Genomic DNA, 57,671 nt, shown 5'->3' with positions numbered 1-57,671 from the left:
TACCGATGCAACATTCGAGAACAACGATGCAGGAAACAACGGTGGGGCTGTCAACTGGGCTGCATCCAACGGACACATATTGAACTCCAAGTTCGACTACAACGATGCTGTAAACAACGGTGGTGCAGTATTCATTGGTGGTTCTTCAGGAAACGGTACAATCATCAACTCCACATTCAACTACAACACTGCTGGTGAAAACGGTGGAGCTATCGACTGGAACTCAACAATCGGCAAATTAATCGGTTCAAACTTCACATTCAACTCCGCAAAATACGGTGGAGCTACATTCAGAGGTGCTAACGCAACCGGTGGTTACGGATACAATAACATCTACATTTCAAACCATGCTGAAATCAACGGTGGTGCTATTGACTGGAATGCAACAGGTGGAAACATCACACATTCCCAATTCTACAACAACACTGCTGGTGAAAACGGTGGAGCATTGTTCGTAGGAGCTCACGGAGCTACCGCTTACATTACTGATGCAATATTTGAAAACAACAAGGCAGGAAACCGTGGTGGAGCTATTGATATCTATGCATCAAACACACACATAATCAATTCAAACTTCACAACCAACAAAGCAGACTATGGTGGTGCAGTATTTGCAGGTCACAACGCTGAAGTGAGTGAAATAACCAATTCAACATTCACAAGCAACTCTGCTACATATAACGGTGGTGCTATTGACTGGAACGCTTCATCTGGAAGAATTACAGACTCCAGTTTCGATCAAAACACTGCTGAGTTTGGTGGTGCGGTATTTGTAGGTGCAAGTACCAACGACGGATACGTGGTTGGATCCAACTTCACAAACAACGTTGCAAAATCCAGAGGTGGAGCTATCGACTGGAACGCTTCAAACGGACATGTGAACGATTCAATATTTGTAGGAAACCAAGCTGTTGACGGTGGTGCAATCTATGTAGGTTCAGGTGCTTCAAACGGACACGTATACAACTCAACATTCATCTCAAACAGAGCTGATGATAAGAAAGGTAAAGGTGGAGCAATATTATTCCACACAGTGGACCAAGTCTATGTTGGCCTGTCCAACTTCACAGATAACACAGCTGACCATGCAGGAGCAATCTACATTGATGAATGTAACAGTGCAGTGATAGAGGCTTCGGACTTCACGGCCAACTCCGCTAACAATGATGGTGCAATCCACTGGGAAGGACATGATGGAACATTAAGAGACTCAACATTCACAGCCAACTCCGCTACCCAGGATGCGGGTGCAATCGGATGGAAAGGTGTTGAAAGTGACATCTACAATGTGACATTCTCCAAAAACACTGCTGGCGGAAAAGCAGGCGCAATCTACTGGGTAAACGTGACTGATGATGAAATCCACAATGTGACATTCACCGAAAACCAGGCATTCAAAGGTGGTGCAATCTACTGGGATTCCGGAAACGGTACAATATACGATGCAACATTCAAATCCAACGTAGCATTCGAGGAAGGTGGAGCAGTCTACATCAATGGACTTTCAGGAAACGCATTGACAAATGCAACATTCACCTCAAACAGAGCTACCGGATACTTCAACCCAGAAGGAATTGAATACGGTGACGGTGGTGCAGTATACATTACCACTTCCGACAACATGGAATTGAACGACTTGAAATTCGACAATAACGCTGCTGCATTGAGCGGTGGTGCAATCTATGTTAACAACACTGACGATTCAGAGTTATACGGATTGACATTCAACGACAACCGTGCAAACAAGGTTGGAGGAACAATCTACTGGACTTCATCAAGCAATGATACAATCCATGACATATCCATCAATAAGAGTACAGCTCACGACGAAGGAGGAGCAATCTACCTTACTGATATGGAAGCTACCTTGGAAGACATTAAAATTGATCAAGCCACTGCAAGCTATGCTTCAGCAGGAGCGATTTATGCAAACGGTAACATTACAATAAACAATGCTACATTGACCAACTTCAAGTCCTTGAATGATGTCGCATCAGCAATACTCTTTGATGGAGGAAACTCAACTATTGCAAACTCCACATTGACAGGAAACAATGCAATTGTTATCAATGAGGACACTACAGTTCATGTGATTAAAAACACAATCAACGACAACCCGGCTGATGGATACGCAGTCTTGAACGGAGGTACATTATACCTTGAGAAAAACGATTTCGATGATGTAATCATCAATGCAGGCGTAATCAAGACCCAAACCTACACTGTCGTTTTAGGAAACAAAACTGTAAATGCGACTAAAGGAGATGTTGTAACCTTGAATGCAACAATCGTGGATGACACTAAGAACAACAACATCGTTGTAGTCGAGTCATTCCGCTTCCATGACCTCACAAAAGGTGCAACTATACCTTCAACATACAGTGGTAGGGCAAACTACGGAACATATGTTGCTGAAGAACAAGGAAAATACATTATTTCCGCAGATGATGTTGGATTGACAAACAACACAATCCTCACTGGTACATTAGTCGTTAAGGCATCTAACAATATTGAGTTCAACATTACTAAAATCAATGAAGGGGAAAACGTAACAATCAAGGTAGAATTATTACCACCTGACAACAACTTCCCATACCAAGGAAACATCTCATTGACTGTTGACGGCAAACCGTACAATGTTGAAATCATAAACGGAACAGGTACATTAACATTGACCAACCTCTCCGCAGGAACCTACAAGGTAACTGCAACATATGGAGGTGACGAGTTCCACAACAATGCAACCAATGAAACTTACTTCGTTGTCAACTTGCGTGAAACCCTGATTAACATTACAGTTAATAATATATTATATGGTCAAAACGCAACTGCAGTTGTGACCACAAACGCAAACGGAACCGTAAGAATATTAATCAACGGTAACAGAGTAGTTGAAATAGTGAACGGTACAGCTACATTGAATATAACTGACCTCGCTCCTGGTAAATATTCAGCTACTGTAATCTACCCAGGAAACGACTACTTTAAAATGAACTATAATGAAACAAGCTTTGAAGTGTACAAGAACAATGCTGTAATCGATTCAATCGAATTTGCAAGAGTGGTTCCTGTAGGTACTGAAAACACAATCACTGTGACTATGGGCAATGTAACAAGCGGAACCATTACAATTGAAGTGAACGGTGTAAACTACACTGCTCCAATCGTAAATAAAGTCGCTAAATTGAACGTAACCTTGCCTGTGGGCAAAGATTATGCAGTAAACGCATACTTCCTAGGTGACAATTACTTCAACGCAACCAACAAGACCGGTGGAACATTCGAAGTGACTGACAAAAACGTTACTGTAATCAACATCAGTTCAATCAATGTGATTGAAGTCGACGGCAGATTGGTAATCAACTTCACAACCAATACAACTGCCCCATTGAATGTGACAATCAATGGAAAACCAGTGACTGTCGTTAACAATTCAGTTGTTGCAGACACAAGTGCTGTTGGAACTTACATGCTTGTTGTAACCTCTCCTGAAAATGCAAATTACTCTTCAGGTTACAATTCCACAATGTACACAGTAATCAAGCACAACTCAACTGTAAACATAACTGTTGATCCAGTGCACTATGTTGGAGATGCATTCACAATAATCATTGGCAACAACACCAATGTCACCGTAACAATCAACGGTAGACCTTATGCTGTTGGTGCTGACGGTAAAGTGGTCATCGACACTACTCAATTGCCTGCTGGAGACTACATTGTAAGTGCAGTAATAGCTGAAAACGACAAGTACTATGGAAACAGAACAGAAGCCACATTCGACATTGTCAAATACAATGCAACAATCGACTCTGTTGTTGTAACTCCTACTGTTGAAGTTGGTCAAAACCTCACAGTAACTGTAACAATGGGCAATGTGACTTCCGGAAACGTGTTAATTGAAGTGTATGGTCACAACTACACAGTACCGATTGTAAACGGTGTTGCTAAGACTAATATTACAGCCACCAAACTCGGTAACAACTTCGGTGTGACTGCTTACTTCCTTGGAGACAACACTCACAATGCAACCAGCAAGGCTGGAAACACATTCAACGTAACCGGTAAATACCCAACTGTAATAATAATCAACGTGACAAGTGTAGTTGAAGTTGATGACTTGTTAATAGTCAACATCACAACAAACACTACTGCTCCATTGATTGTTGAAGTGAACGGAAACCCGGTAACAGTGAACAGCACAGGACAATTCATTGCAGACACAAGCGTTGCAGGAACATACACTATAACAGCAAGAACCGATGAAGGTGAATTCTACTACAGTGGATTCAACTCCACAACATTCAACGTGATCAAGCACAACTCAACTGTCAATGTAACTGTTGGCCCAATACACTTTGTTGAAGACGTATTCACAATCAACGTAACCAACAACACTGCTGTTGTGGTAACAATCAACGGTAATACATATGATGTCAACGCAGACGGAACAGTTAACATAGATACTGCAGCATTAAGTGCAGGAGAATACATCGTAACAGCAACAATCGCTGAAAACGATAAGTATTACGGTAACAGTTCAACCGCAAAATTCAATATTGTGAAATACAATGCTGAAATCATCTCAGTCGTTGCAAGTCCAACAATTGCTCCTTACGGTCAAAACACTACTGTAACAGTAACTATGGGCAATGTGACTAGCGGATTAATCACTATTGAAGTGAACGGTAAGAATTACACTGCTCCAATAGTCTCAGGTGTAGCTACCTTGGACATCGGATTGCCAATCGGCAAATACGCTAACGTAACCGCATACTTCTTAGGTGACTACAAGTACAATGCAACCAACAAGACTGGAAACGAGTTTGAAGTTACTGATAAAAACATTACTGTGATTACAATTGATGTTGAAAGCGTTGTAGTGGTTGACAGTGAAGTGATTGTAACATTAAATACAAACACTACTGCTCCATTGAACGTGACTGTAAACGGTAAACCTGTAACTGTCGTGGGCAACAAGTTCACAGCAGACACTTCCGCTGCAGGAACTTACACTATTGTGGCTACTGCTGAAGAAAATGAGTTCTACTCAAGAGGATACAACTCAACAGTATATAATGTAATCAAGCACAACTCTACTGTTGACATTGCTGTTGACGCGGTACACTTTGTAAATGACACATTCACAATCACTGTAACCAGCAATACAACTGTTAATGTAACCATTAATGGTAAAGTCTACACTGTTGGTGCTGATGGTCAAGTTGCAATCGACACCGCTACTTTGCCTGCTGGCGAGTACATTGTAAACGCTGTTGTAACTGAAAGTGCTAAATACTATGGAAACTCTTCAAATGCAACATTCAAGATTGTTAAATACAATGCTGAAATCACATCTGTTGTAGCAACTCCTATTGTTGCAAACGGTCAAAACACAACAATTACTGTGACTATGGCTAATGTGACCGAGGGTATAATTACAATTGAAGTAAACGGTGTAAACTACACTGTACCAATCGCAAACAGCATTGCTACATTGAATGTAAGTCTTCCTGTCGGTAAAGACTATCCTGTAACAGCTTACTTCCTAGGTGACTACAAGTACAATGCAACCAGCAAAGCTGGTAACCCATTCGAAGTCACTGACAAGAACGTAACTGTTATTAACATTGAATCAATCAGTGTTGTTGAAATAGATTCCAGATTACTCATCAATGTAACTGCCAACACTACTGCTCCATTGACAGTAACTGTTAACGGTAAACCTGTAACTCTTACTAACGGTCAATTCGTTGCAGACACCAGTGTTGCTGGAACATACACAATTGTTGCAACCGCAGCTGAAAATGAGTTCTATTCAAGCGGATACAATTCCACAACATACAAAGTAATCAAACACAACTCTACTGTTAACATTACAGTTGATCCAGTGCACTTTGTTGGAGACAACTTCACAATCACTGTGACAAGCAACACAACCGTAAGCGTAACAATCAACGGTAAATCATACACTGTTGGTGCTGACGGTAAAGTTAACATTGACACAACCGCTTTACCAGCCGGTGAATACATTGTAAATGCTGTTGTGACTGAAAGCGACAAGTATTATGGTAACTCCACAACCGCAACATTCGACATTGTTAAATACAATGCTGAAATCATCTCAGTTGTTGCAGAACCTCTTGTTGTTCCTGTTGGTCAAAACACAACAATTACTGTGACTATGGCTAATGTGACAAGCGGATCCATCGTGATAGAAGTAAATGGTGTAAACTACACTGTACCAATCGTGAATAAAGTTGCTAAATTGAACGTAAGCTTACCTGTAGGTAACGATTACCCTGTAAAAGCATACTTCTTAGGTGACAGCACTCACAATGCAACTAGCAAAGTTGGAAACACTTTCGATGTGACTGATAAAAACATTACTGTGATTACAATTGGCGTTGAAAGCATCGTTGTGGTAGACAGTGAAGTGATTGTAACATTAACTACAAACACTACTGCTCCATTGAACGTGACTGTAAACGGTAAACCTGTAACTGTCGTGGGCAACAAGTTCACAGCAGACACTTCTGCTGCAGGAACTTACACTATTGTAGCTACTGCTGAAGAAAATGAGTTCTACTCATCAGGATTCAACTCCACAACATTCACTGTAATCAAGCACAACTCTACTGTTGACATTGCTGTTGACCCAGTTCATTTCGTGAACGACACATTCATAATCACTGTGACCAGCAATACCACTGTTAATGTAACCATTAACGGTAAAGTCTACACTGTTGGTGCTGACGGTAAAGTTGCAATCGACACAGCTGTTTTACCAGCTGGCGAGTACATAATCAATGCTGTTGTAATTGAAAATGCTAAATACTATGGAAACTCTTCAAATGCAACATTCAAGATTGTTAAATACAATGCTGAAATCACATCAGTGGTTGCAACTCCTGTTGTTGCTGAAGGTCAAAACACAACAATTGCTGTGACTATGGCTAATGTGACAAGCGGAACAATCACAATTGAAGTAAACGGTGTAAACTACACAGCAACAATCAACAACAACATTGCTGTGTTAAATGTATCATTGCCTGTGGGCAAAGACTATCCTGTAACCGCATACTTCCTAGGTGATTACAAGTACAATGCAACCAGCAAAGCTGGTAACCCATTCGAAGTAACCGACAAGAACGTTACAATAATTACTATTGACGTTGAAAGCGTTGTTGTGGTTGACGATAAAGTGATCGTAACAGTAACCACCAACACTACTGCTCCATTGAACGTGACTGTAAACGGTAAACAAGTAACCTTAAACAGTACCGGACAATTTGTAGCTGACACCAGTGTTGCTGGAACATACAACATTGTTGCAAGAGCTGTTGAAAACGAGTTCTACTCAAATGGATTCAATTCAACAACATTCACTGTAATCAAACACAACTCAACTGTTGACATTGCTGTTGATCCAATCCACTTTGTTGGAGACGATTTCGCAATCATTGTGACAAGCAACACTACTGTTAATGTTACTATCAACGGTAAAACTTACGCTGTTGGTGATAACGGTAAAGTGAGCATTGATACAACTGCTTTAGAAGCTGGCGAATACACAGTAACCGCTACTGTATATGAAAATGATAAATACTATGGAAACGCTACAACTGCAACATTCAACATTGTAAAATACAATGCTACAATTGATTCAGTTGTTGTAACTCCTACAACTGAAATCGGTCAAAACATTACTATTACCGTAACAATGGGTAATGTGACTGACGGAACAGTATTAATTGAAGTATACGGAAACAACTACACTGTACCAATCGTTAACAGTGTTGCTACATTGAACGTTACCGCAACAAAAATCGGAAACGACTTCCCTGTAACTGCATACTTCCTAGGAGACAACAAACACAATGCAACAAGCAAAGCTGGAAACACATTCAATGTAACCGGTAAATACACTACCGTAATCAACATTGATGTTGAAAGCGTTGTTGTGGTTGACGATAAAGTGATTGTAACTGTAACTACAAATACTACAGCTCCATTAATCGTAAAAGTAAACGGAGAAAATGTAACCTTAAACAGCACAGGTCAATTTGTTGCAAACACCAGTGCTGCAGGAAAATACACAATCACTGCACAAACAGAAGAAAATGCGTTCTACTCAGGTGCATTCAACTCAACAACATACACTGTAATCAAGCACAACTCTACTGTTGACATCGCTGTTGGCCCAGTGCATTTCGTGAACGACACATTCACAATCAATGTAACCAGCAATGCCACTGTTAATGTAACCATTAACGGTAAAGTCTACACTGTTGGTGCTGACGGTAAAGTTAACATCGATACAGCTGTTTTACCAGCTGGCGAGTACATTGTAAATGCTGTTGTGACTGAAAGCGACAAGTATTATGGTAACTCCTCAACTGCAACATTCAACATTGTAAAATACAATGCTGAAATCATCTCAGTTGTTGCAGCTCCTGCAATCGGTCCTGTCGGTCAAAACACAACTCTTACAGTGACAATGGGTAACGTAACTACTGGAACCGTTAAAATCGAAGTAAACGGAGTTAACTACACTGTACCAATCATTGACGGTGTGGCTACCTTGAATGTGACCCTGCCTGTCGGCAAGTACACTAACGTATCCGCTTACTTCCTAGGTGATTACAAGTACAATGCAACCAACAAGACTGGAAACGCATTTGAAGTGACTGACAAGAACATTACAGTTATCACAATTGATGTTGAAAGCGTTGTTGTGGTTGAGGATGTAGTGATTGTAACAGTTAACACTAACACTACAGCTCCATTGAACGTGACTGTGAACGGTAAACCTGTAACTGTCGTGGGCAACAAGTTCACAGCAGACACTTCCGTAGCTGGAACATACACTATTGTTGCAAAAGCTGATGAAAGTGAATTCTACTCTTCAGGATTCAATTCAACAACATTCACTGTAATCAAACACAATTCAACTGTTGACATCAGTGTTGATCCTGTGCACTTTGTTGAAGACACATTCACAATCATAGTCTCAAGCAACACTACTGTAAACGTGACAATCAACGGTAAAACTTACGCTGTAGGTGCTGACGGTAAAGTTGACATTGACACAACCGCTTTACCAGCTGGCGAGTACATTGTAAATGCAGTTGTCTATGAAAATGCTAAATACTATGGAAACAGTACAAACGCAACATTCACTATTGTAAAACACAATGCTGAAATCATTTCAGTTGTTGCAAAACCTACAATTGCTGTGGACGGTCAAAACACAACAATTGCTGTGACTATGGGCAATGTGACAAGCGGAACAATCACAATTGAAGTAAACGGAGTTAACTACACTGCTCCAATCGTTGACAGCGTAGCTACCTTGAATGTAACCTTGCCTGTCGGCAATGACTACACTGCAACCGCTTACTTCCTAGGTGATGACAAACACAATGCTACAAGCAAAACCAGTGAACCGTTCTTCGTAACCGATAAGAACGTGACTGTAATTGAAATAGAATCAATCAGCGTGGTTGAGGTAGATGACACTTTAATCATTAACTTCACAACCAATACTGATGCAGAGTTAGAAGTAACTGTAAACGGTGAACCTGTAACATTAACCAACGGTCAGTTCACAGCAGACACAAGTGTTGCTGGAACATACACTGTTGTTGTAAGATCCAATGAAACAGCTAACTATTCAATCGGATACAATTCAACAGTATTCAAAGTAATCAAACACAACTCAACTGTTGACATTGCTGTTGACCCAACACACTATGTTGGAGATGACTTCACAATCATTGTGACAAACAACACTACAGTTAATGTGACAATCAACGGTAAATCATACACTGTTGGTGCTGACGGTAAAGTGAGCATTGACACTACTGCTCTTCCAGCAGGAGAATACATCGTGACCGCAACAGTAACTGAAAGCGACAAGTACTATGGAAACACTACAACAAAAGTATTCAACATTGTTAAAGTGGCATCCAAAGTCAACGTGACTGCTGAAAACATTGTATACGGTAACGAATCAGAGATTACAGTTAAAGTTCCAGTCCAACAAACCGGATACGTGACAATCACTGTCAACAACAAGAATTACACTGAAGTGATTACTAACGGCGAAGCTAAATTCACAATTCCAAACCTTAACGTTGGAACATACACTGTGGATGTAACATACTTAGGAGACAACACATACAACTCCTCAACAAATACTACAAGCTTCGATGTGACAAAAGCTGAATTGACTGCAACCGTTGAAGGTAAAAACATTACAGTAGATGAAAACTCAACATTCATCGTAAATGTTGATCCAAACTTCAAAGGAAACGTTTCAATCACTGTCGATGGCGTAACTTATGACGGACCAGTAAAATCCTTAATTGAAATGGACAAACTCACTGCTGGTGATAAGACCGCTACCGTAAGATTCTACGGTGACGACAACTTCAATGAAACAACCATGGACGTCAACTTCAAAGTATCCAAACTCGATACAAACATGAGGGTAATTGACAACGGTAACGGAACCGTAATGGTTATTGTTCCTGACAATGCAACAGGTAATGTGACAGTCAAACTCGGCGACAAGACATACAACGCAACTATTGTGAACGGAACCGCTATTGTGAACATGGATGATGTTCCATCCGGCAAATACAATGTGACCGTAAGCTACCCTGGAGATGACAGGTACAACAATGCTACAGTTAACGCAAGCATTGAAATCAAACCTAAAGAAACTCCAATAAGCGTCAACGTAACCAACATCAAGGTTGGAGATGTTGAAAAAATCATTGTAAGCGTGCCAAGTGATGCAACAGGAAACATTACAATTTCAATTGATGGAAAACCATACATACAACCTATTGTAAACGGTAATGCAACATTCACTATTTCCGACTTGACTGCTGGAAACAAGACAGTTGCAGTTAACTACCTTGGAGACACCAAGTACGGTGCTAACTTCACTTCCGCACAATTCACAGTATCCAAACGTGAATCATACGTGAACGTGGATGTTGAAGCAACCAATGTGGGAAGCCCAGTAACAATCAGTGTGGAAATCCCTGAAAACGCAACAGGAATTGTCATTGTAAATGTTGACGGAACAAACTATACCGTGCAAACAATCAACGGTAAAGGCTCAATTGCAATCAATGGTGTCGGAAACACAACTCACACAGTTAAAGTGACCTACCTTGGCGATGACCAATACTTAAACAGCACAAACAGCACAACATACGGCCTTAAAAAGCTCGCTTCTGAAGTGACCGTTAAAGTTGAAAATATCTATGCTGGCGAAACTGCTGTATTGGAAATTACAGTAACAGATGGTGCAACAGGAAACGTAACCATTAAGATTGGTGACGAGTATCAAGGTACAGTTGGTGTAACAAGTGGAAAAATCACTGTAAACGTTCCAGGATTACAAGCTGGAGACAAGACAGTTGAAGTTACCTACAACGGTGATGACAAGTACTTGCCAAGTGAAAACTCCACTACATTTGAAGTGGGAATCAAGGATGCGGTAATACTCACTAACGACGTTGTCGCATACTATAATGAAACCACATTCACAGCAAGATTAGCTGACACTGACAACAACCCAATTGCAGGCCAAGAAATTGTATTTAAAGTCAATGGCCAAACCTACACTGCAGTAACTGACGAATACGGTAACGCTAATGTGACATTCGAATTGCCGTTAGGAAAACACACAATCGAAACAAGTTACACAGATCCAAAAGGCAAGGTCATTAACGCAACTAATACAATCACAATGTCCACTTCTATCAGGGCTTCTGACATGACCAGAGGTTGGAACAGTCCATACGACTACTATGCAGTATTCCTTGACGGAGACGGACACGTGCTTGTCAATAAGGAAGTTTCATTCGTCATAAACGGTAAAACATATGACGTGGTAACTGATGCAAAAGGTATTGCATATTTAAACACTAAACTTGATGTTGGAAAATATGGAGTAACCTTAATCAACAAGGTGACTGGTGAAGTTACAAAAAGAAATGCAACCATTGTAAAACGTCTGATTGAAAACAAGGACATTGTAATGGACTTCCGTGACGGAACATGGTATACTGTAAAAGTTATTGGTGACGACGGTAAACCTGTAGGTGAAGGCGAGATCATTGATATCTACGTAAACACTATCCACTATGTATGTAAGACCGACAAGGATGGTTACGCAAGACTCTTGATCAACTTGAACCCTAACACTTACACAGTTTCACCTGAATATAAGACCTACAAAGTTTCCAATAAACTTGTGGTTAAACAAACTCTTAAATTAGTCAAAAAGACTGTTAAAGTCAAAAAAGGCAAAAAACTTGTGCTTAAAGCTACACTCAAATGGTCCAACGGAAAAGCTATCAAAGGCAAAAAGATTGTCTTCAAGTTCAAAGGTAAAAAATACTCCGCTAAGACCAATTCCAAAGGTGTCGCTAAAGTGACTATCAAGAAGAGCGTTACCAAGAAACTTAAGAAGGGCAAGAAGTACAAATACTCTGCTAAGTACTACACAAACTATGTGAAAGGAAAAGTGAAAGTTAAATAGGGAAATCAAATTTTCCCTAAATTTTTATTTTTTTATTGATTCATCTATATGTCCTAGATGAAAGTTCTTTTTTTCTACAATTATATATAATATAATTAAAAATACAACTCATTATTTTACATAATTAATTGATAACTATCAATTTAATCAAGGCATTTTTCAAGTAAATGCAATCAAAATTTTATCCTATTTTTTGATATTGTCCGATCACCAATTTGAAATGCATTTTTAAATAAATTATTTTAACTATTAAAAATAAAAATTATAATAGTATAATTTATTAAAGGTGATATTTTATGAAAGGTCTTATTTTAATCATGGATGGTATGGGCGACCGTCCGATTAAGGAACTGGGAAACAAAACTCCCCTGGAAGCTGCCCACACTCCTAATATGGACAAGATGGCTGAAGAAGGAATAACTGGAATAATGGATTCAATCGCACCGGGAATAATTCCTGGAAGTGACACCGCACACTTGTCAATTTTAGGATACGACCCATATGTGGTATACACAGGAAGAGGGCCGTTTGAGGCAAACGGTGTGGGAGTTGAAGTCCTTCCGGGAGACATCGCATTCAGGTGCAACTTCTCAACAGCTGACGAAAACCTCATCGTCACAGACAGGCGTGCAGGAAGAATCAAGGAAGGAACCAATGAAATTGTTGCGGAATTAAATAAAATGGTTCTTGAAGACTATCCGGACATCAAGATTATATTCAAGGAATCAACCGGACACAGGGCAGTTCTGGTGCTTAGAGGTGAAGGACTGTCTGATAAGGTAAGCGATGCAGACCCTAAAGTTGAAGGAAACAAACCTAAAGAAGTAAAAGCATTGGATGACACTCCTGAAGCTGCAAAAACCGCTGACATCCTAAACAAGCTTGTAGTAAAAACATATGAAATGGTCAAAGACCATCCTGTAAACCTCAAAAGAATTGAGGAAGGTGAACCTCCAGCAAACATCGTGATTCCACGTGGAGCAGGAGAAGTGCCTGTTGTAGAATCATTGAATGAAAAGTATGAAGTCAACTCAGCATGCATTGCCGAAACCGGTTTAATCATGGGTATCGGAAGATTTGCAGGAATGGACATCATTGAAATGGAGGACGTTACCGGTGGTATCGACACCAACCTCGACAACATCCGTGACACAATCATTGACCAAGTCAAAAATTCAGACCATGACTTCTTCCTAGTAAACATTGACGGGGCTGACGAGGCAGGACACGACGGCCAGACAATGGAGAAAAAGGAATTCATCGAAAAGGTCGACAGAGTAGTAATGAGCGAACTCATCAAACTCGAGGACGTCTACATTTACCTGACCGCTGATCATTCCACACCAATCTCTGTAATGAACCACTCCGGAGATCCAGTCCCTGTTCTTATCAGAGGCCCTGAAGTGAGGGTTGATGACGTATGCGAATTCTCAGAAAGAGCATGCGCAAAAGGAGGACTCAACAGAATCAGAGGATCAGATGTAATGAACATCATGATGGACCTAATGAATTATGCTCACAAGTTCGGGGCATAAGGTGATTCTATGGCTGCAAAAAAGCTTTTCGGAACCTCAGGAATCAGGGGAAAGATAGGTTCCGAAGTGACATGTGAATTGGCATTGAATGTGGGAAAATCCCTGGCACATTACCTTGGAAATGAGGGAAGCGTAGTTCTTGGATATGACACAAGAACCACAAACAAGATGCTTGACCAGGCAATTGCCGCAGGACTTCTTGAAAGCGGAGTAGATGTCATTAAGATAGGCATGGTTCCAACACCATTGGTCGGTTACGCAACCGAAAAACTCGATGCCGATGCGGGAATAATGTTGACCGCATCACACAATCCGTCCCAATACAATGGGATAAAGCTATGGAACAAGAACGGTATGGCATACACCTCCAATCAGGAAAAGGAGATTGAAGAGATATATGCAAATAAGGCTTACACATCCGTGACATGGGATAAAGTGGGTAAGTTAAGTGTTAATGAGGAAATCAAAGGCAAATATGTCGACGACCTGGTTGATATGGTTGACATCAAGGAAGGCTTGAAAGTTGTCATTGACTGTGCATCCGGTGCGGGAAGCGAAATATCACCTTTAGTATTTAGAAAAGCGGGATGCGAAGTGACAACCCTGAACTCCCAGCCTGACGGATTTTTCCCAGGACGTAACCCTGAGCCAAATGCTGAAAACCTTCAGACCCTTATGAAAACAGTGGTTGCTGTAGGTGCAGACCTTGGTATTGCCCATGACGGGGACGCAGACAGGATGATTACTGTGGATGAGAAAGGAAACATTTCACCATTCGATTCACTGCTTGCCTTAATATCCAAGGAATTCGATGGAGACATTGTAACAACAGTCGACGCCGGACTGTGCATGGACGAATCCGTAAGTGGAAAAGTGTACAGGACTCCTGTAGGTGACGTCAATGTTGCAGAGGTAATCATCGAGAAGGATGCAAGCTTCGGAGGAGAGCCTTCAGGAACATGGCTACACCCTGACTTCTGCATGTGCCCTGACGGAATACTTTCAGGATTGAGGATGGCAGAACTTGTTTCAAACAAGGGAAAACTGTCAGATCTTCTTGACGAGATACCATCATATCCTAACATACGTGAAAAGATTACATGCTCAAAAGAGGCTAAAATCAAAGTGATGGAAAACATGGAAGACCTCTTGAAAGGTGCCTTTGATGATATCGTTGAGGTAAATTCAGTTGATGGCGTAAGGTTGACATTTGCTGATGACAGTTGGGTGCTTGTAAGGCCATCCGGAACAGAGGATTATGTCAGAATAACCCTTGAATCTCGTGATGAAGCAAGAGCTGAAGAGATTAAGGAAACCTGTGTAAAAATAATAAATGAAAACTTATAGAGGATATTCTAATATCTTCTAAAATCTATTTTTTTTTAAAATAAAAAAAGTTCTTTAAAGAACCGAAATTCTTTAAAGATTGTTTAAATTAACCTAGCGATTCAATTCCCTTTGTAGCCAATAGCTTAGTGAAGGAACCTTCTGGTTGCATTACGATATTTCCTTTAGAGTATTCTTGCAATGCGGCTTGAACCATTGTGGCTTTCTTGTCAGGATCTGCAGCGGCCTGAGCTAATGCTTTAACCAATACCATTACTGCATCTGACCTGGACATTGTTCCAGTAACTGCATCGTTACCGGCATAACCGTTATATGCGTCGTTTTCACGGATAATGTCTGTCGCACTAAGATTTGTTTCAACACCGTCTACTTTTAATGGGCGTATTGAATCAATAATGTTGTCTACTCCTTCGTCATAAACAAGAACTACTGCATCAGGAGTCATATTTGTGTTATACTCTACAATCTCCTTAGCGTATTGCATACCGTCTTCAATTCCATCGTACAGTGAATCGTGAAGGAACATCTTTCCACCTCCAATTGCGCTGGACGCAGGTTGTGTTGGATGTGTCATTCCTCCAGGGTAAATTGGAGTATAATTGGAGAAGCTTCCATTTTCTAAGTGGATCATGAAAGCCATGTCGACTCCACCGTTGGACTGTTCGTATTTATCCGCAGTTAATAATAATATGTCCTTATCTTCCTGTGAAAGGTCAGGACCTGTATTTAATGCGCCATAAATTGAAGCCAATAGTCCCACAAGGATAACTAAAAGAATAGCTATGATTAGTTTTTTTCTTCTGTTCATTTTATTTTCCCACGCTTATTTTTAAAAGTATGTTCATAAATAAAATTACAATATTAGTTTTTTAAATTAAATTATATAAATATTTTTAAGAATTATAAAATTTAATGGAAAAAAAGTAGTGATTAAAAATAAAAAAATTGAAGAAGATTTTCTATTCTTCTTCAGCGATGAATGCATCAATACCTAAAGCAGCGCATTCTGGGCAAACCCAATCTTCTGGCATGTCTGCAGGAGTTGCACCAGCAGGAATGTTGTAAGCAGGGTCACCTTTTTCTGTGTCAAATCTGTATTCGCAGTGTAAACAAACATATATAGTCATTTCATTATCTCCTTAAAATTTTTGCCATTAGCATAGCTAATATAATTTGAGTTTATTCAAACTATTATTTAAAAGTAGTTATTTGATTAGTTAAGTTAATTAATAAGTAAGGAGTTAAACATATAATATTATTAGATATTTATAGGGGATAATAAAAGTGAAAGCGATTATTTTAAGTGCCGGTGAAGGTTCAAGAATGAGGCCGTTAACACTGACAAAGCCTAAAACCATGTTGCCGGTTGCTGGAAAGCCAATCATTCAATATAATATAGAATCATTAAGAGACAATGGCATTAAGGATATATTGCTCATTGTCAGGTATAAAGAGGAAATGGTTCGTGATTACTTTGGAGATGGCCATGATTTTGGTGTTAACATTACCTATAAAACACAAAAGGACTTTTTAGGTACAGCTAATGCCATAAGCTATGGAAAAGACTTTATTAAAGACAGTTTAATCGTCTTGAACGGAGACATCATTCTGGATAATGAAATCATCAATGAAATCATCAAGAAATACAATTACATGAAGCCTGACACATTAATGCTCTTGACAGAAGTGGAAGATCCGTCCGCATTTGGTGTAGTTGAAATAGATGATGGAAACATCAAAAGCATTGTTGAAAAGCCTAAAAAGGAAGAGGCTCCAAGTAATCTTGTCAATGCCGGAATATATGTGTTCAACAAGGACATTTTCGACAAGATTGAAAAGACTGAGATTTCAGAACGTGGAGAATATGAAATCACAGACTCAGTGTCCTTGCAGATAGCAGACGGCAAAAAGGTCATAGGACACAAGACAAACAAGGATTGGATTGATGTTGGTAGGCCTTGGGAGCTTATTGAAGTCAATGAGGAATTAATCGGTCAGCTTAAAACTGATATCAAGGGTCATGTTGAGGATGGAGCCCACATTCACGGTGAAGTCTTCCTCGATGAGGGAAGCATCATCCGTGCAGGGGTCTACATTGAAGGAAACGTGTACATAGGAAAGAACTGTGACATAGGCCCTAACTCATACATTCGTGGCAATTCCTACTTCGGTGACAATGTCCATGTTGGAAATGCCGTTGAAATCAAAAACTCAATCATCATGGAAAACACTAACGTCAGCCACTTGAGTTACGTGGGGGATTCAGTAATAGGGTCCAACTGTAATATTGCAGCAGGAACAAACATTGCAAACCTTCGTTTCGACAACAGGTCAGTCAAGACCAAAATCAAGAATCAGATGATTGACAGCGGAAGGCGTAAGTTCGGTTCCATTATTGGGGATTCCGTAAAGACAGGAATCAATTCAAGCTTTTCACCGGGCGTTAAGGTGGGACACAATTCCACCATCGGTTCAGGGGTTTTGTTGTATGATGATGTACCCTCCGATACTCGCGTATTGGTAAAACAAAATCATATCATTCAAGACAAGAACAAGAAGAAATAGGCGATATTATGGAAAATAAAAAAGACTCTATTGTAATATGCCCAGGCGCACAAGTAATTGGAGATGTTGAATTAGGTGAAAACGTATCAATCTGGCACGGAGCCGTTTTAAGAGGAGATACCGATTCAATAACCATAGGAAACAATTCAAACGTCCAAGACAATTGTGTAGTCCACTGCACTAAAGGTTTTCCCGTTGAAATAGGGGATAACGTGTCTGTCGGACATGGTGCAGTCGTTCACGGATGCAAACTTGACGACAATGTTTTGATAGGAATGAACGCAACAGTCCTAAACGGAGCACACATAGGCAAAAATTCAATTGTGGGTGCCGGTGCTGTTGTAAGCGAGGGAAAGGAATTTCCCGAAAACAGTCTGATTTTAGGAGTTCCTGCAAAACTTATCAAGGAGCTTTCACCCGAACAAGTCGAGATGATTCAGAATAACGCTGATAATTACGTTAAACTTTCCAAACAATACAAGGAAGATTAAATCATGAAAGCAAGACAAATCGTAGAAGAAATGGATTCTTATGTTCCTGGAAAATCTCAGGATGAGATTGCAAGCGACTTCAACCTGAAAAAGGAGGACATCATCAAATTGGGTTCAAACGAAAACCCATGGGGGCCTTCACCAAAGGCAATGAAAGCCATTGAAAATGAGATAAAATCAATAAACAGGTACCCTGAATCACAACTCCATGAACTGGTTGACGAGATGGCAAAATATTCCGGAGTAAAATCCTCCCAGGTGATTATTGGAGGGGACGGTGCCGATGAGGTCATAGATGTGCTTGCAAAGACATTCATTGATGTTGGAGACGAGTTCATCGTGCCATTGCCTTCATACATGTACTATGAATACCTGTTAAAGCAATACGGCGCAAAGCCTGTTTATGCAAGATGGGACCTGGAGGCAAATGAACTGGACGTGCAATCAATATTCGATGCTATAACTCCAAAAACAAAGATGATTTTCCTGTGCAGTCCGAACAACCCAACAGGAACACTGATTGACAAGGATGTTCTCAGAGACATTGCAGGCAAAAACCCAGATGTGCTGGTTGTCATTGACGAGGCTTACTTCGAATACTCAGAAGTCACAAACAAGGACCTTATTGATGAATTTGACAACATATTCATCATCCGTACAATGTCAAAGGTATTGGGACTTGCAGGTATGAGAATTGGTTACGGCCTTGCATGTGATGAGATAATTGAATACATGCACAGAATCAAGCCGGTATTTTCACTTACAAGATTGTCATTTGTGGCTGCATTGAATACGTTCAGGGACACTGAATATATTGAGGAGTCAATCAGAAAGGGAATAGAGTCAAGAGAGTACCTGTATGAGGAAGTCTCAAAAATAGATGGACTGTATGTTTTCCCATCAAAATCAAATTTCATGCTAATCAGAGTTAAGGACACTGGATTTACAGCATCAGAACTTGCATTGGAACTGATGAAGAAAGGAATCATTGTCCGTGACTGCACTTCATTCAAGGGGCTTGATGAGTATTGGATAAGAATAAGCATCTGTACCCTGGAGGAAGATGAAAAATTCATTGAAATATTAAAAGAGGTTTTAAACTAATGTACGTTGGAGGAACAGTAATATCTTCCGTTGAATTTCATGGAAACATGTCATTAGTTATTTTCATGTCCAAATGTCCATTGGCATGCAGGTATTGTCACAATGCGGAATTGCTTGAGGACAATACTGAAAAATCCTTTGAAGAGGTAAAAGAGGAAATAGACTCTTCAGCAGATTTCCTTGATGCCATTGTGGTGTCCGGAGGCGAACCGCTGGTGCAGACCGATGCGGTAATTGAAATATTCAAATATGTTCGTGAAATAGGTCTCAAGACCAAATTGGATACAAGCGGAATCTATCCTGAAAACCTCAAAAGGATACTGGACTTGGGCCTGGTTGACTATGTTTCACTGGATGTGAAAACCACATTCTCAAAGTACAGAAAGATCACCGGTGCTAATGTGGGTTTCCAGGTTAAAAAGTCAATGGATTATATAAATGACGCTGGAGTTCATTTAGAAATAAGAACCACTTACGTTCCAACATTACATACAAAAAAAGACATTATCAACTTAGTCGATGAGATTAAGGCAGAAGTATACACCATTCAACAATTCAGAAACAAAAATGTTCTAGATCCAGCTTTAGAAAAAGTTGAAGTACCAAATCCTCATGATTTGGCAAAACTGGCTAAGGAAATCAAGCCTTACTTTGACGGTGTCGTCAAGGTCAAGTCAGGAGAGTTTGGAGAGCAGATAATTTAAGGAGAGTGTTTGCAATACCAATTTTATCATTTTCAAGTAATGATATTGACGTTATCACTGGTAAGAAGACCAGAACCATACGTAAGGCATGGAAAACTCCACTTAAGGTTGGTGACAGGTTATATTGCTACTGGAATCTTGTTTCCAAGGAGAAAATGAAGATTTTTGAAGCGTTTGTAACTGATGTTGAAACCATTTCATTTTCACAAATCAAGGACAATGATGAATTGGCCCGTCAAGAAGGATTTAAAGACTCCAAGGATATGCTTAGAGAATTTAAGAAAATGTACGGCGGTAGAATTGACCCTGATGAAGAGTTTCATATAATCTATTTTGAAAAGATTGACATTGACGATTGGAAAGGCGACAAGATAGATGAGAAGGCCATGATTACCAAAAGGGCGGACATTCTCTTTGACAGCGGTAAGTTCGACAAGTCAACAATGTGCTATGATGCGGCGCTAAGGCTTGACCCTCATGACGTTTACCTTTTAAACAAGCAGGGAGACAACCTTTCAAGATTGGGCAAGTTCATTGAGGCAATAGATTGTTACGACAAGGCATTGGAGATAGAGCCGGCCAACATTTACATCTTGAACAACAAGGCAATCGCCCTTTTGAATTCAGGAAATATCAATGAGGCATTGAAGGTGAGCAATATCGCTTATAACTATCGTCCAAGCAGTCCGATAGTATTGTATTGGAGAGGATTCATTCTTGAGATGCTTGGAAGGTACGATGATGCACTTAAGGTATATGATAAGCTCATAGTCATTGACGGTGACAATCCTGAAGTGTGGAACTCCAGGGGAAACCTATTGACTGACATGGGCATGCTTGAGGAAGCTATCGAATCATTCGACAAGGCCGTGGAGGTCTGTCTTGACGATTCTGAAATGGATGCAGCGGCAATCAACCGTATGGGCAATGCATATATTGATTTGGGAAAGCTTGATGACGCTTTGGAATGTTTCAACAAGGCCATTTCACTTGAAAAGAATAATATTGACTTTTTATTGAATAAGGGTGTTGTGCTGATGGAATTGGGCAAGTTTGAAGAGGCTGTTGACAGTTTCAACAAGGTGCTTTTGAGAAACCCTGACAATGAGGATGCATTCTTCCTAAAAGAGGAATGTCTAGAATATTTCTAAACTCATGTAGATTGTCATATTCAATTTTATCTATTTTTAATATTGCTTTGATAATTATAAAAAAAGTAGTTGTTAAAGTAATGGTTTGGTTGAAAAATAGCTATTTGGTTGAAGCTATTTTTCATTAAATTCATGTAATTATTTTTTGTATTTTTCGATTAAGCCGATTCCCCAGTCAGTCATCTCATCAGCCTTTTCCTGTGAGTCTGACTCTGCGAAGCATCTGAAAATAGGTTCGGTACCTGAAGGTCTGATGATTACCCAACCGTCCTCTTTCAGGATTTTAACACCATCTGTCAAGTCCAATTCGAAATCGGTTGTGGTTTTAATCTCCTCAGCAATGCTTGACATGACAAATTCCTTCTCATCATCAGGACATTCGATTTTCATCTTGCTTGCGTAATAGACTGGAAGTTCAGCCACAAGTTCGGATAAAGGTTTGGCTTCCTTGGCGACAATCTCGAGGATTTTTGCAACGGTCATCACTGCATCCCTTCCGTAGACGAAATCAGGGAAAATCAATCCTCCGTTTTCCTCTCCACCGAAAAGACCATTTTCATCCTTGAGCTTACGTGCAACAAGAAGGTCTCCAACAGCAGTGGCTATGACTTTACCGTTGTATTCATCTGCCACATCATAAATTGCCTGTGAAGTTGCAACGGTAGTAACGATGGTTCCACCATTATTTTCCTTAAGCATTTGCTTTTCGACAAGTGTGAATGTCTTGTCACCTAAAACAAAGTTTCCATTCTCGTCAATGCAGATTGTTCTGTCGGCGTCACCGTCATGGGCAAGGCCGATATCGGCATTGAGCTCTTTTACCACGCTGATTAGTTCCTGAAGGTTTTCCTCAATAGGTTCTGGATCACGTCCAGGGAAGAATCCGTCAGCCTGTGCGTTTAATGTGGTGACATCACAGCCGAGCTTTTGAATGAGATATGGGGCAGTGTAGCATCCCGCACCTGATCCGCAATCAACAACAACCTTTAAATTGGCGTTCCTGATTGCCTCTGCATCAACCTTGGAGATTGCCTCATCAACGTACTCGTCAATGATCTTGTCGTTAGTATAAACTTGGCCTATTTCGGAGAAATCCGCTCTTTTAGGCTCATCATCAAAGTATAATCTTTCAATTTCAAGTTCCATGTCGTCAGGTATTCCAATACCGTCAGCGTCCAGGAACTTGATACCGTTATATTTTGGAGGATTGTGTGAAGCTGTAATCATGACTCCTCCATCATAATATTTGCGAACTGCATACTGGACACCTGGAGTCGGCAATATTCCTAAATCCACCACGTCACATCCTGAGGACAAGAGTCCTGCCTTGACGGCTTCCATAAGCATTGGAGTGGATGTACGTGTGTCTCCACCAACAGCCACTTTTCCCTGAACCACGCTTCCGTAACATGCTGCAAGTCTTGTTGCAAATTCAGGTGTCAAAACGTCATTGGCTGTTCTTCTAACTCCGAATGTTCCAAATAATCTTTTTTTATTTGACATATTTAAAATTCCTTTAAATTTTATTATAATTAAAATTTGGACTTCAAACAATAAATATATATTGTTATTTAATAATTCTTAAACTGTCTCCATTCGATAGGATAAGCTCCAAATCAGAATTATACTCTGTAATAGTTCCCACAACCTGAACCTTCCGGTTTTTAAAGTCATCAATGTCCATGTTTCGACTTTGGATTTCAGCGACCTGGTTTTCAAAAATAATCAGTGAAATCTGCGCCTCACCGTCATTGACAGTCAGGAAATAACTTGTCTTGGAACTTGACTGTGCCACATCAGTGATTACACCAGTCACCTTGACCTCTTCGTCAATCATTCCACGGTTTATGTCCTTGATAGACACTTCCTTGACCTCTATCGTTGGAGTGAATATTATCAGTCCGATTATTCCGATTAGTGCGGTTACCAATGCGATTCTCAATAGTTTATCATCTGTAATTTCCATGGGTTATAATCGATTTTCATGATTTAAATACTTGTGACAGCTTCATTGCAAAGTTTATTTGAGGTGAAAAACAATATATAATCATGTTTGAAAATTCCACCAAAACAAGTTTGTATGCAACCCTTACAGGCGTTTTCACAGCATGCCTAATAATATCAAATATCATTGCAGGAAAGACTTTTGACTTTTTCTCACTGACACTGCCGTGTGGTGTCATGATATTTCCAGTGATTTATATTGTAAATGATGTTCTTGCTGAATGCTACGGTTATGAAAAGGCCAGAAAAGTAATACTGCTTGGTTTTTTCATGAACCTGATTGCGGTGATATGCTATAATGTGACAATACTTCTTCCAGCACCGGTTTTCTTTGAAAATTCCGAGGCGTTCAGTGTCGTTTTAGGCTCAACCTTAAGGCTTTTGGTTGCAAGCTTCATCGCATACCTTGCGGGATCACTTGTTAATGCTAAGCTGATGGTTTATCTTAAAAAATGGAGAGATGACAAGCTATTTTTCAGGTGTATACTCTCAACACTCTTCGGTGAAGGTTTGGATGCGTTAATATTCATTTTAATTGGGTTTATGGGAACAATGCCTATTGAAGCGCTCTTGGTAATGATTGTGGCTCAGGCACTGTTCAAGACAATATATGAGATAATCGTGTATCCATTGACAAGACTTGTAATAGGTAAAGTCAAGGCTTTACCTAACTAGTTTCCTGTGCGATACATTGAAAGCAGCCTTTCAACGGTATCGGCATCCATTGGACTCTTGTCCTTTCTTATGTTTTTAACGACCGGGAACCTTAGTGAGTATCCGGTTTCATACTCAGGTGATTCGACAATTTCTGAAAATGCAATTTCCAAGACGATTTTCGGTTCAACCTTGATTTCACGTCCTTTTGTTGAAATCTCAAGCTCCTTCATCCTGCCTGTGAGGTATTCAAGTGTTGCATCATCAAGACCGGTTCCAACCAGTGCCACACTCTTGAAATCATCATTTTCATCCCTAAGTGCAAGAAGGTAGGATCCGACAAAGTCTCCTCTTTTTCCGATTCCGTATATTCCTCCAATCACAACCATGTCCAGTGTTTCAGGCTCTGCCTTATACTTAAGCATCTTCTTGCCTCTAAGGCCAGGAATGTATGCTGATGTAGCATCCTTGATCATGATTCCCTCATGACCCTCATTGATGGACCATTCAAAGAGGTCCTGAATCTCATCGACGTTGTCAGCGGTACCGATTTTCAATGTGCTCAGGTTCATCTCATCAACGGAAGTGTCCACAATGCTTTCAAGTGTTTGCCTTCTGGCCTTGAGCGGTTCGTCAATCATAGGAACCTTATAGTACATCACATCAAAAAGATAAACCTTTAATGGAACGTTTTCCATTGCTTCCTCAACGTTATGCTTTCTTCTCACTCTGTGAAGGACATTCTGGAAAGGTAAAGGCTTGCCGTCACGTGTGGCTATGACCTCGCCCTCAACGATGTAGTCCTCATGAGGCAGGTGCTCATTGAAGAGTTCCACTATTTCCGGAAGTGCATGAGTGATGTTCTCGAGCCTGCGTGTGAATATCTTGATTTCATCACCGTTGCGGTGAACCTGCAGTCTGATACCGTCATATTTTGTATCGCATAATGCCTCGCCCATTTCAGGCAAAATCTCATCCAATGGTGGTGCCAGCTGTGCAAGCATAGGCTTTACCGGTGTTCCTGGTGTTAGGTTAAGCTCCGCCAATCCGGCTTCGCCCTGTTCCTTGGCGGTTCTTGCAACCACTGAAAAGTCATTGGTAAGCATCTGTGCCCTTTCGACAACTGCCTTATCGATATTGAATGCCTGCGCTATTGCATCACGCACAACACCGTCACCAACACCAATCCTCAGCTCCTCGGTAATTGTACGGGTCAGGTATTTGGCCTCGGTTGCGCTTGCCTGTGAAAGCAACTCGAGAATCACGGCAATCTTACGGTTTGTGGATCTTGAACCGCTTATCTGTGACAGTTTCCTTAGGCTGTTGAAGACAAAATCGATTGTCAACGGCTGTGAGAAGAAGGTCATCTGGGATTTCTTGGCATATAATTTGATGCATGCAAGTCCAATGTCTCCCTCGTCACGAACGGCATCCTCAACGGCAGCCTGTGTTGTACCGACGGCTTCTGCAACTGCTCTTTCAACCAGTTTTCCGCCAATTCCTATTTCCTCTGAACTCCAAGCGGGAAAAACAACTCCCAAAATCAGAAGTCCCACCTTTTCGATTGTGTCAGAGTCCAAGGTCTTTAGGTAATTCGCAATGATTTCTGTCTTTTCAAGTCTTTTTGTAGTTGCCTCAAGCGCTGAGTAGACATCTACCAATTCCTGATACTTCATTAGAAATCGCCCTTAGCTATTTTAACGGCGCAATACTCTCCGCACATTGCGCACATTTCATCATCGTCAAGTTCACATTTGTCACGGTATTTCCTTGGCTTTGACTTGTCAAGTGCAAGGTCGAACTGTGCTTCCCAATTGAATTCCTTACGGGCACGGGCCATTGCACGTTCACGTTCCCATGCTTGTGGAAGTCCTTTTGCAACGTCTGCAGCTTCTGCAGCAATCTTTGATGCGACAACTCCTTCCTTCACATCCTCTAAGCTAGGAAGTGACAGGTGCTCTGCAGGTGTGACATAACATAGGAAGCTTGCCCCTGCTGTAGCGGCTATTGCTCCTCCGATTGCTCCGGTAATGTGGTCATATCCCGGTGCAAGGTCAGTGACCAACGGTCCGAGAACATAGAATGGTGCTCCGTGACATATTGTCTTTTGAATTTCCATATTTGCCTTGATCTGGTTCAGCGGCATGTGCCCTGGGCCTTCCACCATCACCTGGACATTGGCGTCCTGAGCCCTTTTGACAAGACCGCCCAGATTTACAAGTTCTTGAATTTGAGGGATATCGCTTGCATCCGCCAGACAGCCAGGCCTTAGCCCGTCTCCTAGTGATAGTGTAATGTCGTATTCATATGATAACTCTAAAAGATAATCGTAATTTTCATATAATGGGTTTTCCATTCCGTTATGGTTAATCCATGATGCCATGAATGTTCCTCCACGGCTTACAATTCCCATCATCCTGTTTGCAGCTTTCAGTTTTTCAACAAGGTCCTTTGTGATTCCGCAGTGAAGTGTCATGAAGTCCACACCTTCCTTTGCCTGGTTTTCAATGGCCTTGAGGATGTCGTCAGGGTCCATGTCAATGATTTCATGGTTCTTGTTTAATGTGACGACTCCTGCCTCATAAATTGGCACTGTTCCAATGCACAGGTCGACTGCATCCATGATCTTTTTCCTGAACAGTTTCAAGTCTGAACCTGTTGATAGGTCCATCAGTGCATCAGCACCGTATTCCTGGGCCAGCTTTGCCTTGTTGATTTCCAAATCCAAATCATCAATCTTTGATGATGATCCGATATTCGCATTGACCTTTGTGGTTAATCCTTCGCCTATTCCGCATGGCTTGGAATGGCCGTTAATGTTTTTTGGAATTACAACTTTTCCACTGTCAATCAGTTTAACTAATTTGTTAACGTCTATGTTTTCTTCTTTTGCAACAAACTCCATTTCAGGAGTGATATTGCCTTTTTGAGCTTCGCTTTTTTGAGTCAAATTTATCCCTCACTTGTTGACTAATCAGTTATAATATTAGTTCCTCTTAATATATAGAATTAATTTTTTATATTTTTAATTTAATACTAATAATCGCAGGTGGTTATATGGTAGAAGATAAACATGTCATTGAAACATTGGGTAAAGTTCGTGTAGTGATTGAAAACGGTGAAATCACAGAAGTGGGCTCATCAGAGATGAAATACTGCCCTATGTTTCATGCAATGCATGGAGTTGAAGAATTAAACGAGGAATTCATACGCAAAAACATCAACTTCAGAATCAAGGACTTCGGAATGTGCACCCCGGAAAGGGTCATTGAAATGGATGACCTTGTGACTGTGGGAATATCAGAAATTCTCAAGACCAATATGGAAATGGGAAACATTGACTGTGTTGTAGGGGCATGTGACGGGGCCGGAACAGTAATAATGACTAATCCCCGTGTAGTGCAGGGAGTTGGTGGAAGAGTTTCCGGTCTTGTGAGCACAACACCAATACCTGAAGTAATCGAGGGCCTTGAGGAAAGGGACAGCATAGTTCTAAACCCTGAAACCGCTGAGCTGAACCAGTTGGAAGGTCTTAAAATCGCATTGGACAAGGGATATAAAAATATTGCAATAACAATACTTCCTTCACCTATGGTTAAGGAAATAAGGGAATATCCTGTTGACGATGACGTTAATGTCTATATCATGGTGGCACACACTACAGGAGCCACACCTGAAGAGGTTAAAATGCTATTCGACAATGCTGATATCGTCACAGCCTGTGCATCAAAGGCCATTTCAGAATATGCAGACAAATACGAACCATACTATTATGGATTGAAGGTTCCTATATTCTGCGCCAGTGAGGACGGTCGTGAATTGCTCGACAACAGGCTTGAAAAAATCGGAAAGCCATTGACTACAAATGAATATCCAAGAAACAAGGATGATGCTCCACATAAACTGATTTAAAAGTGTAAATATGAAAGTAATATATTTTGATACCGAGACAACAGGGTTGGATTGTCAAAGTTGCAAGATTATAGAATTGGCAATGATTACAGTCATTGATGATGAAATCGTAGATAGGTATGATGAATTCATAGATATTGGGGAACCATTGCCTTTAAAAATCACACAAATTACTGGAATCACTGACAAGATGCTTAAAGGCAGAAAGACGGAAAGTGAAGTTGCCAATGATTTGAAGGATATGCTGACTCCAGGTACTTTAATGATTGCCCATAATGCACAGTTTGACCTGTCATTTATCTATAATTTACTTAAAAGGCATTATCAGGATGATGCTGACAGTATTGTTGGGAATTTGGACTGGATTGATACATTAACCGTATTTAAGGACAGGGCAAAGTATCCTCATAAGCTATGTGATGCGGTTGAACATTATGGTATTCCTGAAGTCAATTTTCACAGGGCAATTGATGATACAATAGCTTTGCATGAGGTTACCAAGGCAATGATTCAAGAACGTGACGATCTTAAAGAGTATAAAAATGTCTTCGGTTACAATCCAAAATATGGTGTTAGTGGTGAGGAATTTTCATTCATTAAATATAAAAAACAGTTTTATAATAATTTTATGGTTCCTTCAAGCAGGATTTTGCCTAACAGATAAACATAAATCCTTATTGCATTTAGTTATCAAAATGGAGGTTGGGGAGGATTCCATATCCTCCCAAAAGATATAGTAGAGAATTCGGTAAATATGATTTTGGAGGTTGGGGAAAGATTTTGAATCTTTCCCTAGGTTAAATATGGTTAGATAATTTTTAAAGATAGGGTGTAGGGAGTGTTGTCCCTACATGTATTGAACTAATTGTTCATCTGGGATTTGAGTGTTCCCTGGCTTCACTTTTTCTATTGCTTCTTTGAAGTATTTGTATGGGATTTCACTGGCTTCAAGGTCATTTCTTAAGGCTAACATTGCAGCTTCTCTGCAAACAGCTTCAATGTCTGCTCCGACATAACCTTCAGTGTTTTTGGCTAATTTTTTAAGATCAACGTCACTTGCCAATGGCATTCCTTTGGTGTGCACTTCAAAGATTGATTTTCTTGCTTCTTCATCTGGTTGTCCGACTTCAATGTGTCTGTCGAATCTTCCAGGTCTCATGAGTCCGGCATCTAAAATGTCAGGTCTGTTGGTTGCTGCGATGATTGCAACATCTTCAAGCTCTTCTAAACCATCCATTTCAGTCAGTAATTGGTTTACAACTCTTTTTGTAACTCCACTGTCAGTGTCGTTTCCGCTACGGGCACTGGCTATTGCATCTATCTCATCGAAAAAGATCACTGTTGGAGCTGCTTGTTTTGCTTTTCTGAACACTTCTCTGACACCTTTTTCGGATTCACCAACCCATTTGGATAAAAGTTCCGGTCCTTTGACTGAGATGAAGTTTGCTTCACTTTCACTGGCAACAGCTTTTGCAAGCAAGGTTTTACCTGTTCCAGGAATTCCGTAAAGAAGGGTTCCTTTTGGAGGTCTTATTCCTAAGCGTTGGAAGGTTTCAGGATGTTTTAAAGGCCATTCAACAGCTTCTTTAAGCTCCTGTTTGACATCTTCAAGACCACCCACATCATCCCATTTGATGTCTGGGATTTGCACAAGAACTTCCCTTAATGCGGAAGGTTGAATTTCTTTTTGGGCGTTTTTGAAGTCTTCTCCTGTTACCACGATTTTTTCCATAACCTCTTTTGGAATTTCCTCATCGTTTTGGATTTCAGGCAGGATTCTTCTAACTACTCTCATTGCCGCTTCCTTACATAATGACTCAAGATCTGCTCCTACAAAACCGTGGGTTGTATTTGCAATCTTTTCAAGGTCCACGTCATCTGCAAGTGGCATGTTCCTTGTGTGAATTTCAAGCACTTCTTTTCTTTCTTCTGAGTCAGGAACTCCGATTTCGATTTCCCTGTCGAATCTTCCAGGTCTTCTGAGCGCTGGGTCGAGGGAATCAGGACGGTTGGTTGCACCGATTACTACTACTTGGCCACGGGATTTAAGACCATCCATCAATGTAAGAAGTTGTGCAACGGTTCTTCTTTCAACTTCTCCATTGGTTTCTTCTCTTTTTGGTGCAATCGCATCGAGTTCATCTATAAATATGATTGAAGGAGAGTTTTCTTCTGCCTCTTCGAAGTATTCCCTAAGGTTCTCTTCGGATCCGCCAACATATTTACTCATGATTTCAGGCCCGTTTATTGCAATGAAGTGGGCGTCACTTTCACTTGCAACAGCTTTGGCCAGTAATGTTTTACCAGTTCCTGGTGGACCATGCATGAGTACTCCTTTTGGTGGTGCGATTCCGAGTTTTTCAAAGAGTTCAGGTCTTTTGAGTGGGATTTCAATCATTTCCCTTACTTTTTTAACTTCCTCTTTTAAACCTCCGATGTCTTCGTAGCTTACGTCAACGAGGTTTCCAACTCCTTCTATTTTTGAAACGTCCACTGGGGATTCATGTAATTGTACTTCGGTATTAGGTCCGACAATGACGATGTCTTTAGGATTTGTTGAAACTACTGCGAATTTGATTTCGCGCATTGCAGGGGTGAAGTCCATAAGCTCATCGAAAAGGCTTCCGAATCCCATGTTCATACCTGGTCTTGGGGCGCGGATTTGTGATCCGATGATGTCTCCTTGTACCATGACTTTTCCTGCGAACAATCCTCTAACGTCTCCTTGTACGCGAATGTTATCTTCAGTTGGTGCAAGAACAACTTTTTTAGCTTCAGTTGCTTTTGCTTTTTTAATGGTGACTTCTCCACCGATGGTTGCTCCGGAGTTTTTACGGACAAGTCCGTCAATTCTTATCACTCCAAGGCCAATGTCGGTTTGTGAAGGAAGAGCGATAGCAGCAGTTCTTCTTTCGCCAACAATTTCAATCAATTCTCTTTCATGGATTCCTAAATCATCCATGACGTTTGGATCAAGTCTTGCCAAGCCTTGGCCCACGTCTTTTTGTGAAATTGCCTCTGCAACTTTTAATGTGATTTCATTTTCTGCCATATTATCATCTCCTTTTCTGGCTGTGATGTAATGTAAATGTAATTGTCAAAATCTTTTTGTTACTTTTTGTAACTTTATTGACAAACTAAATTGTGTATGTCTTACTATATAAAGGTTTCGATTTTGACATTTTTCAAAAACAATCTGAAAATAAGTGGTTTATCTAAAATCAATCAGATAATTAACTTGGCACTATAAAAATGATTTAAAATAAAAATAAATGAAAAATAGAAAAAATCCAAAAGTTATATTAAATTCTAAAATTTAATTACTTTTAGACACTTTAATTTTTGTTCGTATCAACTAAAACATTTTACCTTATGGTTCCGCCGAAACCGGTGAAGAGTTTTTTCACATTCTCTATGTCGCTTTTGCCCAAGGCTGTAACTGAAAATGTCAAACTGATTTTGTCATCATCAATTTGAGGTCCTGCATATGCGTCTGTCAATTTGACATCGATGATGTTGTCAATGTTCATCACGGTGTCCTCAATGGTTTCCGCATTGACGTTTTTGGGAAACGCACAACTGATGAATTCGGTTTTTGTGTTCAGGTTTTCAATCTTCCACTGATACAGTTCACTAGGAAGCAAAATCCTGATGTTGGCTATTCTAAGCTTCTTGACCTTATTTCCGTTTCTCAAGACTGCTGTCTTGTTGTCAATGCTTTCAAGAATTCCAACATGGATCTTTCCGGAATATATGTGCTTTAAGCCCACTTCCTGACCAATGGATTGGGTCAGATAGGTGTACTCATAACTCAATGCGCTGATTGCCTTGTCACTTCTACCCAATGCGTTTGTGATGTCTCCCATATGCTTTGTTGCCTTGATGGCTATTTCAACGAACTTGTCCTCATCCTTATTGTTGATGACGTCCCTCAGTTCAACAACTGCGTCTGCAAAGGTGTTCCTGATTTTAGGTCCGTTATTGTTCATGGATTGGATGTTATATGTTAAATATGGGTTTTGGGCAACGATACGGGCAATCATATCAATCATCAGATTGTAGATTGGACTTTCATAATCCTCGCTTTCGGTCAAGTCAACCTTAAGCTTCTCGATTGCTGAAGCAGTTGATATGAATGAGAAATGAGTCAATACCTGCACGATACTCATCATGAAGTCATGCTTTTCGGCGGTGGTTTCGATAATTCTCATGTTCTTGCCTGCAAGGTAATTATATACTTTAGGGTACCATTTGCCTTTCTTGTCGGCGGTTAGGACAATCACCTGATTGTCAAGGCGGGTGGTGCGGGGACCGAATACCGGGTGTGTTGGAATGTATTCAACGTTATCTGGAAGCGCTTCAGCCATTGTCTTGGATGGCTCCTCCTTGACTGAAGTCACGTCAACCATCAATGTTCCACTTTTCATGAAAGGCGCAACCTCGCGAATCACATCGGATGTGAACTGTATAGGCACGGCTATTACCAGGATGTCGCTTATGTTTGCAAGACCTGCATTGGATTCAATATACTGGACATTTAATTCCTTTGCAATCTTCCTGCCCTTCTTATGGTCAGTTCCAGTAATATATACTTCGAATTCGTCCCTAAAATAATAAATTAAAGTTTTTCCTAATCCGTCTGTTCCGCCTATAATTCCAACATTCATTTTAATCATTTACTATTTAGTGTTAATAACTATATAAATTATTAACTAGAAAAATTATTGTGAATTATGAAAATCGTAAAAGAAAATGCAAAGGAAGGATTTGTGGAAGTTATTCCAGAGACATTGGACGACTTATGGCACTTGTCACATATCATAGAGGTCGGTGACAATGCATTCTCACTAACCACCAGACGTATACAGGACAATACTGGAGATAAGCTTCGAAGCGACAGGGGTGTTAAGAAAACATTCCATTTGGGATTGGACATTGAAGGCATTTCATTTCATCTCTTCACCGGAAAATTAAGATTGAATGGAGTCATCACAAGTGGTCCTGATGATTTGATTCCTCTCGGATCACACCATACTCTGGAGGTCAAGCTGAACACTCCACTCACAATAACAAAATCAAGATGGCCTAACTGGGCAATCAAAAGGGTGAACCAGGCCATTGAAGCATCCAAAAAATTGTCTGCAATAATAGTTGTCCTTGAGGACGACACAGCGCAATTGGGATTGATGAGACAGTTCGGAATAGAATATTACGGACCTATCAAAGGACATGTTTCCGGAAAAAGGATAATCGACAAGAACAGGCAGAAAAACATCGTCCAGTTCTATGAGAAGGTAATAGAATCAATCACAAAATTCGATTCAATCCAAAACATTGTCATTGCAGGTCCGGGCTTTGTCAAGAATGACTTTTACGATTACCTGAAGGACAAGCATTCCGACTTGGCAAAAATCTCCATCCTTGAGGCAACAGGTTCCGGAGGAAGAAACGGAATTACTGAGGTTTTAAAGAAGGGCACAGTTGAAAAGCTCACCTCTGAAAATAGGGTTGCCCTGGAAATGGGAGCAATTGATAATCTCTTGACCCAAATAGCTAAAAACTCCTCAAAAGTGGCTTATGGAGTTAGAGAAACCCAAAATGCAATCAATCTTGGAGCAGTGGAACAGCTATTGATTCTTGACTCAAAGGTTGCAGGTGAAAACATGGGGGACTCCATGGACATGGTTGAGAACATGAAAGGCGAGGTCATGGTCATCAGCAGTGAACATGAGGGCGGAAAACAGCTGGAGAGCCTCGGAGGCATGGCTGCAATCCTAAGGTACGAACTCGCTTAAATGTTTATATATTAAGAAAAATTAAAATGTATATATAACTTTTTATAACTGTGATTTATATGATGTATTCATCGATAATATTTGCATTAATATATGTTTTTGTCATATCCGCAATAGGTACGGCAGTAATAGATATCATATTCAGATTTTTGGGAAAAAGGGGATATATGGGAAACCTGTTCCCTAATGTCCGTGGAGGAATCCCTCGTGCGGTCGGAATAATTCCTTTCATAATACTGTCATTCTACATGTTGCCGGGATTCAACAATCTCATTTTAATAATTGGTATTTTTGCGCTTATCGATGACATTCTTGGAAGAAAGAAATCTCCATTTGGAATTGAATGGGGTCAGCTTTCAAGAGGAATAGGCATATTTTTAGTCATTATTGTTGGAATATTTGAAGGTCTGGGCGTGTCAGCCATCTTTATCGCACTGATGGTTCAGCCACTGAACATTTCAGACATGCAGCCTGGATCCTGCTGTATTGTAACAATCATAATGTCCGTTCTGACTATACTTGCAATGCTTATTTTTGGCTCACAGCCATACGCGGAACTGCCTGCAGTATACACTCCATTACTGCTTCTGGTAGTGTGTCTGGCTTACTCCCCACTTGACTTTTCAGGTAAAATCATGCTTGGAGAGGTTGGAAACCACACTTTCGGAGTCGCTCTTGGACTTGCATTTTATGTCCTTGGAGGAATCGTGGGAGTTATCGTGTTTGGAATTCTAACAACAGCATTGATAGCATTCGTCAGAAGAAACAATCTCAGGGTATTTTTCAGACAGCAATTAAGAATACTTAACCCTACATTCGGAGATTATTTCATGGACGTTTTGACTGGAGGAGGATTAGGGGACTTGCTTCGCAAATGGTTCCTTAACGATAAGCAATATGATGTGAAACATCCGTTATTGATTTCACTTGGATTCAGAAGATTATTGTACAATCCTCATGCATCACATCCTAAAAAATATGTTCCTAGCAACTATATTCCAAGATTAGGTAAAGGAGAGTGATTTTATTAAGGCATTATTCATAGTCACCGGTAGAGGATTAGGCGGTGATGCCATGGTTGCTTTAAACACCATGAATGCATTGGAGAAAAGAGGAGTCACCTGTGAAGTAGCCCTTGACGAATCCGCCCCAGGTGTGTTATTTGAAAAATATGGATATTCCTGGTATAAGATATCCATTCCGCAAGCCGGAGGACATTCAGCCACTAAATTATCCGCTCTTAAGGGAGCTTTAAAACTCATTACTGCCACTTTCAAGGCAAGAAGTGCAATCAAAAAATCCAAGGCAGACTTTGTCGTTGGAGTCTTGGGAGGCGGAGCTATTGTAGCATCATTAGGTGCTAAATTTGCAAGAAAAACCTGTTTTTCATTGATTTCAACACCGCTTGACTCTACAGTATGCCCTAAATTCAACCAGTGTTACATACTGCCGGAACTTGATAAGTTCAGATGGGACAAGCTTCCAAAAAACATGGACAAGTCATTTTATCCATTGGCTGACAATTTAGGTGACGGTAATGAAGAGATTGCCCTTCAGAAATTAAGGGAGTTTCCAAACTTCGATGAAAACAAAAAGACAATAGTGTTCTCATCAGGGTCATCCATCTTTAAGGGAACCCTTGACGCAATCAATCTTGTAGCAAATGAAACAGACAAGTACAATCTTGTTCTTGTGGGTTTGCCTCTGCATGAAGAGTATTCTGAACTGATTGATGAGAATAAGATAATCTATGCGGGATACATCGATTGGATCAATCACCTGTTCAAGTTTTCAGACCTTACAGTCCTTACAGACGATGGTGTTTCACTTGAGGAGGCATTCACCTGCGGAAAACCTATTGTTGCATTGACCCGTGTGAAATGGGGAAGATACCAGAACATGGCTGGAGTGTTCAAGGGTGCAATGATAGAATCAAAAGTAGAGGATGTCTGCAAAAGCATTGATGAGGCTTTTGAAAACTATGATTCACTACAAGAAAACGCTTTAATCTATGGTAAGCAATGTATGGAAGCCGGTGATTATCTGGCTGAAAGGATGTTAAAAAAAGTTGAATAGTGGTTATTACAACCACAAATTCTTTATTATTTTATAGTTTGTATCGGTTGACGGATGCACTTCTAGGAAGTCACCGTAATCGTCTAAATCATAATCCATTCTCATCAGATATGATAGATAAGCTACGTCGCTTGTTGATGATGGGGAGATATGATTGATTTTATTTACCTTGTTTTTGTTTTTGTCAAACTCCACTTCAGTATATCCGGTGTTTCCTTCAAGTATTTTCCAGAAGGCTCCAGGTCCTGCAATTCCCGGAAGTGCAATTGTTGCCTTTTCATCATCGCTGAGCTCGCTTTTTTCGTTTTTCACAAAACTCACTTCAGTGTTCAAGCTCAAGGTTTGAGGAATGCAATGGTAGCTTACTTTATTTGGATAGTTTGCCATATTCCTTGCAGCTGTGATGCCCTCCATCCTTGCTACTGGAGTCAACTGATATCCTCCGGTAACGTCACCTGCAGCATATACATTATCAACACTTGTTTGCATCATTTCATTGACCTTGATGGTATTGTCAGGATTCAATTCCACAAAACCCCTTGCGATTTCACTGTTAGGGGTTCTTCCGGTAGCGAAAAACGGTGTTCCCTCAAGCTCCTCGCCGTCACCTGTCAAGACCTTGTTCTCGAATGCCTCAACAACATCAGTGTTCTCCATCACATTGACATCAGGAATGATCTTTTCAAGGACATACTTCTTGGTGTTCGGGTTGAGTTCCTTTAGGAATTCGCTTCTTGCAAGGACATTCACCTCACTTCCAAGTGTGGCATAGATGTTAGCTATCTCACAGGCTATTATTCCTCCGCCGATTATGTTCAGTTTCTCAGGAACCTCGTCAAGCTTTAGGATGTCCTTGTTTGTAAGTCCGTATTCGGCTCCCTTGATGTCTGGGATGAAAGGCCTTGCGCCTGTTGCAATCATCAGGTTATCCCATTCGAAGCTTTCATTGTTGACAACCACGCTGTCGCCTTCAATTTTTGCTTCACCATATATTACGTTGTTTCCAACGCTTTCATTTTCCATTTGATTCAATTTTCTAAGCATCACCTGTGTTTCTGTAATCTTTTCGACTATTTTGGAGTATGAAATGTCAAGTTGGCTTTTTATAAACCCGTAATTGTTGAATCTGTTGTTCTCGTCAATGAATTTTGTAATGTCGGTTAATGCGCAGACAACCATGCATCCTTCATTCAGGCAGGTTCCTGCAATATGGTTTTTTTCAATCAAAGTAACGTCTTGGCCTAGTTTTCCAAGTTCAAGTGAGCCTAATCTTCCTGCAGGCCCTGATCCGATAACAATATTTTTCATCATAACACCTATTTAGATAGTTTTATATAATACTAACATTTAATATTATTAATATATAAATTTTGGAGATGAAATATTATGTGTATTGCGGCACCCGCTCATGTAGTTGAAATCAATAGAGAAGATAATTGGTTAGTTGCTGACTTTGGTGGAGCAAGACAACAAGCAAAAATTGACCTTTTGCCTGAAGTGGAAATTGGTGATTATGTTTTAATCCATGCAGGTTATGCAATTGAAAAATTAAGTGAAGAAGCTGCTAAAGAATCTTTAGAAGCTTGGGAAGAACTTTTAGACATGCTTGAAGAAGAAGATATGGAAATGGAAAAAGCAAGAAGGGAACATTTTAATCAATAAATGGACACTCTTGTTACTCCTTTTATTTTTAAAAACTCATTTATCAGGTCGCCTTTAACGGGCTCATTAGTAATTATTGTTAATATTGGACTTTGTTGAAGTTCAGTGTCCTCGGCATAAGCTTGTCTTATTCCGATTCCTTTTTTTGATATTAGATTTGTGGTTTTTGCAAGGATTCCTTCGCTTTCGGATCCGACCTCTATCTCGATAACTCCAAGGCTGATGTTTTTAGCGATGTTTTTCAGCAGTGTTCCTGCAGGTGTGATGTTGCTGAACAGGTTGTACAATTCCTCATCCTCACAGATAACTTCAATTGTGGATTTTATTGCACGCCTGTCTACGTCTGCTGCTGTTGCAAGTGCCTTGTCGCTGATTTTCAGATTTCCGCAGTAGATTTTGCCGTCATCGTTAAGTGACAGTCCAAGTTCGATCATCTTTTCCGCAACCCTTATCCTTGCAGGGTATTTCTTGAATTTTTCATTGATTTTTTCCCACATTTATATCATCATTCCAACTTTTTGTACATTCAAGTAACTATTTGTAGAATGTAATATATATTTATTGTGAAAAATTTTAGAAAAAGTTGTCATGTAAATTGAAAAATATCATAAAAATAGTTAGAAGTAGGCTAGATGGGATTCGAACCCATGACCTCCCGGTTATCAGCCGAGCGCGCTAACCAAGCTGTGCCACTAGCCTATATAATATGTGTGACAGTTAACTGTCAACACTAATACATATATTAATTAACATATATAACTGTTTCGGTTATACGGTTAAAATTAATAAAAAATTAAAAATTTATCTGTTAATCATTTCGTTAATGGAGTCAGCCATAGCATGTCCTTCAACGATGATTTTTGCTTTGTCGATACCTTCAACGCTTTCAGCTCTGATTTTAGCATCAGCAGCAATACGGGTGATACTCATACAACCTGGGTTGGTTGGTTTGAGAGTAACTTCAGCTTGATCGCCGTCAACGGTAATGTTTTGTACAATGCCCATTTCCACAATGCTTATTCCCATGTGTGGGTCGTTGATTGGAGTAAGTGCATCTTTGATATTATTTACTAATTCTTCTGACATTTCATTTCTCCTAATAATTTATGTAGTTATTAATATTGACAATGGTATTTATATATGTTGTTATTTTTTCAAACGATGTTTAAGCTTAACAGCAATACCATTATCGCATTCTTCCATCTCACGACCGGTCATGACCGCTTTTCCGACACCGACAACGGTATCGTCACGAACAATCACCACTTCGTCGTTTGGAATGATATTAAGGTCGGCCTTTTCGATTCCAGGTGCAAAGACCGTATTGGTCTGAAGGTCGAAATCTATGTTGACAACATGGATTCCCAAATCCTTCAATATCTCTCCACCTGGTAAATTAAGTCTGAATAAACCATAATCCTTATTCAACAATGCCAATTGGGTTCCATTTGACAATACTCTTTTATGGTACATGCCCTTGGTCTTGACATTATCCGGAATGAAATCCTCTCCCCCTTCACCGAATTGGTATCTTGCAATTGACTTGAGCTCGTGCAGGGTCTTGTCATGCCTGTTTACTCTTTGGTGGTTTTTCAATTCCATCCTTAAGTTATAAAGTGAATCTGGGGCTGTTGGACGCTCGTCAACACAGACATTGACGAAATCATCAAGGTATGCCTCGCAGGATTCCAGATATCCTCCCGCAAGGTTTGCGACAACATTTTTTCCTTCACAGTATTTAGCTATCAGCCTGCCGCTTTCCTCGACCTCGTCGCTGGACCAGGAGCCTGTGGTGCTCACGTCATATGACTGTATTGGGAATGTATTTTCAAGTTCCCTTGGACAGATTCCAAAAGGGGAGGTCACAATAAGTTCCTGAAATGATCTTGTTAACTTTCTAAACTTCTGATGGGATTTGGAATTGGAATAAGGTTTTTTCATACTGCATGGCAATAGAACGACTGTATCGCCAAGAGGCTTCATCAGTTCCATTCTCTGTCTCCACCTAACCGCTTCAGGACGGTATAGGGATTCTTCACTTGAACATATTACTTTCATTATTTTCCCTCAAAAGCTTTAATTAATTCATTATCAAGTTTGATTAGTCTTTCAATGTTATCGTCACTGTCTTCAATGGTTCTTTTCCATTTCTCTATCACAAAATCAATGTCAACTTCTCTGCTGCCGCTTACAAGATTATCTGCATGGGCAACGATTTTCTCCTCTAAAGTCTGTGGAACATATGATTTTTTCGGAAGCCCAAGCTTTTCGGCTTCCTCTTCTGTAATTCCTGCGCCGATGTGCCTTTCAATAATGTTAAGCACATCCTTGTCATAACCGTATTTTTCGGCGATTTTGACTCCTTCAATCGCATGGGTTATTCCATGGGTCTTTGATCTTCCAATGTCATGCAATAGGGCGCCTTTTCTTATGAGGTCTTCATCGACATTATCAAAATTAGCAGCTATCTTCATAGCCTTTTCATACACTGCCTTGCAGTGGTCTATAACGTTTTCAGGGGTGTGCTCCCTTTCAAGCAATTCAATTTCCATTATATCTATTCAATGCTTTTGTTAAATGAGTCCAAATCATTTTCAATCAGTTTTATGTTTTCCTTGAGCTGATTGATTATGTCTGCATTGTCTTGGAATTGCAATTCCTCACCGCAAACGCATAGGAACTCCTCATCGGAAGCTTCATCGAAATTGTATCTTACGTGGCCTTCAGGACAGACGAAGAACATGTTGTTTTCCTCGTTTTCCAATTGTCCTTTGAAGGTGTCCAGTTCATCCTGGCATTCCTTGTTTATTTGGTTGATTAACTCTGCCTTGTCGAATTTCCAGGAATATGTGAACCATTGGGTTTCAGGGTCTTTGCTTCTTTTGTAATTTGCAATTTTTAAATCATAAAGTTTATATAATATTTTTCTGACAATATTGAGCTTTATTCCAGTTTTGTTTGCTATTTCCTCATCGGTTTCAATTCCTTCATCCAATGCATTGATTATTGGGACGATTGTTTCTTCAACTGTCTTTTTAATGTCTTCAGCAATCAGTTGAACGTCTTCTGGGGGTAGTTCCAAAGCTCTTATAAGATTGTCAATTCCTTCGGGGGTTTCTCCACCGTAATATTCTTTATATCTTTTTTTAAGGTTTTCTTCATGTTCTTTTTCAACAATTTGTGATAATGATTTTTTGACCAATGGATTATTTAACATTCGATTTCCCCTAACTTATATTATATAAAAATAAATAATATTATTATTAGTTCTTTATTTGATATTATAAATAACTAACTATTTTTAAGTGTTCAAATAGGCCTAAAACTATGAATGATGCCAATTATAGACGGTAGTAAAAAAATCATAAAAAATAGAAAATTCTAGTTGAAATTAAAAATTCCAACTAAATGATAGAGTTAATATTCTTTTAAGATTTCCAATAGGTTCTTGATTATATAATCCACTTCCTCATCGGTCAGTGTGGAATATATAGGCAGACTTATCTCATTTTCGAATAGGTGGTATGCGTTAGGATAATCTGCAATGTCAAATCCTAAATTCTTATAAGCGGTCAGTAAAGGCAATGGCTTGTAATGGACATTTGTACTGATTCCAGCCTCTTCCATCTTAATGATGACTTCATTTCTATCCTCCAGACTGAGACCATCTAGTCTTGCCAGGTACAGGTGTCCTGATGAGGCGGAGTCTTCAGTGAAATGAACAGGTGTGATGACCTTGCTGTCCTTAAACCCTTCATCATATCTTCTGATAATCTCATGTCTTCTTGCAAGCATTGAGTCATATCTTGACAATTGTCCAAGGCCGATTCCCGCCTGGATATCTGTCATGTTGCACTTGTATGCAGGAATCAATATGTCATACTCCCATGATCCCTTTTGGGTCTTTTCAAGTGCGTCCTTGGTCTGTCCGTGAAGGGAGTAGATTTGATACTTCTTGTAGAGCTTTTCGCTGTCAACGTTTTCATGGCCTTTCCATGTAACCGCTCCACCTTCCGCTGTGGTAAGGTTTTTCACAGCATGGAATGAGAAACAACTGAAATCAGCAAGGCTTCCTGACTTTTGACCATTTTTCACGGCTCCAAAACCGTGAGCGGAATCAGCTACAATGATTATTCTGCCGAATGCTTCCTGCAACTCATTGCTTGGTTTGAACAGGTCCTTTTTGGACTCGATTATTTTATAAATCTTATCGTAATCACATAATATTCCTGCAATGTCCACTGGAATTATTGCTTTTGTCTTATCAGTGATTGCATCGCTTAATTTTGAATAGTCCATTTCCTGCCTGTCGGTTTGGCTGTCAACCATTACGGGTGTTGCTCCAACATGGCAAATCACGCTGCATGATGCTGTGTATGTATATGCAGGCACAATTACCTCGTCACCTTCACCGATGCCCAACACTCGCAATGTCATTTCCAAAGCGCTTGTGGCTGAACTTAAACAAACAGTCCTGTCACTGCCACAGTATTCAGTGATTTTGCTTTCGAATTCCTTTGTTTTGGGGCCGGTTGTAATCCAACCTGATTTTAAAGCTGCTACTACTTCTTCGATTTCTTGTTCGCTTATGTCTGGTGGTGAAAATGGAATATTCATAATATTATTCTCCGTTAACTTCTTCAGGTTCCTTATAGGTTGGAACACATTTTTTCATGGTGTCCTTAATCTGGTCCCTGGTGACATGCTCGTCTTTCAGGATTTCTCTAAACATGTCTAACTTGTTTTCAATCATATCCATTGTAAAGTTCATGGATTCTGTAATAAATATTTTATCGTGACTGGTTTCTTGGAGATTTTCCTCATTCATCAATAACTCTTCATATAATTTCTCACCAGGTCTCATTCCGGTAATCTCAATGTCCATATCCTCTCCAAGTGTGTATCCGGATAGTTCGATGAGGCTTTTTGCCAAATCATAGATCTTAACAGGTTCGCCCATATCCAATACGAAAATCTCTCCACCTTCAGCATAGGTGATTGCCTGAAGCACGAGTGCGACAGCTTCCGGTATTGTCATGAAGAATCTTGTGATTTCCTTATGGGTTACTGTTACAGGTCCTCCGTGTGCAATCTGCCTTTTGAACAATGGCACAACGGAACCGTTACTTCCAAGCACATTTCCGAAACGCACTGCAACGTACTCGGTTTCACTTTCCTTATCCTTTGCCTGGATAACCATTTCACACAATCTTTTACTTGCGCCCATGATATTGGTTGGGTTCACAGCCTTGTCTGTTGAAATCAGTATGAACCTTTTGACTTTATACTTGTCTGCGCAGTTGACCAGATTGTATGTTCCGAACACATTGTTCTTAATTGCTTCTGTTGGATTGTTCTCCATCAATGGAACATGCTTGTGAGCCGCTGCATGGAAAACTATCTCTGGTGAGTACTTATCGAATATTGCATCCAGCCTTTCGCTTTCCCTGATGTTTGCAACAACCGCACGGATATCATTGTTGGGATGGGTTGTCTTCAGTTCAAGCTCAATGTCATACAGGCTGTTTTCGTAATTGTCCAAAATGACAATCTGCTTTGGATTGTGAAGCATGATTTGCCTGCACAGTTCAGAACCGATTGATCCTCCGGCTCCTGTAACCAAAACGACTTTCCCGTTTATTAGGCTTTTGATGTTGTGGTTGTCAAGTTCGATAGGATCCCTTCCAAGCAAATCCTCGATTTCAACATCCCTTAAGCTATGGAATAAGTTATCCTGTGTGATTAGCTCCTTCAGGCTAGGAAGAACCTTGATTTTGGCGTTAGTCTTATTGCATAATTCAAGAATTTCCTTTTTGTTCTTGTTGTCAATGTTTACAATTGTGAAAAATATTTCATCGATGTTTTCATTCTCACAGATTTGTATGATGTCATTCCTGTCTCCGATGATTTTAACTCCTGCAACAGAATAGCCCATACGTTTTCTATTGTCATCGATAATTCCCACAATCTCATATTTTCCTTTCAATGAATGATTTAAGGTTTTAATAATGTCATTAGCGGAATATCCTCCGCCTATAATCAACAGTTTCTTCTGATTTTTGTCAGTGTAGTTGATTCCCTTGTTAACGACATCATATAACAATACATATTTTATTATCAAACGGTATGCGACCATTATACATCCAATAAGAATGCCTATTCCCAGATTGAGTTTGACTGAAGGATTGACCATGTTTAAAATGATTTCCTCTATTAGGGAAACTATCAGGGAGGATATTACGGCCAGCACAACATATAATATATAATCTTGATTGTTCTCATAACGGATAATGTTTGAATATCTCTTGGACAGTCTGAATACAATTTGAAAAACAATTATGGCTAACACGATACTTATCAGAATCTCATGTCTGGTTACAGCGCTTGTATGTTCCATTAAAAATGAATCGGTGATAAGTACGGATGCAAGGTAATATCCTAAAACAATAGATATTGCATCTGCTAAGGGCAATAAGTAATTTCTGTATTTTGCAATGCTATCTACTCTCACAATACTCAAATCCGTTATTTAATTATTAAAAAAATTCTTATAAATTCTAAGTTATAAGCACTTAATTTTTATGTAAAATCTTAAATATAAAACTTTCTTTCAATTATTAATAATAGTGTTAAAATCATCGTTTTTATAAATTTAAAGCCAATTTCCTTTCAATCACTCATATTTTTATTTTTAATGATTATCAGATTATTGTATCTGCTTAGATTTTTCTAATAATTACTGCTGGAGTATGGGTAATTGAATCAAGGTCTTCAATTGTCACTTCATCAATTTCAGAGCCTAAAACTGCCTTGACACTATGTATTGTTTTCATCTCTGTTGAAAGTGACTTCTGATAATCTTCGGCAATGTTGGCAATCTTCAGTCCGGTTTCAACATCGATTTTTTCACTGCAGCCCAATGGGGTTGATCCCATGTTCTCTGACAGCTGTCCCTTCAAATATCCAAAAAATCCGTTGTCCGCATCGATGCCCTCAATAGCTATCGGAAGACCAGTGAAATACTTTCCGTTCTTCATATAAGTCGCATCGGTATCGATAATCATCACGCAAACGTCTTTGCCTATTTCGTCCTTGAGGTCGCATGCAACCTTCTCGGGATTTTCAGGAAGCAGTGATACGCAGGTTCCAGGGGCATTGCTCAAGTCAATTCCAGCTTCGGAAGCAGGTTTCAATGCATGCTTCAAACCGTATAGCTGAAGAACCACTTCCTTATGTGCCTTTGTCTCCTCAGGCAACTTTCTTAAGTTTTTGATGGTTCTTTTTTTGATTTTCAATGCCGGTCCCAAAACATATCCCCAAAGGTACTTGCTCCAGACGGTTGTGAGGAACTTCGCAGTCAATGAGGGAGTGTATTCCGCCTCATCAATAAGCCTTCCCTGTGAAACAGAAATTGGAGTTTCTGCAATGACAAGGTAATCCCCATCTTCCATTATCTGCTTTGCAGGTTCAATTATGCAATTCAAATCCTCATTCGGTTTGATGTAACCTGTTTCAATTGGAATTACAATATAATCACCATTGATGACATGCTTAATATTTTTTACTTCACTGGTTTTCATAAAAATCTTTATTAAAATTAATCAATATAATAATATTAACATAATAGATTTTTTATACTTATCTATTGGGGATGATTTTATGGCAAGGAAATTTATTACATATTTCGATAATGAAGGTAATGATTACACTGATGAATTGATTTTGGCTGTTAAAGATAGATTAGAAAACTCTCCACAAATAAAAAGAATTTTAATCGCTTCATCTACTGGAAAATCCGCATTGCAACTCTACAATGCACTTGATGGAGACATCGAAATAATCAATGTAACTCATCACATGGGCTTCAGCGCCCCTAACGAGTCAGACATTTCAGATGATATGATTCAAGAGTTGGAAAGAGTTGGCATTAAGACCTATCACGGAAGCCATGCTTTCAGCGGAGCTGCAAGAGGAGTTACCAACAAATACGGAGGATATTCTCCATTGGATGTTGTTGCAGACACCTTAAGAATGTTTTCCCATGGGGTTAAAGTCGCTGCGGAGATTTCAATAATGGCAACAGATGCAGGTTTGATTCCGGTAGGCGAGGAAATCATTGCCATTGGAGGCAGAGGCCATGGTGTTGACACTGCAGTCATATTGACACCGGTCAATGCAAAAGACCTCTTTAATTTGGAATTCCATGAGATTATCGCAATGCCTAGGGATTAAAATTATTTTGTCAAATATATTTTTTAAAAATATAATATAATTAGTTGCATTTAAATATTAGTTACAATAGAAATATTTAACAATATTTTATAATTAGCAGAGTAAGTGGGGTTAATTTGTGAAATTTATAGATGACGCAATCAAAGAATCTGAACAAAGAATGGAAGAGAATACACCAAAAAAGCTCTCCTCTGACATAGATGACGAGCTTACAGAGATTATGAAAGGTGTTAAAACTAATATATTTGTTGTTGGTGCTGGTGGAGCAGGAAACAACACCATTTCAAGATTGAATGAAATGGGTATCGAAGGCGCAACAACAATCGCAGTAAATACTGATGCTCAAGATTTATTTTACAGCCAATCCGCTAAAAAAGTTCTTTTAGGTAGACAAACCTCTAAAGGATTAGGTGCAGGTGGAGACCCATCTGTCGGTGAGGAATGTGCTGAAGAAAGTGAAGATGAAATCAGAGATGAATTAGAAGGATCAGACATGGTATTCGTTACCTGTGGTCTTGGTGGTGGAACCGGTACAGGTTCAGCTCCAATTATTGCTAAAATCGCTAAAAAATTAGGAGCATTAACCGTTGCTGTTGCTACTATGCCATTTTCTGCTGAAGGAATTAAAAGAAGAGAAAATGCAGAACAAGGTTTAGAAAAACTCCAAGATTCCGCTGATACCGTTATTATTATACCAAATGATAAATTATTAGAAGTCGCACCAAACTTACCATTAAACAAAGCATTCATGGTTTCTGATGAAATTTTAGGAAGAGCAGTTAAAGGAATAACTGAACTAATCACCAAGAAAGGTCTTGTAAGTTTAGACTTTGCTGATATCAGAAGTATCATGAGTGGTTCTGGAATGGCTATGATTGGTATGGGTGAATCTGACACTGGCGACAGAGCTTTAGAATCAGTACATGAAGCATTAAGCAGCCCATTATTAGATATTGACATTTCAAATGCTAAAGGAGCATTGGTCAACATATCTGGTAGTTCTGACTTAACCTTACATGAAGCTGAAAAAATCGTTCAAGTCGTTGCTGACAAATTGGATCCTGAAGCAAACATTATTTGGGGTACTCAAATTGATGAAAGTCTCCAAAATACTGTTAGAACCACTGTGGTTGTTTCAGGCATTGAAGCTAATTATGATTCATCAAATTCAGCTAATGTTGAAGAAATTGATGAAACTGCAGATTCCCAACCTGCTAGCGATGAATTAGATGATTTCATTGATGGAATTTTCTAATTCTATCTTTTAATTTTTTTTGTCTAATGCAAACATTTATTAATGTTTAAATTAAAAATTATTTTATTACTATTATTTTATTATAATTTAATTTTATTTTGGGTTATTTAAATGAATGTACAAGAAAGTTTCGATAAATTTATAAAAGACAGTAAAAGAGTATTAAAAGTATCAAGAAAACCTGACGGTAAGGAATACCGTGAATTAGCTAAAATATCCGCAATCGGTGTTGTAATCATCGGCGGTGTTGGTTACATCCTTGTTTGTTTAGGTTCTTTAATTGGTATCTAATACCAATAAATTTATTTTTTTGATCCAAAATTATAATAAAATTTTTTGTAATACTTTTTTCTAAAAAAATTCATTTTTTTGAAAACTTTTAAATACTATTATTTACCATAAATATTACTATTATAGAAATCTTATTTTTTAGGAATTTTATTTCTTGAAAAGATTGGCTTCTATAATATTTTTAACTTAATGTATGATTTTATTAACTAGAAAAAAACTTTAAAATAGGAGAATTTTTCATGGAAGATACTAACAGTACCATATATGCTCTTAAAACCTCAGCAGGTCAAGAAAGAAATGTAGCTAGGCTTTTAGCTCGTAAGGCTAGAACCATTGATGGCGTAGGTATTTCTTCAATTCTTGTTCCTGAGTCTTTAAAGGGATATATTTTAGTTGAATCTTCAACCAAAATAGATCTTAGGAATCCTGATTTAAAAGTACAGCACTTAAGAGGTGTTGTAGAAGGTAGTGTTGGTATTACCTTTGAAGAAGTTAAAAGATTCTTAAAGCCAGAACCTATTATTTCCTCTATTCAAAAAGGAAGTATTGTGGAACTTATTTCTGGTCCTTTCAAAGGAGAAAGAGCAAAAGTGGTTCGTATTGATGAATCACGTGAAGAAGTCGTTCTTGAGTTAATAGAAGCTGCAGTACCGATTCCGGTTACTGTTAAAGCTGATCAAATTAGAATAATTCAAAAGGAGGCTGACTGATGGCTAAAGATACAGTCGAAGTTCTTATCGAAGGTGGAACCGCTACTCCTGGACCACCATTAGGCCCTGCTTTAGGACCTCTCGGTATTAACATGATGCAAGTAGTAGAAGAAATTAATAAAAAAAGCGCTGACTTTGCAGGAATGAAAGTGCCTGTTATCATTAGCGTAGACAGAGATACTAAAGATTTCGAAATTGAAATCGGTACTCCGCCAACTACTGCACTTATCATGGAAGAATTAGGCATCGACAAAGCTTCTCATGAACCAGGTTTAGACATTATCAATGACGTACCTTTTGAAACCGCTTTAAAGATCGCTAGAATGAAATTCGATTCATTACTCGCTAACGATTACAAAGCAGGTGTCAAAGAAGTCATGGGAACCTGTGTAAGTATGGGATTATCCGTTGACGGTAAAGACCCAAGAGAAGCACAAAAAGACGTTGATGCTGGAGTATATGACGATATCTTAAACGAATAGATATTGTAATTAAAATTTAAATTAAGTTAATAGCGACAGTGTATATGATGTTATAATTATATTATAATTGATATACTGTTTTTAATTCATGCAATCGTTGAAGAATTTTTTTCTTGTAATCGATACTCATGAAACCAAAAAAAGTCCAGTGAACATTTAAATGTTCATGGGGGTTGAATAATGACACAAGATGTAATTAACGCGGTGAAGGAGGCAAAAGAACAATCTAAGCCGAGAAACTTCACTGAGTCCGTAGATATTATTATTAATATCCGTGACTTAGATGTCAAAAAACCAGAAAACAGGTTTAATGAGGAAGTTACTCTTCCTAACGGCCGTGGCAAAGAGGTTAAAATCGGAGTCATAGCTGATGGGGAACTCATTGTTCAAGCTAAAGATGCTGGTCTTGACACTGTAATCAACAAACAGGATTTAGAAGAGTTCGGAAAAGACAGAAAATCCGCTAAAAAAATGGCTAACTCTGTTGATTTCTTAGTAGCTCAAGCTGATATGATGCCACTCGTTGGTAGATTCCTTGGTCCAGTTCTTGGTCCACGTGGAAAAATGCCAAAACCAGTGCCTGCAAGTATCAAATTAGATCCTCTTTTAGAAAGATTACAAAGTACTGTCAAAGTTGGTGTAAAACAACAACCTTCTATTCAAATTGTTGTTGGAAGCCAAGACATGTCAGACGAGGATATAGCTGAAAATGTGGAAACTGTTCTTACAGTCTTAGACCGCAATTTAGAAAAAGGAAGAAGTCAAATCAAGTCCATGTTTATTAAAACAACTATGGGACCAGTAGTGAGGGTGATCTAATGGCTCATGTTGCTGAATGGAAAAAGGAAGAAGTTAAAGAGCTAAAAGGTATCATTGACGAATACGATGTTATCGGAATCGTCGACTTAATGAACATTCCTGCAAAACAGCTCCAAGAAATGAGAAAATCTCTCAAAGGAAAAGCTGTAATCAGAATGTCCAAGAAAAACCTTATCGATTTAGCTTTCGAAGATTGTAATGCTGATAAAACCAACATTGTTGATTTATCCGAACATATGGATGGTCAAGTTGCACTTATCGCAACCGAAATGAATCCTTTCAAATTGTACAAAATATTAGAAGACAGCAAAACCGCAGCTCCTGCAAAACCAGGTGCTATTGCTGAAGAAGATATTATTGTACCTGAAGGGGACACCGGATTTGAACCAGGTCCATTTTTAGGAGAATTACAACAAGTAGGTATTCCTGCAAAAATTGATAAAGGAAAAATCTGCGTACAAAAAGAAACAGTCGTAGTAGCAGCTGGTGAAGAAGTATCTAAACAAGTTGCAGCAACCTTATCAAGAATGGATATCAATCCAATGGAAGTAGGAATGGACTTAAAAGCAGTATACGAAGAAGGATCAGTTTATACTTCTGATGTACTTGCAATCGATGAAGAACAAACATTAGCTGACGTACAAAATGCATTTAGAAGTGCATTCAACTTATCTGTGAACGCAGCTATCCCTACTGACGAAACTATTTCCACTATTATTACTCTTGCATACACCAGAGCAATTAATGTCGGTGTAGAAGCAGCAATTATGACTTCTGAAACATCAGAACCAATTATTGGTTTAGCACAAGCTAAAATGTTAGCATTAGCATCCGAAGTTGCAGACGCACCTGGTGCTATTGACGACGAATTAGCTGAAAAACTTTCCAGTGTTGCTGTAGCAGCAGCTCCAGCAGTTGAAGAGGAAGTTGTTGAAGAAGAGGAAGAAGAGGAAGAGGAAGAAGATAGTGAAGAAACAGCAGCAGCTGGGTTAGGAGCTCTGTTTGGTTAAATTAATTTAAAATTTTTATTATTATAAAAAACTAACACTTTGAAATAAATTAATGGTGATAACATGGAATATATATATGCGGCAATGATTTTGCACAGTGCAGAAAAAGATATTAACGAAGAAAATGTTAAAAGTATTATTGAAGCAGCAGGAATTGAAGCTGACGATGCTAGAATCAAAGCTTTAATCGCAGCTTTAGAAGATGTTGACATCGATGAAGCTATGGAAACTACTGCTATGGCAGCAGCAGCACCTGCAGCAGCTCCTGCAGCAGCTGAAGCTGTTGAAGAAGAAGAGGAAGAAGAAGAGGAAGAAGAAGAAGCTTCAGAAGAAGCAGCAGCAGCTGGATTAGGTGCTCTCTTCGGATAGATTTTTTAAATCTATCACTTTCTTTTTTTATTTCTTTTTTTTTGATTTATTTTGTTCTTTTTTTAATGTAATAGCTATTTTTTCTGATTTTAAGATTTTTTTTAAATAAAATAAGTGTATGATCCTGTAAATTTTATATATCCTATTTAAACATATCTAATTGAATAGACAGATATATAAATTTAGTTTTATAGATTTTTAATTAAGTGAATATTTTAAACAGAAAAGCAACGTTCAACATTTTTGTTTAGAATAAAACAATATTTATCACAAAAACAGGAGACCGCTAATATGAAGTACAAAAAAAGCATAATCCTAATAATGCTCACTATTTTTCTATTCGCAATTGCGGCCGCAAGCGCAAGTGATGTGAATGAAACGGTGATGGCAAATGAAGACACGGGACAGATGGAATTGTCCACAAATGATGAAACTATAAGCTCCGAAACCGGTTCGGAAATATTGACTGCTGGCCAATACACTTACTCTGATTTAAGGTATCAAATCGGCTCCGGCGGAAATATTACATTAACTGAAGGCACTTACACTTATAATAATGATGGGGACACCATTGAAATTACGGATTCGGGTGTGATTGATGGTAATGGTGCAGTCATTGACATGGCAGGATCAAATATCCAGGCATTCAATGTAGTTGCTTCCGATGTAACAATTAAAAATCTATGCATTAAAAATGCTAACTTTGATGGCTATGGAGGAGCAATTCACTTCGATCGAACTGGTAGTGTGACAAATTGTAATTTCACTAACAACACTGCTTCCAGGGAGGGTGGTGCAGTTTTCTTCCGTCTAGCTTCTAATGTGACAAATTGTAATTTTGTTGACAACACTGCAGGTCGATACGGTGGTGCAATCAACTTTGATGATATGAGTAAAGGGTCTAATGTGACAAATTGTAATTTTGCAGGTAACACTGCTTATGAGGAGGGTGGTGCACTTTTCTTCAGTGGAACGGGCATTGTGACAAATTGTAATTTTGATGAAAACTCTGCCAGTGAAGGTGGTGCAATCTATTTTTATGATTATGCTAATAAGGGACCTTCTATTGTAGCAAATTGTAATTTCACTAGCAATAATGCTTCCAATAAGGATGGTGCTGTTTACTTCTATCGAAGCGGTAATGTGACAAATTGTAATTTTGTTAACAACACTGCAGATGGAGACGGCGGTGCAATCTATTTCTATAATCTTGATAGTGAAGGGACTGCTGTGACAAATTGTAATTTCACTGATAACAAAGCAGGGTACGGTGGTGCACTTGGCTTCCGTCAAACCGGCAGTGTGGCAAATTGTAATTTCATTAACAACACCGCAACCGGGGGTAGTGGCGGTGCAATCTACTTTTATGATGAAAATAATAGAGGATCTGCCGCTGTGACAAATTGTAATTTCACCGATAACAATGCATTCAGCTCTTATAGTTATGGCGGTGCAGTTTACTTCTATCGAAATGGTACTGTGACAAATTGTAATTTTGCAAACAGCACTGCTTATAATGGTGATGGGGGTGCGGTTTACTTCGCTGCAGCGGGTAGTGTGACATGTTGTAATTTTACCGATAACCAGGCAACCGGTTTTAATAGTTGTGGTGGTGCGGTTTACTTCGCTGCAGCGGGTAGTGTGACATGTTGTAATTTTACCGATAACCAGGCTAATGGCTCTAATAGTTGTGGTGGTGCGGTTTACTTCGCTGCAGCGGGTAGTGTGACATGTTGTAATTTTACTGATAACCAGGCAACCGGTTTTAATAGTTGTGGTGGTGCGGTTTACTTCGGTGCAGCCGGCAGTGTGACAATTTGTAATTTTGTCAAGAACTCTGCTTCTCGCGGTTGGGCTATTTTTAGCAATGGTGGAGATACAGTTGCGGATACCTGTATTTTTAAATCAGATAGTGGACATAACGTCAATACTGAAATTCGTCCGCCTACATTAAATGTTGGTAATTTTACAACAGTTTATGGCTCTGGCGAGAAATTAAAATTCAACCTAAAAACAAACAGCGGCATTCGAGTAGCTGATGGAATTATTTCAATAGGAATATATTTTAAAAACAATAATAGTCAGGTTGGCGAGTACAGTTGTTTAAGTGGTGAAGAATGGGCTGTTGATTTACCGGTAGGGTCTTATTATGCAATTTTCAATACTGAATATGAAGGATTTGAAGAGATCAACAGGACAATAACAATAACAATACCTGACATTAAGTATTATGTAAATGTATCTTCAGTCACAACCGATAACAAAACCGTAAATATTACAGCAAAATCCAACATTCCAGAAAAAATTTTTTGGGATGGTAAATTGCTATTTTTAGTTCCAAACGCAGATCCTGTTGCTGCAACTTATGCAGGCAATGGAACATGGTGGGCGTTACATACATTTGGCAATTGCGGCGAATTTGAAGTCAATGCATCATTTGTGGGAGCTATTAATGTAACTGTCAACAATGCAACTATAACTATCAATAAGATGGAAGCACAATTTGTCGCTAATCCTGTAACCTCAACATATAATGTCAACAATTATCTGGTTATCACATTAACTGATGTTTACGGCAATCCGTTAAGTGGTGAGGAAGTGACTGTTGATTTGGGCGGCGTTAAAGCATACACCACTGATAATAACGGCCAAATCAGGATATCCACAAAATCATTGGCCGCCAAATCATATGATGCTAAGATAACATTTAACAGCAATGACTTTTATGTAAATTCATCTAAGGTCGTTAAGGTCACTGTTAACAAGGCCGCAAATCCTTTGAAAGTCAAGGCAAAAACAGTCACAGTCAAGTTTTCCAAACTTAAAAAGAAAGCGCAGAAACTTAAAGTGACTAAAGTGGTCAAGTTCACCAAAAAGGGTCAAGGAACCTTAACCTATAAAAAGGTCAAAGGCAACAAGAAAATCACCATAAACAAAAAGACCGGAAAAGTCACAATCAAAAAAGGACTTAAAAAAGGAACATACAAAGTTAAAATGAAAATCAAGACAAAAGGTAATGCAAACTACAAGGCATCCGCCTTTAAGACAATTACCTTTAAAATTAAAATCAAATAAACTGTCAAAAGGAGTACTTGCTCCTTTTTGACTATCTTTTCTTTTTTTAAAATCACTCAAAACATTGCCATTTTCAAAAATTTATTTATTTAATTAAAAATATAGTATATACTAATAAACATTTTAAACTGATTTATATGGTAGAAATTTTTGATGAACTTGGTTATAAAAAACAAACTTGTAAGACTTGCGGCCAGGAGTTCTACTCACAGGTAACTAGAGACACCTGCGGGGACGCTCCGTGTGACGAGTATGAGTTTATCGCAAACCCTGCAACCGATAAGCCGTACAACTTATATGAAATCCAAAAGGTCTTTAGAGAATTTTTAGAAAGCGAAGGACACACACATGTCCCAAGATATCCCGTTTTGGCTAAAAGATGGAGGGATGACGTATTTTTAGTAGGTGCATCCATTTTCTGTTTCCAGCCATGGATTACTTCAGGACTTGTAAAGCCACCTGCAAACCCTATTGAAATGGCACAGCCTTCAATCAGACTCAACGACGTTGACAATGTAGGAAGAACCGGTCGTCACATGACCTGTTTCACTATGGGTACTCACACTGTTATCAACAAGGAAGATGACTTCATCTACTGGGAAGACAGAACCATTGAGCTATGTCACAAATTCTTTGAACATATTGGTATCAACACTGAAGAGATCACCTTCATCAAATCATGGTGGAGCGGTGGAGGTAACGAAGGACCATGTTACGAAGTGTGCTGCCGTGGAGTGGAACTTGCAACACTTGTTTTCATCCAATATGAAACCCTTGAAAACGGTGACAAGAAGGAAATTCCAATCAAGGTAGTGGACACCGGTTACGGACTTGAAAGAATAGCATGGATTTCACAGGGCACTCCAACAGCATATGACGCATGTTTCGCACCTGTTGTTGACAAGCTAAAAGAATTGACCGGCGTTGAAATCAATGAGGATATCCAAGGAAGGAACGCTCAAATTGCAGGTATGATGGATATCGAGGACATTGGTGACTTGAAGGAACTCAGGCAGCAAGTGGCTGACAGTTTAGGTTTATCCTTAGAAGAGTACTTGAAGGCGGCTGAACCTATGGAGGCAATATACATTATCGCAGACCATACCAGATGTCTTGCTTTCATGATTGCAGATGGCATCATTCCATCCAACGTTAAGGAAGGATACCTTGCAAGGCTGGTTTTAAGAAGAACAATAAGGTTCATGAAGGAATTGGACATGAAGGAATCCCTTGCGGATGTCATGGCGATACAATTGGATTTCCTATCCAAGTTCTATCCTGAAATCCGTGACTCAGAAGAGCACATCATGAACATCATCACTCTTGAAGAGGAAAGGTATGCTGCAACAGTCAAGAAAGGTAAAAGCATTGTTAAAAGAGCAATCAAAAGACTTAAAAAAGAAGGAAAATCAGAAATGCCTCTTGACATGCTGATTGACCTGTATGACGCTCACGGTATGCCTCCTGAAACCGTTGTTGAAATGGCTGGAGATGACTTTACCGTTAACGTGCCGGATAATTTCTTCACACAGGTTGCAGGAGCACACGAAAAGGACACATCAAACAAGAAGTCCTCATTTAAAGTAGACTTCCCTGAAACAGACTTACTGTTCTATAAAGATTTCTACCAACAAGAATTTGAAGCTGAAGTTTTAGGATTAGTCGAAAAGGACGGCAAGCAATCTTTAATCTTTGACAAAACCACATTCTACCCTGAAGGAGGAGGTCAACCTTCCGATATAGGTGAGGTTACCATTGACGGAAATGTCTTTAAAATACCATATGCTGAAAAGGTCAACAATGTTGTATTGCATCATGTGGATGGAGACATCTCAGGAGATGTTGTTGGCAAAAAAGTCACTGGTAAAATCGATTGGGACAGAAGAATAACCCTTGCACGCCACCACACAGGAACACACCTGGTCATTGCAGCTGCAAGAAAAGTGCTCGGTCAGCACATCTGGCAGGCAGGATCACAAAACGAGCTCACTCGTGCACGTATAGACGTTTCACATTATAAGCGTATCACACAAGAGGAACTCAATGAAATCGAGAAACTGGCTAATGAATATGTTATGCAGAACATTGAGCTCGACATCAAGTTCCACACACGTGACGAGGCACAGGAGCTATACGGATTCGTATTGTACCAAGGTGGTATCGTTCCGGGCAAAATGATTCGTGTCGTTAAAATCCCTGGCGTTGACGTTCAGGCATGTGCAGGTACACACGTCCTAAGAACCGGTGTTGTCGGACCTATCAAAATCAACAAGACCGAAAGGGTTCAGGACGGTGTTGAAAGGATTGACTTCTCAGCAGGTCTTGCCGCAATCGATTCAATGCAGCATGATTCAGAATTATTACGTGAAAGTTCAGGAATCTTCAAGGTTGAAAACGATCAGTTACCGAAAACCTGTGACAGATTCTTCAGTGAATGGAAATCACAGAAAAACGAAATTGACCGTTTGAAATCAGAAATTGCCAGTTTGAAAATGAACTCACTTGCGGATGAATATGATGAAATCAACGGATTGAAAGTCGTTCACCAATTGATTGAGGCTGACTTCAAGGAGCTTCAAAAGATGGCTACAGACTTTACCGACAACGGCAAGGCCGATGTCGTCATCATGGGAAACAGCGACGGTAAGATTGTCGGTGCAGCTTCACAGAATGCAATCGACAATGGCGTTAAAATCAACGAGATCATCAAGACCGCAGCAGGAGTGCTTGGCGGTGGCGGTGGTGGCCGTCTGACCTTAGCGCAAGGTGCAGGTAAAAACACTGACAAGATGGATGAAGCCATCCAGACTGCAGTAGATTTAATTTAAGGGTAATTTATTTATCCTTTTCACTTTTTTTATAAAAATGTTTATTAATATTGATTTTAAAAAATTATACTTGCTGTTATATTTAAAAACTAGTATAGAAGGGATTGCTATTTTTTTCAGCGTGTACTAAAAAATTGAGAGTTGTTTAAATGAATTATGATTTGATAATTGCCAGATATGGCGAAATAGGAATTAAAAGTCCTAAAATAAGGTCACGTTTTGAAAGAAAGCTAGTTAAAAATATTAAAGCTACTTTTGAATGCGATGTGGAAAGAAACCAGGGAAGAATATACCTTCATCCAAAGGATTTCGATGAAGGAATAGAAAAGCTGAACAGGGTGTTCGGAGTTGTGTCATACTCTCCGGCAACATCAACCCAGACAACATATGATGACATCGACAAGACACTCACTGAGTATGTTGGGGACTTAATCAAAGAGGATTTGATTGATGAGAACACTAAGTTCGCAATCAAGTGCCGCCGTGTGGGAAAGCATGATTTCACCTCACAGGAAATGGCTGCTCATTGTGGAGGGGTCGTGAGGAATGTCGTATTGGCACCGGTTGACTTGACAAACCCTGATTTGACAATATTTGTTGAGGTGAGGGAAAACGACACTTTCATTTTCCATGAAAAAATAAGGGGTCCAGGAGGACTTCCATTGGGAACACAGGGCAAAGTTGTAGTGTTGCTTTCAAGCGGTATAGACTCACCGGTTGCAGCATATCTCATGATGAAAAGGGGATGTGAGGTAATTGCACTCAACTGCAATAACGATCCGTTCACCACTCCAAAGGCATTGGAGAACTTTTCACTGCTTGTCGACCAGCTCAACATTTACGCTCAGGGAACACCAATCAAAAAGCGCGTAGTGGACTACGGTGAGTATCTGCAGGCTGCAAAGGACAAGGCTCCTGAAAAGATGACCTGCGTTTTGTGCAAGTCCGGAATGTATCATGTTGCGGAAAAACTTGCCCGTAAATTGGGTGCCGATGCAATAGTTGACGGAAGCAGCGTTGGACAGGTCGCTTCAC

Annotated in this window: 43 protein-coding genes and 1 tRNA gene (2 of these 44 cut by a window edge); 26 read left to right on the top strand and 18 right to left on the bottom strand. The window is 39.4% G+C overall.

Annotation, left to right across the window (positions count from 1 at the left end; genetic code table 11):
* From E7Z78_RS01985 to glmM (E7Z78_RS01975), 3 genes are all read left to right on the top strand, one after another.
* Positions 1-12,565, top strand: partial view of an Ig-like domain repeat protein gene (locus E7Z78_RS01985; RefSeq protein WP_303723497.1) — the 3' portion only. 5,924 nt of this gene lie to the left of the window's left edge; only the last 12,565 of its 18,489 coding nucleotides appear in the window; the start codon falls outside the window, past its left edge; the stop codon is at positions 12,563-12,565.
* 296 nt (positions 12,566-12,861) lie between these two features.
* On the top strand, positions 12,862-14,100 hold the full coding sequence (locus E7Z78_RS01980; RefSeq protein ID WP_303723496.1) for a 2,3-bisphosphoglycerate-independent phosphoglycerate mutase: 1,239 nt from the start codon (positions 12,862-12,864) through the stop codon (positions 14,098-14,100).
* A gap of 9 nt (positions 14,101-14,109) precedes the next feature.
* Positions 14,110-15,447 (top strand): phosphoglucosamine mutase, encoded by a 1,338-nt coding sequence (glmM, locus tag E7Z78_RS01975; RefSeq protein ID WP_303723495.1) that lies wholly within the window; start codon positions 14,110-14,112, stop codon positions 15,445-15,447.
* 88 nt (positions 15,448-15,535) lie between these two features.
* On the opposite strand, the gene E7Z78_RS01970 is transcribed toward glmM (E7Z78_RS01975), so the two are convergent.
* Positions 15,536-16,255: a DUF4012 domain-containing protein gene (locus tag E7Z78_RS01970; protein WP_303723494.1), complete on the bottom strand. Its 720-nt coding sequence runs from the start codon at positions 16,253-16,255 to the stop codon at positions 15,536-15,538.
* Positions 16,256-16,406: 151 nt separating this feature from the next.
* Complete coding sequence (locus tag E7Z78_RS01965; RefSeq protein ID WP_303723493.1) at positions 16,407-16,574, bottom strand: rubredoxin; 168 nt, start codon at positions 16,572-16,574, stop codon at positions 16,407-16,409.
* 151 nt (positions 16,575-16,725) lie between these two features.
* Here E7Z78_RS01965 and glmU point away from each other — a divergent pair, with 151 nt between their 5' ends.
* From glmU to E7Z78_RS01940, 5 genes are read left to right on the top strand one after another with little or no spacing between them, the layout of a single operon-like run.
* Entirely contained in the window at positions 16,726-18,012 is a 1,287-nt protein-coding gene (gene glmU / locus E7Z78_RS01960) for a bifunctional sugar-1-phosphate nucleotidylyltransferase/acetyltransferase (RefSeq protein WP_303723610.1), read from the top strand.
* Between the two features lie 8 nt (positions 18,013-18,020).
* The gene (locus tag E7Z78_RS01955; RefSeq protein WP_303723492.1) at positions 18,021-18,503 is read left to right on the top strand and encodes a gamma carbonic anhydrase family protein; all 483 of its coding nucleotides are present in this window, start codon (positions 18,021-18,023) and stop codon (positions 18,501-18,503) included.
* A 3-nt stretch (positions 18,504-18,506) separates the two neighbouring features.
* Entirely contained in the window at positions 18,507-19,607 is a 1,101-nt protein-coding gene (hisC, locus tag E7Z78_RS01950; protein ID WP_303723491.1) for a histidinol-phosphate transaminase, read from the top strand.
* Complete coding sequence (locus E7Z78_RS01945) at positions 19,607-20,311, top strand: anaerobic ribonucleoside-triphosphate reductase activating protein (protein WP_303723490.1); 705 nt, start codon at positions 19,607-19,609, stop codon at positions 20,309-20,311. The genes hisC and E7Z78_RS01945 overlap by 1 nt, the downstream gene beginning before the upstream one ends.
* A 14-nt stretch (positions 20,312-20,325) precedes the next feature.
* Positions 20,326-21,462, top strand: coding sequence for a tetratricopeptide repeat protein (locus tag E7Z78_RS01940; protein WP_303723609.1), 1,137 nt, complete (start codon positions 20,326-20,328; stop codon positions 21,460-21,462).
* Between the two features lie 138 nt (positions 21,463-21,600).
* On the opposite strand, the gene glmM (E7Z78_RS01935) is transcribed toward E7Z78_RS01940, so the two are convergent.
* Positions 21,601-22,965 (bottom strand): phosphoglucosamine mutase, encoded by a 1,365-nt coding sequence (gene glmM, locus E7Z78_RS01935; RefSeq protein WP_303723489.1) that lies wholly within the window; start codon positions 22,963-22,965, stop codon positions 21,601-21,603.
* A 64-nt stretch (positions 22,966-23,029) separates the two neighbouring features.
* The gene (locus E7Z78_RS01930; RefSeq protein ID WP_303723488.1) at positions 23,030-23,428 is read right to left on the bottom strand and encodes an exodeoxyribonuclease VII large subunit; all 399 of its coding nucleotides are present in this window, start codon (positions 23,426-23,428) and stop codon (positions 23,030-23,032) included.
* A gap of 83 nt (positions 23,429-23,511) precedes the next feature.
* Here E7Z78_RS01930 and E7Z78_RS01925 point away from each other — a divergent pair, with 83 nt between their 5' ends.
* Positions 23,512-24,141 carry a queuosine precursor transporter gene (locus tag E7Z78_RS01925; protein WP_303723487.1) on the top strand — a complete coding sequence of 210 codons (630 nt, stop codon included), beginning with the start codon at positions 23,512-23,514 and terminating at the stop codon, positions 24,139-24,141.
* Here the strand turns inward: E7Z78_RS01925 and E7Z78_RS01920 are convergent.
* Entirely contained in the window at positions 24,138-25,796 is a 1,659-nt protein-coding gene (locus E7Z78_RS01920) for an ATP-dependent DNA ligase (protein ID WP_303723486.1), read from the bottom strand. The genes E7Z78_RS01925 and E7Z78_RS01920 overlap by 4 nt on opposite strands.
* Positions 25,796-27,070, bottom strand: coding sequence for a phosphomethylpyrimidine synthase (thiC, locus tag E7Z78_RS01915; RefSeq protein ID WP_303723485.1), 1,275 nt, complete (start codon positions 27,068-27,070; stop codon positions 25,796-25,798). The genes E7Z78_RS01920 and thiC overlap by 1 nt, the downstream gene beginning before the upstream one ends.
* Before the next feature lie 107 nt (positions 27,071-27,177).
* On the opposite strand from thiC, the gene E7Z78_RS01910 reads away from it, so the two are divergent.
* Both E7Z78_RS01910 and E7Z78_RS01905 read left to right on the top strand, forming a co-directional pair.
* Positions 27,178-28,032 carry a methanogenesis marker 8 protein gene (locus E7Z78_RS01910; RefSeq protein WP_303723484.1) on the top strand — a complete coding sequence of 285 codons (855 nt, stop codon included), beginning with the start codon at positions 27,178-27,180 and terminating at the stop codon, positions 28,030-28,032.
* Between the two features lie 10 nt (positions 28,033-28,042).
* Positions 28,043-28,696: a PolC-type DNA polymerase III gene (locus E7Z78_RS01905; RefSeq protein ID WP_303723483.1), complete on the top strand. Its 654-nt coding sequence runs from the start codon at positions 28,043-28,045 to the stop codon at positions 28,694-28,696.
* A 183-nt stretch (positions 28,697-28,879) separates the two neighbouring features.
* Here the strand turns inward: E7Z78_RS01905 and E7Z78_RS01900 are convergent, their stop codons facing one another.
* On the bottom strand, positions 28,880-31,084 hold the full coding sequence (locus E7Z78_RS01900) for a CDC48 family AAA ATPase (protein ID WP_303723482.1): 2,205 nt from the start codon (positions 31,082-31,084) through the stop codon (positions 28,880-28,882).
* 313 nt (positions 31,085-31,397) lie between these two features.
* Positions 31,398-32,708, bottom strand: coding sequence for a prephenate dehydrogenase (locus tag E7Z78_RS01895; protein WP_303723481.1), 1,311 nt, complete (start codon positions 32,706-32,708; stop codon positions 31,398-31,400).
* 57 nt (positions 32,709-32,765) lie between these two features.
* Here E7Z78_RS01895 and E7Z78_RS01890 point away from each other — a divergent pair, with 57 nt between their 5' ends.
* Genes E7Z78_RS01890 through E7Z78_RS01880 form a run of 3 tightly spaced genes read left to right on the top strand, consistent with a single transcriptional unit; the run spans position 32,766 to position 35,903 of the window.
* Positions 32,766-33,827 carry an mRNA surveillance protein pelota gene (locus E7Z78_RS01890; RefSeq protein WP_303723480.1) on the top strand — a complete coding sequence of 354 codons (1,062 nt, stop codon included), beginning with the start codon at positions 32,766-32,768 and terminating at the stop codon, positions 33,825-33,827.
* A gap of 59 nt (positions 33,828-33,886) precedes the next feature.
* A complete protein-coding gene (locus tag E7Z78_RS01885) occupies positions 33,887-34,849 on the top strand; it encodes a cell wall biosynthesis protein (RefSeq protein ID WP_303723479.1) in 963 nt (320 codons plus the stop codon).
* A gap of 4 nt (positions 34,850-34,853) precedes the next feature.
* Complete coding sequence (locus tag E7Z78_RS01880) at positions 34,854-35,903, top strand: glycosyltransferase (protein WP_303723608.1); 1,050 nt, start codon at positions 34,854-34,856, stop codon at positions 35,901-35,903.
* Between the two features lie 6 nt (positions 35,904-35,909).
* Here E7Z78_RS01880 and E7Z78_RS01875 read toward each other — a convergent pair whose 3' ends face one another.
* A complete protein-coding gene (locus E7Z78_RS01875) occupies positions 35,910-37,211 on the bottom strand; it encodes an NAD(P)/FAD-dependent oxidoreductase (RefSeq protein ID WP_303723478.1) in 1,302 nt (433 codons plus the stop codon).
* A gap of 78 nt (positions 37,212-37,289) precedes the next feature.
* Here E7Z78_RS01875 and E7Z78_RS01870 point away from each other — a divergent pair, with 78 nt between their 5' ends.
* Entirely contained in the window at positions 37,290-37,565 is a 276-nt protein-coding gene (locus E7Z78_RS01870; RefSeq protein WP_303723477.1) for a HypC/HybG/HupF family hydrogenase formation chaperone, read from the top strand.
* Here the strand turns inward: E7Z78_RS01870 and E7Z78_RS01865 are convergent.
* The 9 genes from E7Z78_RS01865 to E7Z78_RS01825 form a co-directional block, all read right to left on the bottom strand.
* On the bottom strand, positions 37,559-38,062 hold the full coding sequence (locus E7Z78_RS01865) for an amino acid-binding protein (protein WP_303723476.1): 504 nt from the start codon (positions 38,060-38,062) through the stop codon (positions 37,559-37,561). The genes E7Z78_RS01870 and E7Z78_RS01865 overlap by 7 nt on opposite strands.
* 127 nt (positions 38,063-38,189) lie before the next feature.
* Positions 38,190-38,264 (bottom strand) — tRNA-Ile (locus E7Z78_RS01860).
* Positions 38,265-38,366: 102 nt separating this feature from the next.
* Positions 38,367-38,651 carry an iron-sulfur cluster assembly protein gene (locus E7Z78_RS01855; protein ID WP_303723475.1) on the bottom strand — a complete coding sequence of 95 codons (285 nt, stop codon included), beginning with the start codon at positions 38,649-38,651 and terminating at the stop codon, positions 38,367-38,369.
* A 60-nt stretch (positions 38,652-38,711) separates the two neighbouring features.
* The gene (locus E7Z78_RS01850; protein ID WP_303723474.1) at positions 38,712-39,623 is read right to left on the bottom strand and encodes a DUF5591 domain-containing protein; all 912 of its coding nucleotides are present in this window, start codon (positions 39,621-39,623) and stop codon (positions 38,712-38,714) included.
* Complete coding sequence (locus tag E7Z78_RS01845) at positions 39,623-40,117, bottom strand: TIGR00295 family protein (protein WP_303723473.1); 495 nt, start codon at positions 40,115-40,117, stop codon at positions 39,623-39,625. The genes E7Z78_RS01850 and E7Z78_RS01845 overlap by 1 nt, the downstream gene beginning before the upstream one ends.
* 5 nt (positions 40,118-40,122) lie before the next feature.
* Positions 40,123-40,605, bottom strand: coding sequence for a transcription factor E (gene tfe, locus E7Z78_RS01840; protein WP_394354853.1), 483 nt, complete (start codon positions 40,603-40,605; stop codon positions 40,123-40,125).
* A 377-nt stretch (positions 40,606-40,982) separates the two neighbouring features.
* Positions 40,983-42,182 carry a DegT/DnrJ/EryC1/StrS aminotransferase family protein gene (locus E7Z78_RS01835; protein ID WP_303723471.1) on the bottom strand — a complete coding sequence of 400 codons (1,200 nt, stop codon included), beginning with the start codon at positions 42,180-42,182 and terminating at the stop codon, positions 40,983-40,985.
* 4 nt (positions 42,183-42,186) lie between these two features.
* Positions 42,187-44,076, bottom strand: a complete 1,890-nt coding sequence (locus E7Z78_RS01830) for a nucleoside-diphosphate sugar epimerase/dehydratase (protein ID WP_303723470.1) — start codon at positions 44,074-44,076, stop codon at positions 42,187-42,189.
* A gap of 208 nt (positions 44,077-44,284) precedes the next feature.
* Complete coding sequence (locus E7Z78_RS01825; protein WP_303723469.1) at positions 44,285-45,145, bottom strand: coenzyme F420-0:L-glutamate ligase; 861 nt, start codon at positions 45,143-45,145, stop codon at positions 44,285-44,287.
* A 79-nt stretch (positions 45,146-45,224) separates the two neighbouring features.
* Between E7Z78_RS01825 and E7Z78_RS01820 the strand changes: the two genes are divergently transcribed.
* The 11 genes from E7Z78_RS01820 to thiI all read left to right on the top strand — a co-directional run.
* Positions 45,225-45,797 carry a pyruvate kinase alpha/beta domain-containing protein gene (locus tag E7Z78_RS01820; RefSeq protein ID WP_303723468.1) on the top strand — a complete coding sequence of 191 codons (573 nt, stop codon included), beginning with the start codon at positions 45,225-45,227 and terminating at the stop codon, positions 45,795-45,797.
* Between the two features lie 118 nt (positions 45,798-45,915).
* Positions 45,916-47,052 (top strand): cell division protein FtsZ, encoded by a 1,137-nt coding sequence (ftsZ, locus tag E7Z78_RS01815; RefSeq protein ID WP_303723467.1) that lies wholly within the window; start codon positions 45,916-45,918, stop codon positions 47,050-47,052.
* Between the two features lie 111 nt (positions 47,053-47,163).
* Positions 47,164-47,343 carry a protein translocase SEC61 complex subunit gamma gene (locus E7Z78_RS01810; RefSeq protein ID WP_303723466.1) on the top strand — a complete coding sequence of 60 codons (180 nt, stop codon included), beginning with the start codon at positions 47,164-47,166 and terminating at the stop codon, positions 47,341-47,343.
* Between the two features lie 239 nt (positions 47,344-47,582).
* The gene (locus E7Z78_RS01805) at positions 47,583-48,053 is read left to right on the top strand and encodes a transcription elongation factor Spt5 (protein ID WP_303723465.1); all 471 of its coding nucleotides are present in this window, start codon (positions 47,583-47,585) and stop codon (positions 48,051-48,053) included.
* Positions 48,053-48,535, top strand: coding sequence for a 50S ribosomal protein L11 (locus tag E7Z78_RS01800; protein WP_303723464.1), 483 nt, complete (start codon positions 48,053-48,055; stop codon positions 48,533-48,535). The genes E7Z78_RS01805 and E7Z78_RS01800 overlap by 1 nt, the downstream gene beginning before the upstream one ends.
* Positions 48,536-48,715: 180 nt before the next feature.
* The gene (locus E7Z78_RS01795; RefSeq protein ID WP_303723463.1) at positions 48,716-49,354 is read left to right on the top strand and encodes a 50S ribosomal protein L1; all 639 of its coding nucleotides are present in this window, start codon (positions 48,716-48,718) and stop codon (positions 49,352-49,354) included.
* Complete coding sequence (locus tag E7Z78_RS01790) at positions 49,354-50,364, top strand: 50S ribosomal protein L10 (protein ID WP_303723462.1); 1,011 nt, start codon at positions 49,354-49,356, stop codon at positions 50,362-50,364. Before E7Z78_RS01795 ends, E7Z78_RS01790 begins: the two co-directional genes overlap by 1 nt.
* Positions 50,365-50,427: 63 nt before the next feature.
* Positions 50,428-50,733 (top strand): 50S ribosomal protein P1, encoded by a 306-nt coding sequence (gene rpl12p / locus E7Z78_RS01785; protein WP_303723461.1) that lies wholly within the window; start codon positions 50,428-50,430, stop codon positions 50,731-50,733.
* A 291-nt stretch (positions 50,734-51,024) separates the two neighbouring features.
* Entirely contained in the window at positions 51,025-53,808 is a 2,784-nt protein-coding gene (locus tag E7Z78_RS01780; protein ID WP_303723460.1) for a right-handed parallel beta-helix repeat-containing protein, read from the top strand.
* Between the two features lie 137 nt (positions 53,809-53,945).
* Positions 53,946-56,636: an alanine--tRNA ligase gene (alaS, locus tag E7Z78_RS01775; RefSeq protein WP_303723459.1), complete on the top strand. Its 2,691-nt coding sequence runs from the start codon at positions 53,946-53,948 to the stop codon at positions 56,634-56,636.
* A 149-nt stretch (positions 56,637-56,785) separates the two neighbouring features.
* Positions 56,786-57,671 carry the 5' portion of a tRNA uracil 4-sulfurtransferase ThiI gene (gene thiI / locus E7Z78_RS01770; protein ID WP_303723458.1) on the top strand. 269 nt of this gene lie beyond the right edge of the window, so only the first 886 of its 1,155 coding nucleotides appear in the window; its start codon is at positions 56,786-56,788; its stop codon lies beyond the right edge, outside the window.

The sequence above is a fragment of the Methanobrevibacter thaueri genome (assembly GCF_015062915.1).
Classification (GTDB): Archaea; Methanobacteriota; Methanobacteria; order Methanobacteriales; family Methanobacteriaceae; genus Methanocatella; species Methanocatella thaueri_B.
This window is presented reverse-complemented; position numbering and strand designations above follow the sequence as displayed.

Excerpts from the sequence above, each read along its gene's own strand:
- E7Z78_RS01925 (WP_303723487.1), top strand. The coding sequence starts at position 23,512 with ATGTTTGAAAATTCCACCAAAACAAGTTTGTATGCAACCCTTACAGGC.
- E7Z78_RS01885 (WP_303723479.1), top strand. The coding sequence starts at position 33,887 with ATGATGTATTCATCGATAATATTTGCATTAATATATGTTTTTGTCATA.
- glmM (WP_303723489.1), bottom strand. The coding sequence starts at position 22,965 with ATGTCAAATAAAAAAAGATTATTTGGAACATTCGGAGTTAGAAGAACA.
- rpl12p (WP_303723461.1), top strand. The coding sequence starts at position 50,428 with ATGGAATATATATATGCGGCAATGATTTTGCACAGTGCAGAAAAAGAT.
- E7Z78_RS01820 (WP_303723468.1), top strand. The coding sequence starts at position 45,225 with ATGGCAAGGAAATTTATTACATATTTCGATAATGAAGGTAATGATTAC.
- E7Z78_RS01795 (WP_303723463.1), top strand. The coding sequence starts at position 48,716 with ATGACACAAGATGTAATTAACGCGGTGAAGGAGGCAAAAGAACAATCT.
- E7Z78_RS01855 (WP_303723475.1), bottom strand. The coding sequence starts at position 38,651 with ATGTCAGAAGAATTAGTAAATAATATCAAAGATGCACTTACTCCAATC.
- E7Z78_RS01965 (WP_303723493.1), bottom strand. The coding sequence starts at position 16,574 with ATGACTATATATGTTTGTTTACACTGCGAATACAGATTTGACACAGAA.
- E7Z78_RS01910 (WP_303723484.1), top strand. The coding sequence starts at position 27,178 with ATGGTAGAAGATAAACATGTCATTGAAACATTGGGTAAAGTTCGTGTA.
- E7Z78_RS01865 (WP_303723476.1), bottom strand. The coding sequence starts at position 38,062 with ATGTGGGAAAAAATCAATGAAAAATTCAAGAAATACCCTGCAAGGATA.
- E7Z78_RS01930 (WP_303723488.1), bottom strand. The coding sequence starts at position 23,428 with ATGGAAATTACAGATGATAAACTATTGAGAATCGCATTGGTAACCGCA.
- E7Z78_RS01970 (WP_303723494.1), bottom strand. The coding sequence starts at position 16,255 with ATGAACAGAAGAAAAAAACTAATCATAGCTATTCTTTTAGTTATCCTT.
- alaS (WP_303723459.1), top strand. The coding sequence starts at position 53,946 with ATGGTAGAAATTTTTGATGAACTTGGTTATAAAAAACAAACTTGTAAG.
- E7Z78_RS01945 (WP_303723490.1), top strand. The coding sequence starts at position 19,607 with ATGTACGTTGGAGGAACAGTAATATCTTCCGTTGAATTTCATGGAAAC.
- E7Z78_RS01955 (WP_303723492.1), top strand. The coding sequence starts at position 18,021 with ATGGAAAATAAAAAAGACTCTATTGTAATATGCCCAGGCGCACAAGTA.
- E7Z78_RS01895 (WP_303723481.1), bottom strand. The coding sequence starts at position 32,708 with ATGATTAAAATGAATGTTGGAATTATAGGCGGAACAGACGGATTAGGA.
- hisC (WP_303723491.1), top strand. The coding sequence starts at position 18,507 with ATGAAAGCAAGACAAATCGTAGAAGAAATGGATTCTTATGTTCCTGGA.
- E7Z78_RS01850 (WP_303723474.1), bottom strand. The coding sequence starts at position 39,623 with ATGAAAGTAATATGTTCAAGTGAAGAATCCCTATACCGTCCTGAAGCG.
- E7Z78_RS01870 (WP_303723477.1), top strand. The coding sequence starts at position 37,290 with ATGTGTATTGCGGCACCCGCTCATGTAGTTGAAATCAATAGAGAAGAT.
- E7Z78_RS01980 (WP_303723496.1), top strand. The coding sequence starts at position 12,862 with ATGAAAGGTCTTATTTTAATCATGGATGGTATGGGCGACCGTCCGATT.
- E7Z78_RS01920 (WP_303723486.1), bottom strand. The coding sequence starts at position 25,796 with ATGAAGTATCAGGAATTGGTAGATGTCTACTCAGCGCTTGAGGCAACT.
- E7Z78_RS01790 (WP_303723462.1), top strand. The coding sequence starts at position 49,354 with ATGGCTCATGTTGCTGAATGGAAAAAGGAAGAAGTTAAAGAGCTAAAA.
- E7Z78_RS01800 (WP_303723464.1), top strand. The coding sequence starts at position 48,053 with ATGGCTAAAGATACAGTCGAAGTTCTTATCGAAGGTGGAACCGCTACT.
- E7Z78_RS01900 (WP_303723482.1), bottom strand. The coding sequence starts at position 31,084 with ATGGCAGAAAATGAAATCACATTAAAAGTTGCAGAGGCAATTTCACAA.
- E7Z78_RS01810 (WP_303723466.1), top strand. The coding sequence starts at position 47,164 with ATGAATGTACAAGAAAGTTTCGATAAATTTATAAAAGACAGTAAAAGA.
- E7Z78_RS01905 (WP_303723483.1), top strand. The coding sequence starts at position 28,043 with ATGAAAGTAATATATTTTGATACCGAGACAACAGGGTTGGATTGTCAA.
- E7Z78_RS01805 (WP_303723465.1), top strand. The coding sequence starts at position 47,583 with ATGGAAGATACTAACAGTACCATATATGCTCTTAAAACCTCAGCAGGT.
- E7Z78_RS01825 (WP_303723469.1), bottom strand. The coding sequence starts at position 45,145 with ATGAAAACCAGTGAAGTAAAAAATATTAAGCATGTCATCAATGGTGAT.
- E7Z78_RS01890 (WP_303723480.1), top strand. The coding sequence starts at position 32,766 with ATGAAAATCGTAAAAGAAAATGCAAAGGAAGGATTTGTGGAAGTTATT.
- E7Z78_RS01835 (WP_303723471.1), bottom strand. The coding sequence starts at position 42,182 with ATGAATATTCCATTTTCACCACCAGACATAAGCGAACAAGAAATCGAA.
- glmM (WP_303723495.1), top strand. The coding sequence starts at position 14,110 with ATGGCTGCAAAAAAGCTTTTCGGAACCTCAGGAATCAGGGGAAAGATA.
- E7Z78_RS01845 (WP_303723473.1), bottom strand. The coding sequence starts at position 40,117 with ATGGAAATTGAATTGCTTGAAAGGGAGCACACCCCTGAAAACGTTATA.
- E7Z78_RS01875 (WP_303723478.1), bottom strand. The coding sequence starts at position 37,211 with ATGAAAAATATTGTTATCGGATCAGGGCCTGCAGGAAGATTAGGCTCA.
- E7Z78_RS01780 (WP_303723460.1), top strand. The coding sequence starts at position 51,025 with ATGAAGTACAAAAAAAGCATAATCCTAATAATGCTCACTATTTTTCTA.